The following is a 55,318-nucleotide window of genomic DNA, read 5'->3' as shown; positions in this document are numbered from 1 at the left end:
GGTCGCCGCGCAGGGCCCGCTGGACATCCTGATCAACAACGCCGCGCAGACCGTACGCCGCACCCCCGGCGCGTACGCCCACCTGGTCGCCGCCGAGTCGGCGGCGCTGCCCGACGGGCCGCTGCCGGAACTGCTCACCTTCACCGGCGGCCGGGGCGTCACCCTGGCGCTGCCCGAGGGCACGCTACCGACAACGTCCACCATCGCCCCGCACGCCCTCACCGCGCTGGCGTTGACCGGCCGGTCCGCGACGCCGGAGCGGATCGCCGCCGCCACCGCCGTCGACGCCGGCGGGCTCGCCCCCGACCTCGGGGACACCAACAGTTGGGTGCAGCGGGTGCACGAGGTCGACCCGGTCGAGCTGCTTGAGGTGCAGCTGTGCAACGTGACGGCCCCCTTCGTGCTGGTCAGCCGGCTCCGGCCGGCGTTGGCCGCCGCACCGACCGGGCGGGCGTACGTGGTGAACGTGTCGGCGATGGAGGGGCAGTTCGCCCGGGGCTACAAGGGGGCGGGGCACCCGCACACCAACATGGCGAAGGCGGCGCTGAACATGCTCACCCGCACCAGCGCCGAGGACATGCGTGCCGACGGCATCCTGATGACCAGCGTCGACACCGGGTGGATCACCGACGAGCGCCCGCACCCGACGAAGATGCGCCTCGCCGACGAGGGGTTCCACGCCCCGCTGGACCTGGTCGACGGCGCCGCCCGGGTGTACGACCCGATCGTCCGTGGCGAGCGGGGCGAGGAACTGTACGGCTGCTTCCTGAAGGACTACACCCCCTGCGCCTGGTGAACGGCGTGGGTGGCCTGCGCGGTCAGGCCACCCGGGGGACCGGCAGCATGCCCCGGTGGGCGGTGCCCGAGATGTCGCCGGTCTGCTCGACGGCAGGTGCCCGGGGCGCGACCCGGGCGGCGGCCCCGGTGGGGGTGGGTGGCCCGCCGGCGGCCGGGACGGCCGGCAGCACCGTGGTCGGGGTGAGCGACGCCTCCACCTCGGCCAGCACGGTGCGCAGCCGGGACACGTCCTCGACGGTCATCCGGAACGACCCCCGGCAGGTCGTGCCGCTCCACAGGGACAGCACCACCGCACCCCGCTCCGGGTGGTAGCTGACCCGCATCGTCCGTTCGTCGCCCCGAGTGTCGGTGAACAGGTCACCGAAGCTGGGCATCGGCAGTACCTCTCCCATCGACCCAGCATGCCCCGGCCGATGATGCCGTGGAAGCCCCGACGGATCAGTCCGGCAATCGGGGCATCTCCAGACCGGGGCGACGGCCGAGCAGGGCGGCCCGGGTCAGCGCCGCCGCGCCGAACCGGTCCCGGACGGCATCGACGGCGGTGTCCAGCTCGACGTCCCGGTCGGGGGTGAACGGCAGTTCGGGCTGGACCGGTGCGTCGTCGAGGTTGCCCACCGCCACCCCGACCAGGGTGATCCCCCGCCGGGCCAGCTCGGGCTGGGCGGCCCGCAGCAGCGACCGGGCGGCGGCCAGCAGCGACGCCGTACGGTCGGTGGCCCGGCGCAGCGTCCGCGACCGGGTGGCCGCGGTGTAGTCGGCGAACCGCAGCCGCAGGGTCACCGTCCGGCCGGCCCGGCCGGCGGCCCGCATCCGGCGGGCCACCCGGTCGACCAGCCCGGCCAGCGTAGCGTCGACGTCGGCGGGGGAGTGCGGCCCGGCCCCCAGGGCGTGCTGCGCGCCCATCGAGGACCGGCGCCGGCCCACCTGCACCGGCCGGGGGTCGCGGTTGTGGGCCAGCGCGTGCAGGTGCCGGCCCGCGCCCGCGCCGAGCAGCGACTCCAGGGCCGGGACGTCGAGGCGGGCCACCTGGCCGACGGTGTGCACGCCCCGGGCGCGCAGCTTCGCCGCGGTGACCGGGCCGACGCCCCAGAGCCGTTCCACCGGCAGCGGGTGCAGGAACGCCAGTTCGCCGTCGGGCGGCACCTCCAGCAGCCCGTCCGGCTTGGCCACGCCGCTGGCGACCTTGGCGAGGAACTTGGTCCGGGCCACCCCGACGGTGATCGGCAGCCCAACCTGGTCGCGGACCGTGTGGCGCAGCCGGGTGGCGATCTGCACGGGCGGCCCGCACAGCCGGCGCAGCCCACCCACGTCGAGGAACGCCTCGTCGATGGAGAGCCCCTCCACCCAGGGGGTGGTGTCCCGGAAGATGGCGAAAACGGCCCGGCTCGCCGCCGTGTACGCGGCCATCCTCGGCGGCACCACTACCGCTCCGGGGCAGAGCCGTCGGGCCTGCCGGCCACCCATCGCGCTCTGCACCCCGTACGCCTTCGCCTCGTAGCTGGCGGCCAGCACCACCCCGCCGCCGACGATCACCGGCCGGCCGCGCAGGCGGGGGTCGTCCCGCTGCTCGACCGAGGCGTAGAAGGCGTCCAGGATGCTGGCTCCGGTCGACACCGACCCATGCTCGCACACATGTTCTAAAAGGTGTGCTGAGCTGCCGGAATCATGGTCAGCCCTGGGCGGTGGCCGACGGGAGGGCGCTGCCGCCCCGGGGGGCCTCGCCGGCCATCAGCCGGGCGATCGCGGCCCGGTCGGCGGCCGACGGCAGCCCCCACCGCGGCTGGTAGCCGTACACCTCCCGCAGTGGCCGGGCCGAGGTCCGCCCGTCGAGGATCTCGACGGCGTCGGTGTCGATCAGCCCCGGGTGCTCGACGCCGCACGCCTCGGCGACCTTGACCAGGTCACGGCGCAGGGTACCGATGTAGTTCGCCGCCCGCACCGACTTGCGGGCCGGGTCCAGGCCCCGGGCCAGCCAGGCGTTCTGGGTGGCCACGCCGGTGGGGCAGGTGTCGGTGTGGCACTTCTGCGCCTGGATGCAGCCGATCGCCAGCATCGCCTCCCGGCCCACGTTCACCAGGTCGCAGCCGAGCGCGAAGGCCACCACGGCGTTGTCCGGCAGGCCCAGTTTGCCCGCGCCGACGAAGACGGTCTGCTCGTGCAGTCCCCGCTCGGCGAAGGTGCGGTAGACCCGGGCGAAGCCCTGCTGGAACGGCAGCGACACCGAGTCGGTGAAGATCAACGGCGCGGCGCCGGTGCCGCCCTCGCCGCCGTCGACGGTGACGAAGTCGACGCCCCGGCCGGTGTCACGCATCAGTGTGGTCAGCTCCTCCCAGAACCCCAGGTCGCCGACGGCGGACTTGATGCCGACGGGCAGTCCGGTCTCGGCGGCCAGCAGCTCCACCCAGTCCAGCAGGCTGTCGCAGTCGGAGAACTCGGCGTGCCGCGACGGGCTCACGCAGTCCTGCCCGGGGGTGATGCCCCGGGTGGCGGCGATCTCGGCGGACACCTTCGCTCCGGGCAGCAGCCCGCCCAGGCTGGGCTTCGCGCCCTGGCTGAGCTTGATCTCCAGGGCCCGGACCGGTGCGCCGGCGACCAGGTCGCGCAGCCGGGCGAGGTCGAACCGGCCCTGGGCGTCCCGGCAGCCGAAGTACGCCGTGCCGAGCTGGAAGACCAGTTCCCCGCCGTGCCTGTGGTACGGCGACAGCCCGCCCTCGCCGGTGTTCTGCAGGCAGCCGGCCAGCGCCGCCCCCTGGTTGAGGGCGGACACCGCGTTGCCGGACAGCGAGCCGAAGCTCATCCCGGAGATGTTGACCACCGACCCGGGGCGGAACGCCTTCGCCCGTCCGCGTGGCCCACCGAGCACCTTGGCCGCCGGCAGCCGTACGTCGTGCCCGGCCCTCGGGTGTGACGGCGGGACGGTCGGGGCGAAGGTGCGGTGCTTGATGATCGGGTAGCCGGGGCTGCGTTCGACGTCGTTGTCGGTGCCGAACCCGAAGTAGTTGTTCTCCTGCTTGGCCGAGGCGTAAATCCACCGTCGCTGGTCCCGGGTGAACGGTCGTTCCTCGTCGTTGCCGGCGACGATGTACTGCCGCAGCTCCGGGCCGATCGCCTCCAGCAGGTACCGGGCCCGTCCGACGAGCGGGAAGTTGCGCAGCAGCGCATGGTCTCGTTGGAGGACGTCCCGGGCGGCGAGGCCGGCGACGGCGGCGGCGATCACGGGTACGGTGCGGCGGGCCCACGTCATGCCGGCCACACTCCCCGCTGCCGCCGGCGCCCAAACAGGGTGCCCGTGTGGCGTGTGGTCAGTGCCGCAGCGACTGCCGCACGATGCCGCCGACCAGGGCGCACCAGGTGCTGGTGGAGACCCTGCCCGTGCGGGGCAGCCCGTGCAGTGCCTGGAGGTCCTGCACGGCGCGGCGGGTGGCCGGGTCGTAGCTGCCGGTGACGGTGACCTCGGCGTAGCCCTTCCAGTTCAGGATGAACTGCACCGCCTGCACCGGCAGGCCGGTGGCGTCGCGGTCCAGTTCGGGCGCGAGGGTCTCCCAGGTGGGGGCGGTCAGGGTGGCGTCGACGTCGACCGGGATGCCGTTGCGGGCCTGCCAGTCGCCGACCGCGGCGACGGTGGCGGCGTCGAACGTGCCGGTCGGGGTGACCGGGTAGCCCCGGTGGGCCAGCAGGTACTGGGCGACCTGGACGCCTGGGGCGTTGACGAAGCGCCACAGGTCGGGCCAGCGGCGCTCCGGCACGTCGACCGGGCGGGTGCCGAGCCGGCGGAACACCTCCCGGCGCAGGCCGGGGAAGAGGCGGTAGAACTGCGCGCCGGGGCAGAGCGTGGCGCGGAAGTCCCAGTGGCCGAAGATGTCGTGGGCGTGCAGGCCGTACTGCCGGCAGATGGTGGTGCAGAGCCGGACCAGGGAGTCGAGCAGTGCCCGGGGCGGGGTGTCGGTGACGTAGGTGCCCTCGTTCTCGATGCCGATGGCCCGGCCGTTCTCGCCGGGGCAGTGCGCCGAGATCATCTGCCGGTCGCCGGCCCGCAGCCGCTCCAGGCTGCCGTGTCGTCCCTCCAGGACGTACCCGCCCCGGCTGACGGTGAAGTGCTGGCCGGTGTCGGACCAGCCGTTGCCGTCCATGTGCAGGTCCTGGCAGTCGTGGGCCAGGGTGACCGCCTGCTCACGGGAGTAGTCGGTGACGTTCGGGAAGGCCATGTGGTGCACGATGATCTTGTTGGTGGGAATGGTGCTGACCGACAGCGGGTCGGCCGGCGGGCGGGCGTCCCACTCGTCGCAGCCGATGATCCAGTCCAGGTCCGCGCCGGGGGCGGCGGCCCGGGCGGCGTCCGGCAGGGCCAGTTCGGACCCGACGACCGCGACGGTGGCCGCGCCGAGGCCGGCCCGCAGCAGCGTACGACGGTCGAGTGCGGGGCGTGCGACGGGCATGGCATCTCCTCGGCGGCCGGCGACGGCACTGGCGACGAACGTGAAAACTAGCTCCAGCTATTCCGCGTGAGATGGAGGATATTGCCATCTCTGCGGTCGGCGCTAGAGGGCGTCATCGATCGATTCTGCCCATCGTCGCGGCGCGCCGGGCAGAACCGTCCGAATCTCCTGCCGTCGGGGGATGGTGCCGGGTCGGCCGCTCAGCCGGCGGCGGCGAAGCCGTCCAGGGCGGCCAGCACGTGCCGCCGGGTCTCCACCGTGCCGAAGTGCCCCGCCCCCTCGACCACGTGCAGGCGCGAATCCGGCCAGGCCCGGTGCAACTCCCAGGCGGTGGTGAGCGGGCTGCCCAGATCGACCCGGCCGTGGATCAGCACCCCCGGGATGCCGGCGAGCCGGTCGGCCCGCCGGATCAGCTCGCCCTCGGTCAGCCAGGCCCCCTGGGAGAAGTAGTGCGCGCAGATCCGCACCATCGCGGTCCGCTCGGCCGACGGGCGGTCACCGTACGGGTTGCCCACCCCCTCGGCGGAGACCACCGCGTCCTCCCAGGCGCACCAGTCGCGCACCGCCCGCTCGCGGACCTCCGGGTCGGGGTCCTCCACCAGCCGGGCGTACGCGCCGACCACGTCGTCGTCCGGGCCGACGCCGCCGCCGACGAGGAACCGTTCCCACTCGCGGGGGAAGTACCTGCCGACGCCCCGGTAGAGCCAGTCGATCTCCGACCGGCGACTGGTGGTGACCGCCCCGATCACGATCGCCGACACCCGCTGCGGGTGCCGCTGCGCGTACGCCAGCAGCAGCGTCGAGCCCCACGAGCCGCCGTAGAGCAGCCACCGCTCGACGCCCAGGTGCTCGCGCAGCCGTTCCATGTCGGCGACCAGGTGCGCGGTGGTGTTGTGCCGCAGGTCGGTGGCCGGGTCGGCGGCGTGCGGGGTGCTGCGTCCACAGTTGCGCTGGTCGAACAGGACCACCCGGTAGCGGCCGGGGTCGAAGTACCGCCGGGCCCACGGGCCGCAGCCCGAGCCGGGTCCACCGTGCACCACCAGCGCCGGCCGGCCCGCCGGGTTGCCGCAGACCTCCCAGTAGACCTCGTTGCCGTCGCCGACGTCGAGCATGCCCTGGTCGTACGGTTCGATCGGCGGGTACCGCTCGTCCATCGGTGGACCTCCCCGGGGGTCGCAAAATACAACAGCGCTGTTACATTACGGCATGCCCGACGAAGCGTCCGACCCCGCACTGCTCGGCACCCGGCTGCGGCACCTGCTGGAACTGCTCGACGGCGACGTCGCCGCCGGCTACACCGACCTCGGGCTGCCCGGCTTCCGCCCCCGCTACACCCCGGTGCTGATCGCCCTGGACCGGCTCGGCCCGGTGCCGATCCGTACCCTGGCCGGGGCGACCGGGGTGACCCACTCCGCCGCCAGCCAGACGATCGCCCGGATGGCGGCCGACGGGCTGGTCACCCTCGCCCCCGGCGTCGACGCCCGGCACCGCGTCGTCACCCCCACCGACCGGGCCCGCGACCTGCTGCCCGTCCTGCACGCCGAGTACGCCGCCACCGCAACCGCCGCCCGCCGGTTCGAGGCGGAACTGGCCTACCCGCTGAGCCGCCTCGTCGACGAGGCCCTGGTCGCGCTGCGGCGGCGGTCGATGCGGCAACGCGTCGCCGACGTCGCCCCGCCGCCCGCCCGCCCGACCGGCCGCGACCCGGGCGGGCGGAACTGATCTCCGCGGACGGACGTCCGGAGGCGAGGAAACAACCGTTGCGCCGATGGACCGCAGCTCGCCCCGGGTAAGAATGATCAGTGTGGCCCTGACCTGTGACCAGTCCCGGCGGACCGGAAAGGCCGGCGGGTGACCGGCGACTGGCGGTTGTCCGGCTACACCCCGGTACGGCAGCTCGGCACGGGCGCGTCCGGCCGGGTGCTGCTCGCCATCCACGACGCCACCGGCACCCCGGTCGCCATCCGCTACCTCACCCCGTCCCTCGGCGACGACCCCGCCTTCCGGATGGCCTTCCGGGAGCAGGCACGACTGCTGGTCGACGTGGACGATCCGCACGTCTGCCGGCTCTTCGAGTACGCCGAGTCGCACTCCGCCGCCGCGATCGTCGCCGAGTTGGTCAACGGGGTGGCGCTGCGCCACCTGCTGCGCGCGCACGGCCCGGTCCCGCCGGAGGCCGCGCTCTGCGTCCTCAAGGGTTCGCTCGCCGGGCTCGCCGCCGCGCACGAGCGGGGTGTGGTGCACGGCGACCACCGGCCGGAGAACGTCCTGGTCACCCCGGACGGGCGGTGCAAGCTCACCGACCTCGCCATCGTCCTGCCCACCGGCACCGGCCGCCGGCTGGCCCCCGAACAGTGGACCGGCGCCCCCGCCGAGCCGGCCGGCGACATCTACGCCGCCACCGCCACGTTCGTCGAGTGCCTCACCGGGCGACCCCCCTACGACGGGCGGGACCCGGCGACCCTGCGTGCCCAGCACAGCGCCGCGCCGGTCCCGGAGGCTTCGACCCCGGCACCCGTGCACGACCTGCTCCGGCACGGGCTGGCCTGGTGCCCCGCCGACCGTACCCAGCCCGCCGAGATCTTCCTCACCGAGCTGGAGCACACCGCCGCCCGCTCGTACGGCGGGGACTGGGAGGCCCGCGGCCGGCGTCAGCTCGCCCAGCGGGTCGCGCTGCTCGCCGCGTCCCTCCCACTGCCCGACGGGGCACCCGGAGCCGGCGAGACGACGGACGCCCCCGACGCCGGGCCCCACCCGGCCCACCGGCGCGGCGGCCTGCGCAGCGTCCTGGTCGGGGTGGGCCTGACCGCCACCCTGCTGGTCGGCGTCGTCGCGCTGGGCGTCGCCGCCCGCCGCTCCGGTCCGCTCACCCTCGCCGACGGTGCCGCCGGGCCGGGAGCGACCGCCGCCACCACCCGCAGCCCCGCGCCGCTGGCCGCCGCGCCGGCCATCACCGTCGTGCCGGCGGAGCCGAGCCGCAGCCCCACCCCGGCGGCGAGCACCACCGGTGCGCCCCCCGCCACCGCCCCGGCCCGGTCCGCCGCCGCGACCACCACCCGGGTACGCACCCCGAGCCCCGCGCCGCCGACGACACCGAACACCCCGCTCCTGCCGCCGGACGTGTCGCCGCCGACCGTGTCCACCCCCGACGTCACCCCGACCACCGTGGAGCCGCAGGGCTGCCCCGACGCGGTCACCGCGACCACCGTCACCGCGACGGTCGTCGACGACCGGGCCGCCGGTGACCTGCTCCGGGTGGTGTTCCGGTACACCCTCGACGGTGCCACCCGGACCGTCGGCATGGACCAGACCGCGCCCGACGTCTTCCAGGGCACCCTCGGTGACCTGCCGGTACCCTCGGCGACGACCCGGATCCCGATCCAGGTCGTCGCCGTCGACGACGCCGGCAACGCCTCGACGCCCACCGGCCCGATCGTGGTGTCCCTGCTGCCCGCCTGCACGTCGGGCTGACCGGCCGGCCCCGCCGGGTTTCCGGCGACCGGGTCGGGGGTAGCTTCGGGGGCCGACCGAGCTGACGGTGGAGGACCACGGATGACAGACAAAATCAGCGACGCGGTGGGCGACGCCCTGCGGGCGGTGATGCTCTTCCTGCCCAAGGCGGTCGCCTTCGTGGCGATCCTGATGGCCGGCTGGCTGGTCGCCAAGGCCGTCCGCAGGATCGTCGACAAGGTGCTGGAACGGGTGCACTTCGACCGGGCCGTCGAACGCGGCGGCATCAAGACGGCGCTGGCCCGTTCCCGCTACGACGCCAGTGACATCGTCGCCAAGCTCGCCTACTACGGGGTGCTGCTGGTGACCCTCCAGCTCGCCTTCGGCATCTGGGGCCCCAGCCCGATCTCCGACCTCATCGCCGGCGTGATCGCCTGGCTGCCCCGGGCGTTCGTCGCGATCGTCATCGTGGTCGTCGCCGCCGCGATAGCCAACGCGGTCAAGGACATCATCAGCAGCGCGCTCGGCGGCCTCTCCTACGGCCGGGTGCTGGCCAACATCGCCTCGGTGTTCATCCTCGGCTTGGGCGTGATCGCCGCGCTCAACCAGATCGGCGTCGCCACCGCGGTCACCACGCCGGTGCTGGTCGCCGTGCTCGCCACCGTCGGCGGCATCCTCGTCGTCGGGGTCGGCGGCGGGCTGGTCCGCCCGATGCAGGCCCGCTGGGAGTCCTGGCTGACCCGCGCCGAGCAGGAGTCACGCACCATCGCCACCCACGCCCGCGCCTACCAGGCCGGCCGGCGCGACGTCGAGGCCCGGCTGGACCCGTACGCGGAGGCCGAACGCACCCAGCCGGTGCCCGCCACCACCGTCACGCCCGCGCCGGTCCCCACCACGGCCGCCCCGGCGGCGACGGTGGACGACGACGCCGAACGTACCCAGGTGGTGACCCGCCCCGACGACGTCGAGGCGACCCAGATCGTGCCGCGCCAGGCCGGACCGGCCGACGGGGCCGCCACCGACAGCGAGGCCACCATGGTCATCCCTCCGCTGGACCCGGACACCTCCCGCCGGTGACCGCACCGCGCGACGGGGCGGACGCCTCACCAGGCGCCGCCCCGCCGCCTGGTGACACCGCGCCGGGGCGGCGCCGCCGTCCGCCGCCGGCTAGCATCGGGCATATGACCTGGCGATGGTGATCCGGCACTGAAGGCCGAAACCGTGGACCGCCACGGACGCCGTACCTTCCGCGTCCGTTCCGTCCCCGGGAAAGGCCCTGATGAACCCCCTCTCCGCGCGGGTGCCCGACACCCGTCTCCGCCGGCTGTCCGCCACGCTCTACGGCTACCTGTTCCTCAGCGATCTCGTCCTGCTCTACCCGGTGTACGTCCTGCTGTTCAGCGACACCGGGCTCACCGTCGGGCAGATCTCCGCGCTCTTCGTGATCTGGTCGGTGACCGCGATCGTGCTGGAGGTCCCCTCCGGGGCCTGGGCCGACACCGTCTCCCGACGCCTGCTGCTCTGCCTCGCGCCGCTGCTCACCGGGGTCTGCTTCGCCCTGTGGGTGCTGGCCGGCTCGTGGTGGGCGTTCGCGCTCGGCTTCGTCCTCTGGGGAGCCGGCGGCGCGCTCGGCTCCGGCGCCCTGGAGGCGTTGGTCTACACCGAACTCGACCGGCTCGGCGCGGCCGGCCGCTACGCCCGCACGATGGGTCGGGGCCGCACCGCCGGGGTGCTCGGGGTGCTCGCCTCGCTGGGCCTGGCCGGACCGGTCCTCGCCGCCGGCGGATACCTGGCGGTCGGTGCGGCGAGCGTGCTGTCCGCCGTCCTCGCTGCCGCCGTCGCCACCCGCTTCCCGGAACACCGGCCCGCCGTGCCGGCCCCGCCGCCACCCCCCGCGTCTCCCGACGCGCCGGCCGGGCCGGGCTGGTGGGCGAGTCTGCGTGCCGGCCTCGCCGAGGCCCGCGCCGACCGACGGGTACGGGCGGCAGTGCTGCTCGTCCCGGCGGTGACGGCGGTCTGGGGCACCCTCGACGAGTACGCCCCGCTGCTGGCCCGCGACACCGGCGTCGCGGCGTCCACCGTGCCGCTGCTGCTCCTGCCGGTCTGGCTCGGGATGACCGTCGGCGGCCTGCTCGCCCCGACGGCGGAACGCCTGACCACCCGCGGGTACGCGGCACTGCTCGCCCTCGCCGCCGTCGCCCTGGCCGCCGGGGCCGCCGTCCGTCAGCCGGGGGGCTTCCTGCTGCTCGGGGTGGCGTTCTGCGCCCTGCAACTCGCCACCGTGCTCGCCGACGCCCGCCTCCAGGACCGGATCACCGGCCCGGGACGGGCCACCGTCACCTCAGTCGCGGGCATGGGCACCGACCTGGCCGCGATCGTGGTCTACGCCGGGTACGCGCTGGTCGCCGCGCCCGGCGGGCACCCGGTGGCGTTCGTGGCGGCGGCGGTGCCGTACCTGCTGGTGGCCGGGGCGCTGGCGGTGCCGGGGAGCGGGCGGCGGCACCGCATCGCCCGACGACACCGGCGGCGCGGTGAACCGGCCCCGTGCGGGCGGTGCCCGGATCAGTCCGGCAGCGCGTCGAGGTAGACCCAGGTGCCGTCCTCGCGGACGAACCGGCTGTGCTCCGCCATCGTGCCGGGCTGTCCGGCATCGCGGTAGTGGGCGCGGAACGTCACCGTGCCGGTGGTGTCCAGCAGGCCGCCGCGCGTGCTGTCGACGATCTCCAACCGGGTCCACCGGGTGGCGGGGTCGAGGTGCAGCCGGCGTGGCCGGGTCGTGGAGTGCCAGCTGCGCAGCAGGTAGTCGCTGTCGCCGACGGCGAAGGCGCTGAACCGGGAGCGCATCAACGCCTGCGCCGTCGGGGCCGTGCCGTCGCCGGCGTGCAGCGGCCCGCAGCAGTCGGCGTACGGCAGGCCGGTGCCGCAGGGGCAGGGCCGGCGGGATGCGTGTTTCGCCACCCGTCCATCCTGCCGCAACCGCCGGACGGGCCGACCCAGGGTCGGCCCGTCCGGGTGCGGCGGTCAGGAGGCGTAGCCGCGGGTGGCGATCCAGTCGCCGAGGTCGTCGACGGTGATGCGGTAGGAGGCGGTGTCCGGGTTGGCGGAGTCGGCGATGGTGACGGTCCTGCCGGCGTCGTGGTAGCCGGTGACGCTGATGTAGTGGCCACCCTCGAAGGAGTGGGTGTTGCCGTCGGTGTCGGTGGCGGTGCCGGCGATGTTGGCGACCACGGCGCGGCCGTCGTCGATGGCGCGGACGATGTCGGCGCGCAACGTGTCGGTCTGCTTGTCGTCGGCCTTGCTGCTGCGGATCTCGGTGCTGCGGTAGGCGTCGCGGCCGGTCTCCCGGTTGAGCACCGGGGTGATGTCGTTGATGCTGTCGGTGCCGTCCTCGGTGGTGCGCATGTGCTTGGCCATGGTGTCCACGTCGATGTTCTTGCCCTGGACGCTGAGCGCGTTACGGGCGGCGGCCGGGCCGCAGTAGTAGAAGTTGGGCTGCGCCTCGTAGTCGACCTTCAGCTCGCGCTCGCCGGTCGGCCGACGGTCGGCCTGGAGGGCGGCGGGGCGGTCGGTCCCGGCGGCGTGGGCGGCGATCGCGGGGCCGGCGACGCCACCGGCGGTGGCGGCCAGGCCGGCGACGGTCAGGGCGGTCTTGCGCAGGATGTCGGTACGCACGGGGATGCTCCTCTGCGTCGGGGGTGCGGTGGACGCCCCGGAAGGGGGAGGGGCGTCGCGGAAGTCGCAAGGGAAGCGCCCGGCGGTCCGGGGGACCTGCTCGGGCGTCCGGGGGAGGTGTAACCAACCCGGTGGCGACCGCATTCCGGGGTCGGTGTTCCGGGGCCGGCTCCCCGTGGGGAGCGGCGGTGGTATGCCAGGTACAACGCCCCGGCCCCGGCGACGATTCCGCCGTGGGGGTGGCCCCGGCCACGCCGAGACCGGCCGCGGAGGCGACATGTCGGCGGTGACCGCGCGCGGGGGCGGGCCGCCCATCGGACACCGATGGCGACGTCGCCCCGGACCAGCCAGCGGTCCGGCGGGGGCCGTGCGCCGGGTAGGCCGGCGGTCGCCGGGTAAACCCGACATTCCGTGCGGACGGCGATGCGCGGGACGAACGTCCGTCCCCGCCGCACCCGTAGGCGGCGGCCCACCGCTAGTCTGGGCGGTCATGAACGTCGCACAGCGGGACGGCCGCCGGTGAGCCCCACCCAACGCCTCCTCGACACCGACCAGATCCGCCGGTACGTCGCAGCCTCCCTCGGGACCGCCGTGCAGGTCACCGACTGCGGGCCCCTGAGCGGGGGCGGATTCGCCGCCGTCTGGTGGGTGAAGCTCGACGACGGGCGTGCCGTGGTGCTCAAGGTGGGGCCACCGCCGTCGGTGCCGCTGCTGCGCTACGAACGGGACCTCATCGCCGCCGAGGCACGCTACCTGCGGCTGGTGGCGGCGCACGCGCCGGCCGTACCCGTACCACCGCTGCTGCACCACGGCAGTGACCCGACCCTCGGGGACTGGCTGCTCACCGGCCACCTCCCCGGACGGATGCTGTACACGCTCGTCGCCGACGGCGTACCTGTCGACGAGGTCTGGACCGAGCTGGGCACGGCGTTCGCCGCCCTGCACCTGGTGACCGGCGACCGGTACGGCTACGACGGCGGTCGGGCCGCCGGCCCGACCTGGCGGTCGGCGTACACCGCGATGGTGGACGACCTGCTCGCCGACGCGGCGGACTGGGCGGTGCCGCTGCCGCTGCCGGCCGACCGGCTGCGGGCCCTGGTCGCCCGGCACGCCGGGGTGCTGGACGTGGTGCGCCGTCCGGCGCTGCTGCACTTCGACGGCTGGGCGGGCAACGTCCTCGCCGTGCCGGGTCCGGACGGTGGGCACCGGCTTGGCGGGCTGGTCGACGGTGAGCGTTTCCTGTACGGCGATCCGCTGCTGGACCTGGTGTCGCCGCTGCTGTTCCGCCGCGCCGAGGACACCCCGGACGACCCGTTCCTGTGCGGCTACCGTGCGGCCGGGGCGCGGGTGGCGCTCGACGAGCCGGGGGTGCGCCGCCGGCTCGGCCTCTACCGGCTCTACCTCTACCTGCTGATGACGGTCGAGGCGCCCAGCCGGGGGATCACCGTGGACACCGAACCCGACCGGTTCCGGATACTGGCGCGGCTGCTCGACGAGGAACTGTCCGACCTGGACGGGCCCTGAGCGGGGCGGTGGGGTCAGAGCCAGCCGGAGCGGCGGAACAGTCGGTGCAGGGTGAACGCCGCGGTCGCCATCAGCGCCAGCGCGGCCGGATAGCCGTACCGCCAGGACAGCTCGGGCATCCGGGCGAAGTTCATCCCGTAGACCCCGGCCACCGCGGTCTGGGTGGCGGCGATCGCCGCCCACGCCGCGATCTTGCGCATGTCGTTGTTTTGGTCGACGGTGAGCTGGGCCAGCCGGGACTGCAGGAGCGAGTTGAGCAGCTCGTCGTAGGCGGTGATCCGGTCGACCGCCCGGGTGAGCCGGCCCTCCACGTCGACGTACCAGCGGCGCAGGCCCACCGGCAGGCCGCCGTCGGGCGCGGCGACCAGGGCACGCAGCGGCTCCTGGAGCGGCAGGACCGCCCGCTTGAACTCGACCAGTTCCCGTTTGAGCTGGTAGATCTGCTGGATGTCGGCGGCGTGGTCGGGGGCGAAGACGGTCTCCTCGACGCGTTCCAGGTCCCGTTCGAGGTGGGCGGCGACCTCCAGGTAGAGGTCGACCATCCGGGCCGTCACCGCGTACGCCACCGCCCACGGGCCCTCGGCGAGCAGTGACGGGCGGCCCTCGATCTCCCGGCGGACGGGCGCGAGGGCACCTGACGCGCCGTGCCGGACGGTGACCACGAACCGGTCGCCCAGCAGCACCATCACGTCGCCGGTGTCCACCACGTCGGAGGTCGCGGTCAGCTCCCCCTGGGCGACGTAGGCGGCGGTGCGCAGCACCAGCAGGGTGACCGGGCCGTGCCGCTGCACGGTGGGGCGGTGCCCGTCGGCGAGCGCCTGCGCCACGGTCAGCTCGTCGAGGCCGAAGACCTGGCCGACGGCGGCGAGCACCGCCGCGCCCGGGTCGTGCAGGCCCAACCAGACGAAGGCGTTGCGGCTGCGCCGGGAACGGGCGTACGCGTCGGCGTAGTGCGGCCGGCCGGTCTCCCGGCGACCGTTGACGTAGACGGCGCAGTCGACCACGGCGTCCGGGTTGGCCCGTCGGGCGGGGCGGTCGGGCGTCGCGCCGGAGGGTCGGCGCAGCCGGCCGACCAGGGTGCCGAGCCGGGGCCCGAGCAGGGTCGTCAGCGCTCGCCGCTCCACCGGGTACCTCCGCCTCGCCGCCCGTCCGCCGGCCCACCGTAGTGGGTCGGCACGACACCGGGCGGGGGCGGGTCAGCCGACGGCGGTGGCCCGTACGACGACGTTGTCGGAGTAGTCGCGGGACCGTTCGTCGAACCGTCCTCCACAGGTGACCAGACGCAGCGTCGGTCCCGGTCCGCCCGGCCCGTAGACCAGCGTGGTGGGGAAGTTCCGCTTCGGGTACGCCCCGACCCCGTCGACCGCGAACCGCACCACCCGCCCGTCGGCGCGGGTGATCCGGACGGTGTCGCCGGGGCGCAGCCGCCCCAGGTCGAAGAAGACCGCCGGCCCGTCGCGGGTGTCGACGTGCCCGACGACGACGGCGTTGCCCGCCTCGCCGGGGCTGGCCCCGGGCCGGTACCAGCCGGCGACGGTGGGCCGGTCCAGCGGCGGCACCTCGAGGGTGCCGTTCGGGTCGCCGGCCACCGGCACCAGGTCGGCGTGCACGCCGATGGCCGGGATGTCGATGCGGACCGGGGTGGAGCGGGGCAGCGCCGGGACCGGGGAGCGGCTGGTGCCGCCGCCGCTGACGTCGATGCTCGGCTGGGGTGGTCCGACCGGTCCGAGGGTCAGCCCGGCGGCGATCAGCGCGATCCCGGCGGTGCCGCTGACCGTGACCGCGGTGACGGCGGCGCGGGTCCGGCCCGCCCACTCGCGTACGCCCATCGCCCGTCCTCCCCGACGTCCGATGTGGTCGGGGTGCCCGTACCGGTTCGGTGCGGGCACCCGTCCCCAGGGATGGTGTGGCGCGTCGTCGACCGACGCCTGCCGTTGGTCAGGCGATGGCGTCCGCCGCCGCCCGGCGTCGGCGGCGCAGCAGCACGGTGGCGCCGAGCGCGGCGGCCCCGGCGAGGGCGCCTCCGGCCGCCAGCAGGCCGGTGTCGCCGGCGTCGCCGCCGGCCCCGGCGGGTGCCGCGCCGATCGGTGTGACGGTGAAGGTGGCGCTGCCGGCGGAGCTGCCGTCGCCGCAGGTGGCGGCCACGGTGTAGGTGCCCAGGGTGAATCCGGCGGTGAAGAGTTCGGCGCTCAGCCCGCCGCCGGCCGCGGCGGTGGTGGAGCGGACGTTCTGGTCCCGGTCCGGGCCGGTCACGTGGAAGATCACGTCACCCGCCTTCGGGTTGCAGGTCGTCGCGGTGAGCACGACCGTCCCGCCGACCGGCGTGGTGGCCGGCGACACCGTGGTGTCCGCGAGTGCGGCGGCCGGGAGCAGGAGCGTGCCGAGGCCCACGCCGAGCGCCGCCGATACGAGGATCTTCTGTGCCTTCATACGCGTCTTCCCTCACTTTTCGTCCGCTGTCTGCGTGGGACGTCGTTCGGGTGGCCAACTCCGTAACTAGCACCGGTGTGCCCAACCCTAGGAGGGATGGCCCCTCCTACCGGGGTAAATGAGAAATCTTCGTTGCCGTCACGTGTTCTCCCCTCCGCCGGAGAGCGGCGGAATTGCCGGGACGCCGGGGACAGCCGCGCCACCCGACACCCCAGCCTCCTAGGATGCCTTAGGGGGTGTGACCCACCCCGCTGACGATTTCCCACAACCGCCCGTGGACGCGCCGTCGCCGGCCGGCCCGGGGTCAGGCCGGCGTCGGGTCGGTCACCCAGCCGGCGACCAGCACCAGGCCGGTGGGGCGGTGCACGGCGAGGAAGCCGAACGGCCTGTCGACGTCGAGGCGTACCCGTCGTCGCCGGACGGTGGCGCGCGGTGCCGCGCCGCCGGCCCGCATGGCCAGGGCGGTGACGGCGGCGGCCCGCAGGCCGGTGGCGCTGAACTCGGCCCGGGCGCTCTGCCGGGCGTCGGAGACCGACAGCCGGGGGCTGATGTCGGGGAAGTGGTCGCCGTCGCGGGCGGCGGTGGCGAGGCCGAACAGGTCGGCGTGGTCGAGCAGGTCGTGCTCGCCGGTCACCGTGAACCCGACGGTACGCACGAGCAGCTCCGGCCGGTCGTCGTGCCCGTCGACGGTGTCCTCGGTGACGCCGGGTCCGGCCGGTGCGGGCAGGATCGCGGGGTGGTCGAGCGCCCCGATCGCGGCCGGGAGCACCCGGGCGGCGGGTTGCCCGTCCGGGCCGAGGGCGAGCAGCACGTCGACGTCGGCGTTCCCGGCGACGGTGAGCAGGCTGACCGGGCCGGCGGCGGTGTCGGCGACCCGCAGCGCCGCCGGGTCGCCGCCGCCCCGGTGCAGCCCGGCGAGGGTGCGGCCCTGCCACGGCCCGGTGACCGGCCGGTAGGGGGCCGGGCGGAACGGGGTGGCCCAGTCGACCAGCACGCTCAGCGCGGTGGCCAGCACCAGCGCGGTGCCCGGCCCGACCGGGACGGGCATCCGGGGGATCAGGCCGTCGGTGTGGTCGTGCGCCCACCGGTCGAGGCGCGGCTGGTCGACGGCCGGGTCGCCGGTCAGCTCGCCCCGGGTCGAGGCGTCCACCTCGGTCAGCCAGCGGCGGCCCAGGGGCAGCCCGGCGCGGGACCAGAAGCCCGCCGCGAGACGGGTGGTGGGGGAGTCGACAGGGGTGGCCGGGGTGGGGGCGACGGCGTGCAGTTCGGCGCGGGCCGGGCCGGTGGCGTACCGGGCGAGCAGCGCGAGCAGCGGGTACGCCCCGACGCCGGACAGGACGGTCTGCCGGTCGTCCAGGCGGGCCGCCCAGCGGGCGGTGAGGGCGTTGGCGGGCGGGCTCATGGGGCGGCAGGCTACCCGACCCCACCCCGCCTGCTGTCCGCCCCGGCAGGCCGGTGGTGGGGTCGGTGCGGCCGGCAGGCGGTGGTGTGACAGCGTGGCCGGGTGGGTGTGCGCGAGGTCGACCTGGCCGTCGTCGGTGGTGGTGGGGCCGGTTCGCTGGTGCTCGCCGCGCTGGCCCGGCACGAACTGCCGGGGTTGCGGGTCGCCGTGGTGGACCCGGTGCGCAAGCGCGGCCAGGACCGCACCTGGGCGTTCTGGGGCGCCCCGGGGGGTGATCTGGAGCCGATGCTCAGCGCCAGCTGGCCGCGGGTGGAGGTGACCACCCCGGCGGCCACCCGGATGCTGGAGCTGACCCCGCTGCGGTACGCGATGCTGCGTTCCGCCCCGGTCTACGCGCGGGCCGCCGAGGCGGAACGGCGGCTCGGCGCGGCCCGCTACGACGTGGCGGTGGGCGCGCTCGACGACGACGGCACGGCGGTGACGGTACGCGACACCGAGGGCCGGGCGGTGCTGCGCGCCGGTTGGGTGCTCGACTCGCGCCCCCGCCCACCCCGCCGGCCCGGCCGCACGGCCTGGTTGCAGCACTTCCGGGGCTGGTGGTTGGAGTCGTCGACGCCGGTGTTCGACCCGGGGCGGGCGGTGCTGATGGACTTCCGCACCCCGCAGCCGGCCCGGGGGGTGTCGTTCGGCTACGTGTTGCCGGTCAGCGACCGGTACGCGCTTGTCGAGTACACCGAGTTCTCCCCGGCGGTGCTCACCGACGCGGGCTACGACGCGGGCCTGCGCGGCTACGCGGGGCTGCTCGGGCTGGACCTGGCCGCGTTGACCGTGCGGGAGGTGGAGGACGGGGTGATCCCGATGACCGACGCGCCGTTCGACGGCCGCCCGTCGCCCCGGGTGGTGCGCCTGGGCACCGCCGGTGGGGCGACCCGCCCGTCGACCGGGTTCACCTTCTCGGCGATGCACCGGCAGGCCGGTCAGGTCGCCACCGCGCTCGCCGCCGGCCGTCCGCCGGTGCCCCGGCCGGCGTACCCGAGGCGGCACCGGTGGATGGACGCGGTGGCGCTGCGGGCGTGGGATTCCGGGGTGGTGGGTGGGCCGGAGTTCTTCGACCGGCTGTTCGACCGGAACCCGGCGTCGCGGGTGCTGCGGTTCCTCGACGGCGCGACCGGACCGGCGGAGGACGTGGCCCTGATGCGGTCGAGTCCGCTGCTGCCGATGACCTCGGCGGTGGTCGGTGACGCGGTGGGCCGGCTGCGCGCCCGGCTGATCCGACGCTGAGCGGCGTCGGTCAGCGGGCGGCCCGGACCCTGTCGCGGATCAGCGTCCGCAGGCCCTCCATCGGGTCGCCGTCGTTCGCGCCGAGCCGGTTGCGGGTCGCCGCCACCGACAGGCCCAGCTCCGGGTACGCGTAGGCGAGGCTGCCGCCGCTGCCGGAGGTGCCGAACGAGCCGTCGTCACCGATGGTGTAGCCGAGGCCGAACGCCGTCTCCTGCCCGAACACCCATTCGACGCCCCGGACGGCGACGGTGCCGACTTGGCGCAGCCGGTCGGCGGAGATCAGGCGTACCCCGTCGACGTCGCCGATGAGCGCGGCGTAGAGCCGGGCGGCGGCGCGGGCGGTGAGGGTGCCCACGGCAGGCACGTCGGCGCATAGCACGTCGGGTCGGCTGCCGATGGTGGCGTCGGGGCGGACGGCCGGTGGGGCGACGGCGTCGAAGTGCGGCAGGTGGGTGGAGGCGAACGTCATCAGGTCGGCCAGGCCGTTGTCCTCCAGGACGGCCAGCCGGGGCACGTCGGCATCGGGCACCCCGAGGAGCAGTTCCCCGGTGACGCCCAGCGGGGCGGCGATGTCCTCGGCGAGCACGGTGGAGACCGTCCGGCCGGTGACCCGGCGGACGACCTCGCCGACCAGCCAGCCGTACGTCCACGCGTGGTAGGCGATCCGTTCACCGGGTGCCCAGCGGGGCACCGCGTCGGCGACCAGCGCGCACATCCGGTCCCAGTCGGTGAAGTCGGCCGGGGTGACGTCGGCGGGCAGGTCCGGCACCCCGGCGGTGTGGGTGAGCACGTGCCGCAGGGTGACGGTGTGCTTGCCGTGCCGGGCGAACTCCGGCCAGACGTCGGCGACGCGCAGGTCGTAGTCGAGCCGGCCCGCTTCGGCGAGGACGTGCACGACGCTGCTGGTCAGGCCCTTGCCGGTGGAGACGCTGAAGATCGGGGTGTCGGCGGTGAGCGGCCGGCCGGTGGCGGTGTCGGCGGTCCCGGCGGTCTCGTCGACGATCAGCCGGCCGTGCCGGTAGGCCGCCACCTGCACGCCCGCCTCCCGGCCGGAGTCGACGAGCGTGTGCACGGTCTGGCGTACCTCGGCCCGTAGGGCGTCCCCGTCGTCGGTCACGGTCGCCGACTCTGCCAGAGCCGGTCCGGGGCCGCCGCTGGGTTCCCGGCCGGTGCCGTCGGGGCCCGTCCGTGTCCCTGCGGCGGGGCTCTGGTGGGGTGCCGGTAGGTTCGGCGGCATGGTGGACGGGGTCGTGGAGATCTGGACCGACGGGGCGTGCAGTGGCAACCCGGGGCCGGGGGGTTGGGGTGTGCTGCTGCGCTACGGCGGGCACGAGCGGGAGCTGTGCGGTGGCGAGGCCACCCCGACCACCAACAACCGGATGGAGCTGACCGCGGCGATCGAGGCGTTGGAGGCACTGACCCGGCCGGCCACGGTGCGGCTGCACACCGACAGCACGTACGTGCGCAACGGCATCACCAGCTGGCTGGCGTCGTGGAAGCGTAACGGGTGGCGTACCGCGGCCAAGCAGCCGGTGAAGAACGCCGACCTGTGGCAGCGGCTGGAGGTGGCCTGTGCCCGGCACGAGGTGAGCTGGCGCTGGGTGAAGGGGCACAACGGCCACCCGGAGAACGAGCGCGCCGACGCGCTGGCCAACCGGGGGATGACGCAGGCGCGGGCGGCGGTGGGCGTCTCTCGCTGACCGTGGTCCCCGCGCGCCGACGCCCACCACGTCGCCGCGACCGCGCCGGTGGCGGCGCGCTACTCGGTGGGCGGGTGGGCGGCCTCCTCCTCGGCGGGGTCACCCGCACCGGTGACCGCGGCCACGTCGTAGCCGGCGCGGCTGGTCTCCCGGGCCGACCGGTGTTCCTCGGCGGGCAGGTAGGCGAAGTCGTCGCCGGTGTCCCCGCCGTCGCCCAGCGACTCGCCCGGCGGGCGCAGCGACGCCTCGTACGCCGGCACGCCGTTCGGCTCGTCGGTGTCGGCCCGGTCGGTGCGTGGTTGTTCCGTCATGCCGACCTACCTGCCCGCCCTGCCGCCCGGCAAACCCACCCGCGTGGGGCCGTCAGCGGCGGGGCCGGCGGGCCGGGGCGGGCGACACCACCGTGGTCCAGTGCACGGGGCGGCGCAGCCGTGCGGGCAGGGTGGTGTGCCGGTCACCCCGGGCCGCCTCGAGCTGGGACTGGTGCAGGAACAGGGTGTCGGACAGGTCGGCCCCGCGCAGGTCCGCGCCGCGCAGGTCGGCACCGGTGACGTCGGCCCGGCGCAGGTCCGCCCCACGCAGGTCCGCGCCGAGCAGCCGGGCGCCGCGCAGGTTCGCACCGACCAGGTCCGCGCTCCGCAGGTCCGCGCCGAGCAGCAGCGCGCCCCGCCGGTCGGCCCCGCCGGTGCCGGCACGGGCGGCTTCGCTGGCCGCCGCGAGCAGCGGGTTCACCCGGTCGCGGTGGGCGTCCACGTCGACCGTGGCCAGCTCCTGCCCGGTGCCGCCGGCCAGCGCGTCGGTGGCGTCGCGGGCGGCGCGCAGCTCGTCGTGCAGCGGGCCGGCGGGGGTGAGGGTGAGCGCCTCGGTGAGATACCAGAGCAGTTCGTGCAGGGGTCGGGTGACGGTGAACGCGGCGAACATGCCGGCGGCGGTGGCCGGGTCGGTCCGCCAGTCCCGGCCACCGAAGGTGACCTGGCTGACCCGCTGGCCGGCGCCGAAGCAGTCGAACACGACGCAGCCGGGGTAGCCACGGTCGCGCAGCTCGTCGTGGATGCCGCAGCGGGAGTCGGCGCGCAGGTGGTGGCAGGCGCGGCCGGCGGGCTTGTCCCGGGCGAAGTCGGCGGAGGCGGCGAACGCCGGAGCGACGCAGCACAACCCGACGCAACGGGCGCAGTCGGCCCGCAGCCCGCTGGTTTCCGCCATGCTGTCCGTCGTCTCCCTCGTCCGGGTGGTCGTCGCCGGCCCCGCGTCCGGGCCGGGCCGCCCCGGGCATTGTCCGCCGGGTCGCGGTCCGCCGATCGGGGAGGGTCCCGCCCGCCGATCGGGGGCGGTGGTAGCGCCGGGCAGCCCGGCCGGACGGGAGTCAGCGGCACCCGTCGCCCCGGGAGGGTGGGATAGGGTCCGGTCACCGCCTCGGACCCGGGAGATGCGATGGCCACCGACCACGTCGACGTGCTCATCGTCGGCGCGGGGCTGTCCGGTGTCGGTGCGGCCTGCCACCTGCGGCGCAGCTGCCCCGACAAGACGTACGCGGTGGTCGAGGCGCGGGACGCGGTCGGCGGCACCTGGGACCTGTTCCGCTACCCCGGCATCCGCTCCGACTCGGACATGTTCACCCTCGGCTACGCGTTCCGGCCGTGGACCGCGCCGCAGGCCATCGCCGACGGCGACACCATCCTGCGCTACGTCCGCCAGACCGCCCGGGAGTACGGCGTCGAGGAGCACATCCGGTTCCGCCACCGGGTACGCCGTGCCGAGTGGGACAGCACCACCGCCCGTTGGACGGTCCACGTGCACCGCGACGACACCGCCGAGGACATCGTCCTGACCTGTGATTTCCTCTTCTCCTGCACCGGGTACTACCGGTACGACGCCGGCTACACCCCCGACTTCCCCGACGTCGGGCGGTACACCGGGCGGCTGGTGCACCCGCAGCACTGGCCCGACGACCTCGACCACACCGGCCGGCGGGTGGTGGTGATCGGCAGCGGGGCCACTGCGGTGACCCTGGTGCCGGCGCTGGCGCGGCGGGCCGGGCACGTCACCATGCTCCAGCGTTCCCCCACGTACGTGATCGCGTTGCCGGCCCGGGACCGGCTGGCCGACGTGCTGCGCCGCCGGCTGCCCGCCCGCGCCGCCCACCGGCTGGTACGCGCCAAGAACGTGCTGTCCGGCACCGTCACCTACCAGCTCAGCCGACGTGCGCCCCGGATGGTGCGGGCGTTCCTGCGGCGCGCGGCGAAGGGCCGGCTGCCCGCCGGGTACGACGTGGACAGGCACTTCTCGCCCCGGTACGACCCGTGGGACCAGCGGCTGTGCGTGGCACCCGACGGTGACCTGTTCGAGGCTCTGTCCGCCGGTCGGGCCTCGGTGGTCACCGACACCGTCGAGGCGTTCACCCCGGGCGGTGTCCGGCTCGGCTCAGGGGTGGAACTACCCGCCGACATCGTGGTCACCGCCACCGGGCTGCGGCTGCTCGCCCTCGGTGGGATGACCCTCACCGTCGACGGCGTCGACGTCGACCTCGGCGCGACGGTGGCGTACAAGGGGATGATGCTCTCCGGGGTGCCGAACTTCGCGTTGACCATCGGCTACACCAACGCCTCGTGGACGTTGAAGGCCGATCTGGTCGCCACCTACGTGTGTCGGCTGCTGCGCCACCTGGACGCCACCGGCCAGCAGGTCGTCACCCCGGTCCCACCTGCCGACGGTGACCTGTCGCCGCTGATCGACCTGCGGTCCGGGTACGTGCTGCGCAGTGTGGACACGCTGCCCAGGCAGGGTGCCCGCGCACCGTGGCGGCTGCACCAGAACTATCCCCGCGACGTCGTGCTGATGAAACACGGCCGGCTCGTCGACGAGGGGGTCCGTTTCTCCCGGGCGACCGCCGACACCCCGGTCGGCTGAAGCCCGCCCCATCGTTGGATCGTCCCTTTCCCGCAGCAAGGAGGCCGCGTGCGCAACTTCGACTTCACGGCCGGGACCGCCGTGGTCACCGGTGCCGCCAGCGGAATCGGCGAGGCCCTCGCCCACGGGCTGGCCCGACGCGGCAGCGACCTGGTCCTGCTCGACCGCGACGGCGACCGGCTCGACGCGGTGGCCGCCGCGGTCCGGGCCGCGCATCCCGGGCGTCGGGTCGACACCCACCTGGTCGACCTGGCCGACCTGTGCACCACCGCCCGGGTGGCCGAGGAGATCAGGGCCCGGCATCCTCGGCTCCGGTTGCTGGTCAACAACGCCGGGGTGGCCCTCGGCGGCCGGTTCGACCAGGTCACCATGGACGAGTTCCACTGGGTCGTCGACATCAACTTCCGGGCCCCGGTGCAGCTCACCCACGCCCTGCTGCCGGCGTTGCGGGCCGAACCCGGCGCGCACCTGGTCAACGTGTCCAGCCTGTTCGGGCTGATCGCCCCGGCGGGGCAGGCCGCCTACGCGGCCAGCAAGTTCGCCATCCGGGGCTTCACCGAGGCGCTGCGGCACGAGTTGGCCGTCGACGGCATCGGGGTGACGTCGGTGCACCCCGGCGGCATCGCAACCAGCATCGCCCGCAACGCCCGGGTCGGCAGCGGCGTGCCCCGCGAGGAGTTCGACGCGGCACGGCGGCAGTTCGAGAAGCTGCTGTCCATCCCGCCCGGGCGGGCCGCCGAGGTGATCCTGCGCGGGGTCGAACGTCGGCGCGGCCGGGTGCTGATCGGCTGGTCGGCGAAGCTGCCCGACCTGCTGGCCCGGGTCGCGCCCGGTTCGTACGTCCGGCTGGTCGCCGCCGGGGTCCGGATCGCCGGTGGTCCGGGTGCACGGTCCGGGTCGACCGCCCGGGTGACGGCCCCGGTGCCGGCGGAACTACCCGCCGGTGAGGTCGCCTGACCACGGCCGAGGCGCGACGCCCCCCGAAGCGACGACCGCCGCCCCCGACGGTGGCGGCGGGGGAGGAGCACAGGTCAGGGCGGGTTGCTGCCCCGCTTCTCCTCCTGCGCCAGCACCGCCTCCCGGCGCTCCGGGTCGTCACGGGCGGCCAGTTCCGCCGCGAGCCGTGGGTCACCGACCAGCCGTTCCCGGTTGCGGTGCAGGAACGCCGCGAATCCCCCGGTGTACGGGCAGGCGAGGTCGCCGAGTTCCCGGTCCGGCTGGTAGCGGCAGCCGGTGCAGTAGTCGCTGATCTCGTCGATGTAGCGGCCGTCCACGGCGTACGGTCGGGTGTCCACCCGGGCCAGGTCGGCGTACTGGCTCATGCCGAGCACCGTCGTGTTCATCACCCATTCGGCGCCGTCGACGAAGCTGCGCTGGAACCAGTCGGCCAGTTCGGTCGGCCGCCAGCCGCGCTGCAACGCGTGGTTGCCGAGCACCAGCAGTCGCTGGGCGTGGTGCGCCCAGGCCCGGTCCCGCACCCCGGCGAGCACGTCGGCCAGGCAACGGGCCTCCACCGCGTCGGCGTCGAGGTCCTCGAACCACTGCGGCAGCGGTTCGGTCGCGGCCAGCCAACCGGTGCCCCGGTAGGGCGGGTCGACGTACCAGTAGAGCTGCCAGAGGAACTCCCGCCACCCGAGCACCCCCCGCACGAACGCCTCCACCGAGGCCAGCGGGGCGTCGCCCGACCGCCACACCGCCTCCGCCCGGGACACGGCCGTCGCCGGGTCGAGCAGCCCGAGGTTGAACGCGGCGGAGAGCATGCCGTGCGCCAGCACCGGGTCCTCGGCGCTCATCACGTCGCCGTAGCGGCCGAACGCGGGCAGCCGGTACCGCAGGAAGTGCGTCAGCCGGTCCTCGGCCTCGGCGGCGGTGGCCGGGTGCGAGCGGGGGGCGTCCCGGCCGACGAACCGCACCCCGTCGCGTTCCCACCGGTCCAGGTCGGCCCGCACCTCGGCGTCGATGTCGTCCTCGACGATCGGCGGTGGGGGCGGCACGTCCAGGGTGCGTCCGCCCGGGACGCCGCGGCCACGGTCGGCCGGACCGGGGCCGGTGAGCACGCCGTGGCGGCGCTTGGCGTAGCGGTAGAAGTCGACCATCCGCAGGGGCCCCCGGCGGGGCCGGTCCGCCCAGTCGGCGAAGTCGGCCCGGTCGGTGACGAATCCCCGGGGCGGCAGCACCGTCAGCCCCGGCACGGACCGGACGAAGTCCCGGGTCGCCCGGGTGCTCGGGTGGCAGACCTCGACCGGGCCGTCGACGGCCGCCAGGGCCTCCCGGAACGTCGCGGTGCGCAGCAGCACCGCCCGGTCGCCGAGTTCGGCGGCGCGGTGGCGCAACGCGCTGAGGATCAGGTGTGCCTTCTGCCGGTGCAGCCGCCGACGCCGGAACAGGTCGGTGACCTCGACCAGCAGCACCGGTTGCCGGTCGTCGTCCAGGAAGTGCGGCCCGAGTTGATCGGCGAGCAGCCACCGGCGGGGAGACATGCGTCGATTGTGCCCAGCCGTCCGGTCACCCCACGTGCCGGGGTCGATCGGTCGCGGTGATCGCCCCTGCCAGCCCGCCCGGCGTCGCGCCGTCGCGCCGGGTCCGTCCGGACAGTGGCGCGGGCCACCGGCGTCGCACCCGTCATCGCCGGCCGTCCCGGCATCGACGCACCATGGTGGTATGACGGATAGCCGTACGCTGATGTCCCGGTGCCGGAGCACGTCGCCGACCAGCCGCTTCCCGGCCCGGTACGGCGGGCGCGTCGACCGCGCCGGCGTGGCGGACACCGGCCCGGCGCACCGGTGAGCGTCGTTACCGCGCCCACCGTCCGGCGGGCCACCGTGGTCTGGGCGGTGGCCGTCACCGCCTACCTGGCGGCGGTGTTCCACCGCAGCTCCCTCGGGGTGACCGGGGTGGAGGCCACCCACCGGTTCGCCATCAACGCCTCCGCGCTGGCCGTCTTCTCGGTCGCCCAGCTCGCCGTGTACGCGGCCATGCAGATCCCGGTCGGCGTGCTGCTGGACCGGTACGGCTCACGCCGGCTGCTGCTGGCCGGCGGGACGCTGATGGTCACCGGGCAGCTCTGCTTCGCCGTCGCCACCGACGTCCGGCTCGCCGTCGCCGCCCGGGTGCTGGTGGGTCTCGGCGACGCGATGACCTTCATCAGTGTGCTGCGGATCGTCGCGTTCTGGTTCCCGGGCCGCCGCAACCCGCTGCTGGTGCAGCTCACCGGCACCGTCGGTCAGCTCGGTGCGATCCTCGCCGCGGTGCCGCTGGTGGCGCTGCTGCACCGGGCCGGCTGGACTCCGGCGTTCCTGGTCGCCGCCGGGCTGGGGGCGACGACGATGCTGCTGGTGCTCGTCGCCGTCCGGGACGCCCCGCACGTCGGCCCGGACGTCGCCGTCACCCCCGCCCTGTCCACCGTGCGGCGGGAACTCGCCGCCGCCTGGGCCCAGCCGGGCACCCGGCTGGGCCTGTGGACGCACTTCGTCGCCCAGTTCTCGGGGGCCGTCTTCGCGCTGCTGTGGGGTTACCCGTTCCTGGTGCAGGGGCAGGGGCTGCCGCCGACGGTCGCCGCGTCCCTGCTCAGCCTGATGACGATCGGGACGTTACTGGCCGGGCCGGTGGTCGCCCACCTGTGCGCCCGGCACCCGTTCCACAGGTCGGCGCTGGTCCTCGTGGTCACCGGGGCCAGCGCCGTGGTCTGGGCGGTGGTGCTGGCCTGGCCGGGCCGGTCGCCGCACTGGCTGCTGGTGGTGCTGGTGCTGGTGCTGGCCCTGGGCGGCCCCGGCGCGGTGATCGGGTTCGACTACGCCCGCACCTTCAACCCGGTGCACCGCATCGGCAGCGCCACCGGCATCGTCAACGTCGGTGGGTTCGTCGCCTCGATCGTGCTGGTGCTGGCGATCGGGGTGGTGCTGGACCTGACCACCCCGGCCGGCGCGTCGGCCCCGCCGCTGTCGGCGTTCCGCTGGGCGTTCGCCGTGCAGTACCTGCTCTGGGCGGTGGGGGCGGTGCAGGTGCTGCGGTACCGCAACGCCGCCCGGCGGCGACACGCGCGGGCCACCGACGCCGGGCCGGTGGCGACGCCGGAGGTGACGGTGTGCGTACCGCCGGGGGAGCCGGCCGACGGTGCGGGTGAGCGACCGGCGGGCGGCGGGTCCGGCGGACCGATGGGTCGGGCGGCATGATCGCGGTAGGTTCGGCGGTGAGCGGGACCCATCCGGCGGTGCTGCCGGCAGGCAGGGAGGACACAGCGTGAGCCAGGAAGTCCGGGGCGTCATTTCACGGAGCAAGGGCGCTCCGGTCGAGGTCACCACCATCGTGGTGCCCGACCCGGGGCCCGGCGAGGCGGTGGTGCGGGTGCAGTCCTGCGGGGTCTGCCACACCGACCTGCACTACCGCGAGGGCGGCATCAACGACGACTACCCGTTCCTGCTCGGCCACGAGGCGGCCGGGGTGGTGGAACAGGTGGGCGAGGGCGTCACCGACGTCGCCCCCGGCGACTTCGTGGTGCTCAACTGGCGTGCCGTCTGCGGCGAGTGTCGGGCCTGCCGCCGGGGCCGGCCGTGGTACTGCTTCAACACCCACAACGCCGCCCGGAAGATGACCCTCACCGACGGCACCGAGCTGACCCCCGCCCTGGGCATCGGCGCGTTCGCCGAGAAGACCCTGGTCCACGCCGGCCAGTGCACCAGGGTCGACCCGGCGGCCCGGCCCGCCGCCGTCGGGCTGCTCGGCTGCGGGGTGATGGCCGGCCTCGGCGCGGCGATGAACACCGGCCAGGTCACCCGGGGGGACTCGGTGGCCGTCATCGGCTGCGGCGGGGTCGGCGACGCGGCGGTCGCCGGGGCCGTCCTGGCCGGCGCGACCACGATCGTCGCGGTGGACACCGACGGTCGTAAGCTCGACTGGGCGCGCAGGTTCGGCGCCACCCACACCGTCGACGCCTCCGCCGAGGACGCCGTCGCGGCGATCCGGGCCGCCACCGGCGGGTTCGGCGCGGACGTGGTGATCGACGCGGTGGGCCGGCCGGAGACCTGGAAGCAGGCGTTCTACGCCCGGGACCTCGCCGGCACCGTCGTGCTGGTCGGGGTGCCCACCCCGGAGATGACAGTCGACCTGCCGCTGCTGGACGTCTTCGGCCGGGGCGGCGCGCTGAAGTCGAGCTGGTACGGCGACTGCCTGCCCAGCCGGGACTTCCCGCTGCTCACCCAGCTCTACCTGCAGGGCCGCCTCGACCTGGACGCCTTCGTCACCGAGGAGGTCGCCCTGGACCAGGTGGAGGAGGCGTTCCGCCGGATGCACCACGGCGACGTGCTGCGGTCGGTGGTGGTGTTCCCGTGACCACCCGGGTCGACCACACCGTCACCTCCGGCACGTTCTCCCTCGACGGGCAGACCTTCGACGTCGACAACAACGTCTGGGTCGTCGGCGACGACACCGAGTGCGTGGTGCTCGACGCCCCGCACGACGTGGCCGCGATCCGCCGGGTCGTCGGTGACCGCCGGGTGGTGGCGATCCTCGCCACCCACGCCCACGACGACCATGTCCGGGTCGCCCCGGAACTGGCGAAGGCCACCGGCGCGCCGATCCTGCTGCACCCCGCCGACCGGGTGCTGTGGGACCTGGTGCACCCCGGGCTGGCCCCCGACGGGGAGCTGACCGACGGGCAGGAGATCACCGTCGGGGACACCGTCCTGCGGGTGCTGCACACCCCCGGGCACAGCCCCGGCGCGTGCAGCTTCCACGCCCCGGCGCTGGGGGCGGTGTTCACCGGGGACACCCTGTTCGCCGGCGGGCCGGGGGCGACCGGCCGGTCGTACAGCGACTTCGCCACGATCGTCGAGTCGATCCGGACCCGGCTGCTCACCCTGCCGGCGGACACGGTGGTGCACACCGGGCACGGCGACGACACCACAGTCGGCGCGGAGGCCCCGTACCTGCAGGAGTGGCTGGCGCGCGGGCAGTGAACCGCAGCCGGCCGGGCGGCGGGTGCCGCCCGGCCGGCTGCGGCCTAGGATCGGCCGGGTGACCGACGACGAGCGCCCCCCGGGCGTACGACAGCTGCGCCTGGTGGTGGAGGCCGAGGACTACGACGCGGCGGTGGCCTTCTTCCGGGACGCCCTGGGCCTGCCCGAGCAGGCCGCGTACTCCGGTGCCGGGGAGGCCCGGGTGGTGATCCTGGAGGCGGGCCGGGCGACCCTGGAGATCGCCAATCCGGCGCAGAAGCGGATGATCGACGACGTCGAGGTGGGCCGTCAGGTGGCCCCGAGGCTACGGCTGGCGTTCGAGGTGGACGACGCCGCCGCCGTGATGGGCCGGCTCGTCGCCGCCGGGGCCACCGAGATCGCCCCGCCCACCGTCACCCCCTGGCACTCGCTGAACTCCCGCCTCGACGCGCCCGCGGGCCTTCACCTCACCGTGTTCCAGGAGTTGCGGGACCTCGACGAGCGGTCCACCACCGACGGCTTCGGCACCGACGCCTGACGCCGGCGCGAGCCGTCCGCCCGGGGACCTGCCGTCGCCCGGCTGCGCCCTCCTGACCGGGGGCACGCCCGCCGGACGCTGCCGCGTCGTTTGAGCGATTCATCCGTTATGAAACCCCGAGGTGTGGCCTGCCGGTGACCCGGGTCACAGCCCGACGTGGCGTGCGCATTTCCGGAATGACCGACAGGGGCGGTGGGTTGTGTACCCCGTACCGCCGGTCACACACCCGGCCGGCGTGGCAGTTCCCCCGAGGCCCGCTCACCCCGGAGCGCGTCGCCACGATCGAAAGGGCAACCATCGTGAAGCTGGACTTCACTCGATGGCTCCCGGCCATCGCGAAGGACCGCAGGACCGCACTGAGCATCGCCGGCGTCGCCGCCCTCGGCGGCCTGGCGTTCGGGCCGGCCGCCGTGGCCGCTCCCGTCACCAGCGGGCCCCACGAGGGTGCCCGCGCCGCGATCGACCTGGCCACCGGCAAGGGCCGGCAGGGTGTCACCGTCGAGTCCGGTCTGACCACCGGCAGCCCCACCACCGAGGTGCCGGCCGGCAAGCCGAGCACCGACGATCTCGTGCCGCGCGGCGTCGAGGGTGCCCAGTCCCGCGTCCCGCTCGACGACGCGCAGCTCGCCAACGCCAAGGAGATCATCGCCGAGGCCAAGCGCAGCGGCGTGGGCGAGCGTGGCGCGGTGATCGGCGTGGCCACCTCGTTGCAGGAGTCGAAGCTGTACAACCTGGGGCACCTCGGCGCGTACAACGACCACGACTCGCAGGGCCTGTTCCAGCAGCGTCCCTCGTCGGGTTGGGGCACGCCCGAGCAGGTCACCGACCCGCGGTACGCCTCCCGGGCGTTCTTCGACGCGTTGAAGAACGTGCACGGCTGGCGGGACCTGCCGCTGACCACCGCCGCGCAGACCGTCCAGGTCTCGGCCTACCCGTACGCGTACGCCCAGTGGGAGCAGCAGGCGGCGGACATCGTCCAGCAGCTCTGGTGACCCGAATCCCGACCGGCCGGTCCCGTGACGGGGCCGGCCGGTCGGCGACGGTTCCCCCGGGGTCGGTGTCGCCGGTGGACGGCAGGCTCAGCGGCGGTGCGCGGCGCGGTGGTTCAGCACGATGTCGGTGGCCGCGGCGGCCAGGGCCAACACGACGATGCCCATGGCCAGCAGCAGGGAGTGCCGGAACGCGGCGGCCCACTGGCCGTCGGTGCTGGCCAGCGACGAGAAGAACAGCGCGCCGACGGCGGCGATGCCGGCGGCCGACCCGATCCGCTGGCCGGTCTGCAACATGCCGGCCGCGCTGCCCGCTAGCGGCACCGGCACCTCGGACAGGGTCAACGTCTGGTTCGGGGTGATCACCAGGCCGCTGCCCAACCCGGCGAGCAGCAGCGGCAGCGCGGTGAGCAGCGGAACCGAGCCGTGCGGGTCGCCGCGCAGCACGAACACCACCCCACCGAGCCCGATCAGCACCATGACCAGCCCGATCCCGACCAACGGCCGGCCGAACCGGGTGACCAGGCGGCCACCCAGGGCGGCGGCCAGCGCCGACCCGAGGGCGAACGGGGTGATCGCCAGGCCGGCGGTCAGCGCCCGGTAGCCGAGGCCGTTCTGCAGGTAGAGGGTGAAGATGAAGAAGATCGCGGTGAAGCCGCCGAAGTAGATCAGCGCGATCACCGCGCCGATCGTGTACGACCGCAGCCGGAACAACCCCAGGTCGAACAGGGGGGTGCGGGTGCGCCCGTACCGGTGCTCCCAGAACCCGAAGCCGGCCAGGACCACCAGCCCGGCCGGGATCAGCGCCCACTTCCACGGGCTGGGCCACTGTTCCCGCTGCACCAGGGGCAGCAGCAGGAGCGTCACGCCGACGCCGAGCAGCAGCACCCCGACCGGGTCGAGCCGGTGCCGGTCGAGCCGGCCGGCGGCCCGGGTGGGCAGCAGCCGCCAGCCGAGCAGCACCGCGACCACCCCGACGGGGACGTTGACGAAGAACACCCACCGCCAGCCGTGGTCCTCCCCGCCGAGCTGGATGAGCAGGCCGCCCAGCAGGGGGCCGACGGCGGTGGAGATACCGATGGTCGCGCCGAGCAGGCCGAACGCCCGGCCCCGCTCCGCGCCCCGGAACAGCTGCTGGATCAGGCCGGTCACCTGCGGGTTGACCACCCCGGCGGCAACGCCCTGCAGGAGCCGGGCGGCGACCAGCCAGGTCGGGGACTGGGCCAGTCCGGCCAGCGCGCTGGTGAGGGTGAACAGGGCGACCCCGACCACGAAGGCGTTGCGGCGGCCCCGGGCGTCGCCGAACCGGCCGGCCGGCACCAGGACCAGTCCGAAGGTCAGCGCGTAGCCGGACAGCACCCACTGCAGGTCGCTCGGGCTGGCCTGCAACGCCCGTTCCATCGACGGGACGGCGACGTTGACGATGCTGACGTCCAGCAGCGTCATGAACGCCGCGACGAGGCCGACGCCGAGGGCCTGCCAGCGGCGGCGGTCGTCGGTGGGGCCGGTCATGGAACCGTCGGTGGCGCGGCGGTCCCGCGCGGACCGGTGATCGGGCATGTCGGAGCGCTACCCGGGGACCGGTGCGGCAAACCGGGGTCGGGTCCGGCCGCCCGGCGGGGCGCGGTGGCGCTCACGTCGGCTGGCGGGCGCACCAGCGGGGGCCGAAGTCCAGTCCGGCCAGCGGCGAGTCCTCCCGGTGCAGCAGGCCCTTCTCGGTGAGCTGGCGCAGGGGGGCGTGGACGTCCTGCTCGGTCAGCCCCGCCTCCTCGGCGATCAGGTCGGGGTAGGGCACCTGGCCGCGCGTCTCCAGCACGCTGACCGCCTCGTAGACACGTACCTCGGCCTCCGACAGACGTACCTGCTGCATGGTGCCCTCCTTGCCGTGACCCGGCCGGCCGGTCGGGCGGTCCGGGTGGCGCGGCTTACCCGCTGGCCGCTCGACAATGCCTGCCCGACGGCCGGTCGTGTGCGCCCCCGGACGGGCCGGTGCCCTACCCTGGACGGCATGATCATCTGGGATCTCGTCGTGGTCGGCGCCGGGCCGGCCGGGCTCAGCGCCGCCCGGGAGGCCGCCGCGGCCGGCGTGCGGACGCTGGTGCTGGACCGCGCCGTGCACCCCCGCTACAAGACCTGCGGGGGTGGCCTGATCGGCACCTCGCTGTCGATGGTGGCCGGCCGGATCGAGGTGCCGGCGCACGACCGGGTCGACCGGGTCACCTTCACCCGCGACGGCCGCTGGGGCTTCACCCGCCGGCACGGCACCCCGCTGGTGACCATGGTGCGCCGCGACGAGTTCGACGACAGGTTGCGCGCGGCGGCGGTGTCCGCCGGGGCCGAGGTCCGCGAGGGTGTCGCGGTACGCGCCCTCGACCAGGACCCCGACACGGTACGCGTCCGACTGGCCGACGGTTCCACGGTGACCGCCCGGACGGTGATCGGGGCCGACGGTTCCGCCGGGGTGACCGCCCGCCACGTGGGTGTCCGGTACGGCCAGGTGGATCTGGGTCTGGAACGGGAGCTGCCGGTGTCACCCGCGCAGGCGGCCCGCTGGCGGGGGCGGCTGCTGCTGGACTGGGGCCCGTTCCCCGGCGCGTACGGCTGGGTGTTCCCCAAGGGGGACGTGTTGACCGTCGGCGTGATCGGGGCCCGGGGCGAGGGCGAACGCACCCGCGCCTACCTGCACGGCTTCCTCGACCGGTTGGGCCTGGCGCAGGTGCCCGCCGCGCACGACTCCGGGCACCTGACCCGGTGCCGGGTCGACGACTCGCCGCTGCGCCACGGCCGGGTGCTGGTGGCCGGCGACGCGGCCGGTCTGCTGGAGCCGTGGACCCGGGAGGGGATCAGCTACGCTCTGCGCTCCGGAACGCTGGCCGGCGCGGCGGTCGCCGCCGGTGAGCTGGACCGCTACCCCCGCGACGTGCACGAACGCCTGGTGCCGTCGATGCGCGCCGGGCGGCGGATGCTGACGTTGTTCGCCCGCCGCCCGGAGCTGTGCCACGCGTTCGTGGCGACCCCGGCCGGCTGGTCGATGTTCGTCCGGTTCTGCCAGGGCCGGCTGAGCTTCGACCGGACCATGGACCGGATGCCGGTGCGGGCCGTGGCGGCCCTGCTGCAACGGCTGCCCGCCCGGGGCCCGCAGCCGGCCGTGCCACCCGGCCGGTGACCCGCCGGTCCGCAGCGGGGCCGACGGAGCCGGTCAGGGCACGATCACCGCGCGGCCGTGGATCTCGCCGGCCCGCAGCAGGTCGTACGCCTCGGGGGCGCGGTCCAGCGGGAAGGTCTGCACGTCGGCGGTGAGCAGCCCGGCGCGGCCCAGGGCGATCACCTCCTGGAGTTCGGCCCGGGTGCCCCAGAACGGGACCTCGACGCTGGTCTCCAGCGGCACGGTGGGCGGCTCGTCGGCGACCGGCCGCACCGGCAGGGTGCCGCCGCCCAGCCCGACCAGCAGCAGCCGGCCGCCGGTGGCGACGACGCTGCGGGCGGTGGTGAGGGTGGCGTCCACCCCGACGCAGTCGATGACCACGTCCGCGCCGTCGGGTGCCGGGCCGACCAGTTCCCGGATCCGGTCGACGGTGTCCGGGCCGGCCGGCACCACGTGGTGCGCGCCGACCCGGGTGGCCAGGTCGAGGGCGGCGACGTTGCGGTCCACCGCGATGATCCGCACGGCGGTGGTGGCGGCGAGGATCTGCACCGCCATGTGCCCCAGCCCGCCGATGCCGATCACCACGACCGACGTCCCGGGCCGCAGCGCCGGCCGGGCCAGCTCGATCGCGTGGTACGGGGTCAGCCCGGCGTCGGTCAGCGGTGCCGCCTGGGTCACCGCCAGGTCGCCGACGGGCAGCAGCCGGGAGGCGGGCACCAGCACGTGCTCGGCGAGTCCGCCGTCGCGGCTGAGTCCGATCCCGCCGACCGGCACGGTGCGGCACTGGTTCTCCCGGCCCCGCAGGCAGCCCCGGCAGGTGCCGCAGCCGATGATCCCGTAGACGGCGACCCGGTCCCCGGCGGACCAGCCGGTGACGCCGTCGCCGAGGGTGTCCACGGTGCCGGCGATCTCGTGTCCGAGGGTGATCGGGGTGGGGAAGACACCCGGCGGGGCGTCGAGGATGTGCAGGTCGGAGTGGCAGGCCCCGACCGCGCCGACGCGTACCAGCACGTCACCGGGGCCGGGCGTCGGGGTGGGCACCTCCACCTGTTCGAGCACCCCGGGGGCGGTCATCCGTACCGCGCGCATGGTCTCGTCCTCTCGTCGCCGACGGTCCCGCGCGCTTACCCCTCCCGCCGGCCTTGATGCCGGGCGCACACTACGGGTCACGGGCGAATCCGGGGCCCGCCGGACGGCGTCGGGACCGACGGCCGGGCGGCTCAGAAGACCGGCACGCCGGCGCGGACCAGCCGCCAGTTCGGCACGAAGAAGTCGGCCGGGTCGATGGTGCCCCGGGCCTGCGCCCAGTCGATGAGCAGCTGGCGGATCTCCTGCTGCGCGTTGTAGACCTGGGTGGTCACGATGCCGGGGAAGTTCCCGCCGCCGCTGCGCCGGTAGTTGTTCACCGCGACCACGAACTGCGCGTCGGCGGCGGCCGGGGTGTCGGTGCCGGGCAGCACCAGCCGGGTGATCCGCTGTCCGACCGGCCGGGAGACGTCGACGTCGTAGTCCAGCCCGGAGATCACGTCGTAGTTGTAGTCGGGGACGGCCGGGTCGCTGATCGTCGCCGGGTCGACAGGTGCGCCGACCGGCAGCGTGGTGAAGTACTTCGCCGAGTACTCCAGGTACGCCTTCACCTCGGCGCCGGTGAGCACCACCGCCTCCAGGGTGTTGTCGTAGACGTACAGCCCGGCGACGTCGCGGATGCGCACGTCACCCTGCGGGACGACGGCGGTCCGGCTGAACGGCGCGGCGATCGACAGCACCGGCAGCGCCGCGTACGGGCCGCCGGTGAGCGCGGCGGTGACCACCTCGGTCTGCACGTGGTTGATGAAGTCCAGGATCGGGGTGTCCCGGTAGCGCGACTCGGCCGCCGACAGCTCCTGCGCGGACCGGGCGACCACCGTGTTGACGTACCCGACGGTCGTGGCGTGCTGGCCCCGCACGGCGGCGAGCACCGTCGGGTCCTCGACCACGGTGTTGGTGTTGAGCATGGTGGCGCCCTTGGCGACGACCTTCCAGCGGCCCCGCTCCCGGGTCAGGGTGAAGTCCATCCGGGTCAGCCGCTGGCCCCACTTGGACGGTTCGGCGGTGAGCACCTGCGCGCCGGTGGCGGTGTTGGTGACGAACTTCTCCACCACCTCGTTGTGGGCGTGGCCGAACAGGATCGCGTCGATGCCGGGGACCTGCTGGGCGATCAGCGCCACCGGGTTCTCGTTGGGCAGCTCCGGGCCGTAGCTGGAGGTGCCGCTGTCGCCGCCGTGGGCGGAGACGACGACCAGGTCCGCGCCGCGTTGCCGCATGACCGGCACCCACTTCGCGGCGGTCTCCACCATGCCCGGGAAGACCAGCTTGCCCTCGACGTTGCCCCTGTCCCAGATGGCCACGCCGGGGTTGGTCAGGCCGAGGATGCCCACCGTCAGGGTCGGCGAGCCGGGCCCGCCGGGACGCACCCGCTTGAGCACGTACGGCTGGAACGCCGGCCTGCCGGTCCTCGCGTTCACCGCGTTCGCGGCCAGCGCCGGGAAGCCCAGCTGGCCGATCCAGGTGGCCAACAGCGGCAGCCCGTAGTTGAACTCGTGGTTGCCCAGCGTCACCGCGTCGTACCGCAGGATGTTCATCGCGCGGGCCATCGGGTGCGTCGCGCCGGTGACGGTGATCGGCTCCTGCTTGGCGTAGTACGTGGCCAGCGGGGTGCCCTGGATGGTGTCGCCGGCGTCGAGGACCAGGGTCGCCCGGCCCCGGCGCTCGGCGCGGATCTGGTTGACCAGGGTGGCGAGCTTGGCGACGCCGACGTCGTTGTGCTTGCCGTCGTCGAACTCGGCGTCGCGGTAGTAGTCCCAGTTGTAGACGTTGCCGTGGGTGTCCGAGGTGCCCAGGACGGTCAGGTCCCAGGTCTTCGGACCCTTCGGACCCTGCCGCTCGGCCGCCCGGGCGGGCGCGCCGGCGATCAGCGGGGCGGTCGCCGCGGCGGCGGCGACGGCCAGCACCTGGCGGCGCGAGGTGCCGGAGGAGGAGGTCATGGGGTGCCCTTCGACGGGGATGGACGCGCCTCGTGGGCGCCGTTGCGCACCATAACGAGCAGCGTTCACTCCTGCCACAGTGGCCCGCGGTGTTCCGCCATCCCGCCGTCACCGGTCACCTGCCTGACACACCGGCGTCGTCGGGTGTCCGGCGCGGGTTGTTTCCGACCGAACCGCCGGGGTAGGTGAGCAGTGACCCAGAAGGGACCGAACCAGGCAGGGAGCCGCACGGTGAGCCAGGACCAGTACACCCCGCAGGACCCGAACGACCAGTACGGCCACCAGGAGGGTCAGCCGGCCCAGCAGCAGTCGACGCCCGGCCGGACCGACCGGATGGGGCCGGAACCCGACCACGGCGAGACGTCGTACCGGGGCAGTGACCGGCTGGCGGGCAAGCGGGCCCTGATCACGGGCGGTGACTCGGGCATCGGCCGGGCGGTGGCGATCGCGTTCGCCCGGGAGGGCGCCGACGTGGTCGTGTCCTACCTCGACGAGGACGAGGACGCCGACGCCCGGGAGACCGTGCGGCTGGTCGAGGAGGCCGGCCGCCGGGGCGTCGCGGTGCGGACCGACCTGACCGACGAGCAGCACTGCCGTGACCTGGTCGACCGGACGGTGACCGACCTCGGCGGGCTGGACATCCTGGTCAACAACGCGGCCTACCAGATGGCCCAGGACGACGGCATCGAGGCGATCAGCACCGACCAGTTCGACCGGGTGATGAAGACCAACCTGTATGCGATGTTCTGGCTCTGCCGCAGCGCCCTGCCGCACCTGAAGGAGGGCGCGACGATCATCAACACCACCTCGATCCAGGCGTTCGACCCGTCGCCGCCGCTGCTGGACTACGCCACCACCAAGGCGGGCATCGCCAACTTCACCAAGGGGCTCGCCGCGCAGCTCGCCGACCGGGGCATCCGGGTCAACGCGGTCGCGCCCGGCCCGATCTGGACGCCGCTGATCCCGGCGACCATGCCGCCGGCGAAGGTGGAGAAGTTCGGCACCGACACCCCGCTGGGCCGGGCCGGGCAGCCCGCCGAACTGGCCCCCGCGTACGTCTTCTTCGCCTCGCAGGAGTCCAGCTACGTCACCGGGGAGATCCTGGGCGTGACCGGCGGCCGGTTCACCAAGTGACCGCCGCGTCCGCCGGGCCGGGGCCCCCGCTCCGGTCCGGCGGTCAGCGGGGCCAGTCGGCCAGCCGGCGGCGGACCTGCGCGATCTGCGCCGGGTCCAGGCCGTAGCGGGCGAGCCGCCGGTCCGGCAGCCGGTCCAGGTAGCGGCCGGCGGCCCGGACGTCGTCGTCGGCCAGGGCCGGGTCCACCTGCCGGGCCAGCGTCAGCAGCTCGTCGACCGGGTACTGCGCCAGCGCGGCGGCGACGTCGATGTAGTCGCGGGCCTCCCGACGGTTGACCAGGGCGGCGGTCTTGTTGGCGACCAGGTCGCGGACGTCCATCACCGGGCCGAGGTCCATCACCACCGGTGAGCGGTACCGGTCGAGGCGGGCCAGGCTGAGCCGGATCTGCCTGTCGTCCCGGCCGACCACGAAGTCCCGGATGTCCCTGTCGAAACCCTCGAACAGGTCACCGAGGTCGCTGTCCGGGTCGGCCGCCGCGACGGTGTACCCGGCGCGTTCCAGCGCGGCGCACACCTCCGCCGCCGCCGCCTCGGCCGCCCCCTCCACGTCGGCGAACAGGTCGACGTCCTCGGTGGGGCGGGTGACCAGACCGTGGGCCGCCCACGCCACCCCGCCGCCGAGGACGAACCGGTGCGGCCCGGCCGCGGTGAGGGCGACCCGGGCGACCTCCCGGTAGAAGTCGTGCAGGTGGGTCACGCGGTCCGCAGACCCCGGTGCCGGCTCTCCCAGGCCGCCCGGACCCCCCGGGGCAGGTTGAGCCGCCGCCACACCCGGCGCAGGGTGCGTCCGTCGATCAGCGCCCGCAGGTCGTCGGCGCGGGTGGTCTCCCGCAGCACGTTCTCGTACAGCCAGAGCAGGTCGTCCGGTTCGGCCAGGTCGAACGTGCGTTCGCTGCTCCACATCAACCGGACCGGCAGTTCCACCACGCCGCCGGTGGGGCCGGTCAGCTCCGCCAGGGTGCGCGCCACCACCACCGGCCGGCCCGGCCGGGCCAGGTGGGTGGCGGTCGCCAGGGTGGCCTGCATGCTGTCAGGGTAACGCCGCCGCGACCTGCTCCGGCACGCGACTTTCCCCGAACCGTCGCCGCCCGTGCCCGCGCCGCCCGGCACCGGCCCTGCGCGACCGGGGCGGGGACGGCCGGGCCCGGGGTATCCTGGTGGGCAGGAGCGTCGGTGTGTCCAGTGTCCCCGGGCCTCACCTGAATCGCCGTCGCGGAGTTCCGTCCGGCTGGAGCCGCGTCGCGCCACGCGCCGAGAGGCGACATGCACGCCGGCGCTCCGCCACCACGATCGCTTCCCCCGACCGGTCCGGTCGGGGGAAGCGCCGTATCGGTGCGAAGGATCCTCGCACCCGGGTCGCATCCTCCGCCGCGCTGGCCTATGTTCAGGGGGTCGGTCCATGCCGGGAGGGAGGTGCGCGGTGGGTCTGCGTACCTTCATCGCGGGCTGGCCGGTCTACCGGCAGCTCACCGGCACCGACCCGCTGGGCCGGGGCGCGGCGGCGCAGTCGGGCCGTTCCGCCGGGCTGACCGCCCGCACCGAGACCGCCGACCGGGTGGCCCGTTCGGTCTGCCCGTACTGCGCGGTCGGCTGCGGGCAGCGGGTGTACGTCTGCGACGGGCACGTCACCCAGATCGAGGGCGACCCGGACAGCCCGATCTCCCGGGGCCGGCTCTGCCCGAAGGGCTCGGCCAGCAGGAGCCTGGTCACCAGCCCGCTGCGGCAGACCACCGTCCGCTACCGGCGGCCGTATGCCACCGAGTGGGAGGATCTCGACCTCGACACCGCGCTGGACATGATCGCCGACCGGGTCCTCGCCGCCCGCGAGCAGACCTGGGAGGACGTCGACGGCGACGGCCGGCCGCTGCACCGCACGCTGGGCATCTCCAGCCTGGGCGGGGCGACGCTGGACAACGAGGAGAACTACCTCATCAAGAAGCTGTTCACGGCGATGGGGGCGCTCCAGATCGAGAACCAGGCCCGCATTTGACACTCCGCCACCGTCCCCGGTCTGGGGGCCAGCTTCGGTCGCGGTGGCGCGACGGACTTCCAACAGGATCTCGCCAACGCTGACGTCATCGTCATCCAGGGGTCGAACATGGCCGAGGCCCACCCGGTGGGCTTCCAGTGGGTCATGGAGGCCAAGCGGCGCGGCGCGAAGGTCTTCCACGTTGATCCCCGGTTCACCCGTACCAGCGCGGTGGCCGACACGTACCTGCCGATCCGGGCGGGCACCGACATCGCCCTGCTCGGTGGCGTGGTGCGCTACATCCTGGACAACGAGCTGGACTTCCGGGAGTACGTGCTGGCGTACACGAACGCGGCGACGATCGTCAGCGACCAGTTCGCCGACACCGAGGACGGCGACGGCCTGTTCTCCGGCTACGACCCGAACACCGACAGCTACGTGCAGACCAGCTGGCAGTACGCCGGGCACGAGGGGGACTCCGGCAGCGGCCACACCGCCAAGGAACGCGACAGCGCGGCCGGGCTGCGGCACGAGTCGCACGGCGCGCAGGTGCACGGGCAGGCCCAGCGGGACGAGACGCTCCAGCATCCGCGCTGCGTCTACCAGATCCTGCGCCGGCACTTCGCCCGCTACACCCCGGAGCTGGTGGAGCGGGTCTGCGGCATCCCCCGGGAGAAGTTCCTGGAGCTGGCGCGGGCCTGGACGGAGAACTCGGGCCGGGACCGCACCGGCGCGCTGGTCTACTCGGTGGGCTGGACCCAGCACAGCGTCGGCGTGCAGTACATCCGCACCGGGGCGATCATCCAGTTGCTGCTGGGCAACATGGGCCGGCCGGGCGGCGGCATCCTGGCGTTGCGCGGGCACGCCAGCATCCAGGGTTCGACGGACATCCCGACGCTGTTCAACCTGCTGCCCGGCTACCTGCCGATGCCGCACCACGCCGACCACCCGACGTTCGACGAGTGGGTGGACAGCATCCGCCACCCCGGGCAGAAGGGCTTCTGGGGCAACGCGCGCGCGTACGCGGCGAGCCTGCTCAAGGCGTACTGGGGGGACGCGGCGACCCCGGACAACGACTTCTGCTACGACCACCTGCCCCGGATGACCGGCGACCACGGCACCTACCAGCAGGTGCTCGACATGATCGACGGCAAGATCAGGGGGTACTTCCTGCTCGGCCAGAACCCGGCGGTCGGCTCCGCGCACGGGCGGGCGCAGCGGCTCGGCATGGCCAATCTGGACTGGCTGGTGGTCCGCGACCTGTTCATGATCGAGAGCGCCACGTTCTGGAAGAACGGCCCCGAGGTGGCCACCGGCGAGATCGTCCCGACCGAGTGCCGCACCGAGGTGTTCTTCCTGCCGGCGGCCTCACACGTGGAGAAGGAGGGCACCTTCACCCAGACCCAGCGGCTGTTGCAGTGGCGGGAGAAGGCCGTCGAGCCGCCGGGCGACGCCCGCTCCGAGCTGTGGTTCTTCTACCACCTGGGGCGGCGGCTGCGGGAGAAACTGGCCGGCTCCCCCCACCGCCGCGACCGCGCCCTGCTCGACCTGGCCTGGGACTACCCCACGCACGGCGAGCACGACGAGCCGAGCGCCGAGGCGGTGCTGCGTGAGATCAACGGCTACGACGTGTCCACCGGCCGTCCGCTCGCCTCGTTCGCCGAGGCGAAGGACGACGGCAGTACCGCCGTCGGCTGCTGGATCTACTCCGGCGTCTACGCCGACGGCGTCAACCAGGCCGCCCGCCGCCGGTCCCGGCACGAGCAGGACTGGGTGGCCGCCGAGTGGGGCTGGGCGTGGCCGGCGAACCGGCGCATCCTCTACAACCGGGCGTCGGCCGACCCGCAGGGCCGACCGTGGAGCGACCGCAAGAAGTACGTCTGGTGGGACCCGCAGGCCGGCGAGTGGACCGGCTACGACGTGCCGGACTTCGAGAAGACGAAACCGCCGACGTACCGGCCGCCGCCGGGGGCGTCCGGCCCGGCGGCGCTGGCCGGCGACGACCCGTTCGTCATGCAGGCCGACGGCAAGGGCTGGCTGTACGCGCCGAGCGGGGTGCTCGACGGCCCGCTGCCGACGCACTACGAGCCGGCGGAGTCGCCGCTGCGCAACCCGCTCTACGGCCAGCAGGCCAACCCCACCCGCAAGGTCTACGCCCACCCGGTGAACTCGGTGAACCCGAGCCCGCCGCAGGAGCACAGCCAGGTCTTCCCGTACGTGTTCACGGTCAGCCGGCTCACCGAGCACCACACCGCCGGGGCGATGAGCCGGACGGTGCGCCCGCTGGCCGAGCTGCAACCGGAGATGTTCGTGGAGGTGTCCCCGGAGTTGGCCGCCGAGGCGGGGCTGACCCACCTGGGCTGGGCGCACCTGATCAGCGGGCGCGCGGTGATCGAGGCGAAGGTGCTGGTCACCGACCGGCTCACCCCGTTGCGGGTGGACGGTCGGATCATCCACCAGCTCTGGCTGCCGTACCACTTCGGGTACGAGGGTCTGGTCACCGGCGACTCGGCCAACGACCTGTTCGGCATCACCCTGGACCCGAACGTGCTCATCCAGGAGAGCAAGGTCGGCACCTGCGACGTCCGGCCGGGCCGGCGACCGACCGGCCCGCCGTTGCGGGACCTGGTCGAGGCCTACCGTCGACGGGCCGGGATCGTGCCCGGTGAGCGTCCGCCGACGGTGACGACGCCGGTGCTGCGGTCGGCCGGTCGAAGCGACGACGGGCCCCGGGAGAAGGGCGGCGACCATGCCTGACGCCAACAGCCTCTACGGCCCCCTCGATCCGGCCCCGGACGCGGGCTGGACGGCTGCCGGCCCCCGGATGGGGTTCTTCACCGACACCAGCGTCTGCATCGGCTGCAAGGCGTGCGAGGTGGCCTGCAAGGAGTGGAACGCCGTCCCCGAGTCCGGCTTCGACCTGCTCGGCATGTCGTACGACAACACCGGCGCGTTGACCGCGAACTCCTGGCGGCACGTGGCCTTCGTCGAGCAGCCGGTGCCGGCCGGGCACCGTAGCGCGACCTTCGCCGGCAATCCGACCGGAGGGTCGGCCAGCGCCACGTCGGCGGCGGTCGCCGCCGGCACCGGCGGCGTCAGCGGCACCACCCCGGGTGTCCCCACGGGCAGCCCCGACGCCGCCGCCCGGATGGCCGGCACCGGGTCGTCCGCCGCCCCGCACGACGCGGGCCCCCGCTTCCTCGGGATGCCGGGGACCGCACCGCCCGGTCGGGGCACCGGTGCCGAGACCCGCACCGACTTCCGCTGGCTGATGATGTCGGACGTCTGCAAGCACTGCACCCACGCCGCCTGCCTGGACGTCTGTCCCACCGGGTCGCTGTTCCGCACCGAGTTCGGCACCGTCGTAGTGCAGGAGGACATCTGCAACGGCTGCGGCTACTGCATCTCCGCCTGCCCGTACGGGGTGATCGACCAGCGTAGGGGTGACGGTCGGGCGTGGAAGTGCACGCTGTGCTACGATCGGCTCGGCGCGGGCATGACCCCGGCCTGCGCCCAGGCCTGCCCGACCGAGTCCATCCAGTACGGTCCCCTCGACGAGCTGCGCGACCGGGCCGCGCAGCGGGTCGCCACGCTGCACGGGCGGGGCGTGCCGGAGGCCCGGCTCTACGGTCACGACCCGACCGACGGCGTCGGCGGCGACGGCGCGTTCTTCCTCCTCCTCGACGAGCCCGAGGTGTACGGGCTGCCACCGGACCCGGTGGTCACCACCCGGGACCTGCCCCGGATGTGGCGGCGGGCCGGGCTGGCGGCGCTGGCGATGACGGCGGCGGCCGTCGCCGCGTTCGTCGGGGGGTCGTCGTGACGACCGCCGGCCGGCTCCCGGTGGGGGAGCGGTTCCGGGGTTTCCGTGCCCGGCTCGCCGCCGACGGTCTCTTGCGGCCGCAGCGTTCCTCGGCGCGGCTCGGCCACGGCCCGAAGGTCGGCGTCGGCCCGGCCGCCGCCGCGCCCCCGGCCGACACTGCGGGACCGGCCGGTGCCGTGGGCGCTGCCGACGCGCCGGTCGTCGTACCGCCCCGGGACGTGCCGCCGGTGCGGCGGCAGCGCCGTGGCCGGGGTGGGCGCGGCGGTGGTGAGGAGGTGCGCGTCCCGGAGGCGGAGTTCACGTCCTACTACGGCCGGCCGATCCTCAAGGCCCCGGTGTGGCGGTGGGACATCGCCGCCTACCTGTTCACCGGTGGGTTGGCCGCCGGGTCGTCGCTGCTTGCCGCCGGGGGGCAGCTCACCGGCCGGCCGGCGCTACGGCGGGCCGGCCGGGTCACCGCGTTGGGCGCGGTCACCGCCAGCGCCTACTTCCTGATCAACGACCTCGGCCGGCCGGCCCGGTTCCATCACATGCTGCGGGTGGCGAAACCGACCTCCCCGATGTCGGTGGGCACCTGGATCCTCACCGCGTACGGCCCGGCCGCCGGGTTGGCCGCCGTCGCCGAGGGCGCACCGCTGCTACCGGCACGTGGCGTGTTCTCCCCGGTCCGTCGGCTGCTGCCACCGACCGGGCAGGTCGCCGGGTTGGCCGCCGCCGCCGTCGCGCCGGCGCTGGCCACGTACACCGGGGTGCTGCTGGCCGGCACGGCGGTGCCGTCCTGGCACGAGGCGTACCCGGAGCTGCCGACCATCTTCGCGGGCAGCGCCCTGGCCAGCGGCGCCGGTGTGGGGCTGCTGGCCGCGCCCTGCGCCCAGGCCGGGCCGGCACGCCGGATGGCGGTGGCCGGGGCGGCCCTGGAACTGTGGGGCGCGCAGTCGGTGGAGACCCGGCTGGGCCTGCTCAGCGAGCCCTACCGGCTCGGTACGGCGGGCCGGCTGCTGCGCGCCGGTCGTCTGCTCACCGCCGCCGGGGTGGTCGGGGCGCTGGCCGGGCGGCGCAGCCGGGTGCTGTCCGCGCTGTCCGGCACGGCGCTGCTGGCCGCGTCGGTGGCCACCCGGTTCGGCATCTTCCACGGCGGGGTGGCCTCGGCGCGGGACCCGAAATACACGGTGCTGCCGCAGCGGGAACGGATCCGTCGCCGCGAGGCCGGGCAGGTCTGAGACCTCGCCGCGCCACCGGCACGGCCCTGTGGTTGACTCGGGGGCGGAGGCGTTCAGGCGGCTGGTGCCCCTCCCAGCCTTCAAAGCTGGTGTGGTCCGGGACCCGGGCCAGGCGGGTTCGATTCCCGTCCGTCTCCGCCAACCGTCTGCGGGGGAGATGACAACGCATGGGTGAGGCGGCGGCCGATCCGCGTCGGCGGGTGCCCCGCACCGACACGGTGCTGGCCGATCCGGCGCTGGCCGCGGCGGTGGCGACCCTCGGCCGGGCCCGGGTCAAGGCGGCCGTCGGCCACGCCCAGCAGCGGGCCCGGCACGGTGAGATCACCCCCGACGAGGTCCGCGACGCCGCCCTCGCCGCACTGCCCGCCCCCACCCCCCGGGCGGTGCTCAACGCCACCGGGGTGGTGCTGCACACCAACCTCGGTCGGGCCGTGCTGTCCCGGTCCGCCGTCGACGCGCTGGTCGCCGCCGCGGGCAGCACCGACGTGGAGTTGGACCTGGGCACCGGTCGCCGGGCCCGTCGCGGCCGGGAGGCGCTGGCCGCGCTGGCCGCCGCGGTGCCCGACGCCGCCGCCGTGCACGTGGTCAACAACGGGGCGGCGGCCCTGGTGCTCGCCGCGACCGCGCTGGCCGCCGGCCGGGAGATCGTGGTCAGCCGGGGTGAGCTGGTGGAGATCGGTGACGGTTTCCGCCTGCCCGACCTGCTGGCCAGCACCGGCGCCCGGTTGCGCGAGGTCGGCACCACCAACCGCACCACCCGCGACGACTACGCCCGGGCGGTCGGCCCGGACACCGGTTTCGTGCTGAAGGTGCACCCGTCCAACTTCGTCGTCACCGGCTTCACCTCGGCCGTCGGCGTCGACGAGCTGGCCACCCTCGGTGTGCCGGTGGTCGCCGACATCGGCTCCGGCCTGCTCACCGCCGACCCGCTGCTGCCCGCCGAGCCGGACGCGGCGGGCACCCTGCGGGCCGGGGCGCACCTGGTCACCGCCAGCGGCGACAAGCTCCTCGGCGGCCCGCAGGCAGGGCTGCTGCTCGGCGACGCCGACCTGGTCGACCGGTTGCGCCGGCACCCGCTGGCGCGGGCGCTGCGGGTCGACAAGCTGACCCTCGCCGCGCTCGCGGCCACCCTGCACGGGCCGACCACCCCGACCCGCGACGCCCTGCACGCCGACCCGGCCGTGTTGCGGGACCGCTGCGAACGGCTACGCGACGCCCTCGGCGCGGCGGGCCGCAAGGCCGAGGTGGTGCCCAGCGTCGCCGTGGTCGGCGGGGGCGGCGCACCCGGCGTCACGCTGGACTCGTGGGCGCTGAGCCTGCCCGAGCGGTACGCCGCACCGCTGCGGGTGGGTGACCCGCCGCTGCTCGGCCGGGTGGTCCGGGGACGGCTGCTGCTGGACCTGCGCTGCGTCCCCGCCGACGCCGACGACACGCTGCGCGACGCGGTGCTGCGGACGGCCGACTGAGATGCACGTCGTCGCCACCGCCGGGCACGTCGACCACGGCAAGTCCACCCTGGTCCGGGCGTTGACCGGGATGGAACCGGACCGGTGGGCGGAGGAACGCCGCCGGGGGATGACCATCGACCTCGGCTTCGCCTGGACCACCCTGCCCGGCGGTGACCCGGTCGCCTTCGTCGACGTGCCGGGGCACGAGCGGTTCGTGCCGAACATGCTCGCCGGGGTGGGGCCGGTGCCGGCCGCGCTGGTGGTGGTCGCCGCCGACGAGGGGTGGATGCCGCAGTCGGCCGAACACCTGGCCGCCCTGCACGCCCTCGGGGTGTCCCACGGGCTGCTGGTGGTGACCCGGGCGGACCTGGCCGATCCGGGACCGGCGACGGCGCAGGCCCGCGTGCAGCTCGCGGCGACCTCGCTCGGCGCGGTGGAGTCGGTGGCGGTCAGCGCGGTCACCGGCGGCGGCCTGCCGGAGCTGCGCGCCGCCCTGGCCCGGCTGGTCGCCCGGCTGCCCGCGCCGGACCCGGACCGGCCGGTGCGGCTGTGGATCGACCGGGCGTTCACCATCCGGGGCAGCGGCACCGTGGTCACCGGCACCCTCGGCGGCGGTGAACTGCGTGTCGGTGACCGGTTGACGCTCGCCGGCACCGGCGAGCCGGTCCGGGTGCGGGGCCTGCACCGGCTCGGGACGCCCGCGCAGCGGGTCGCCGCGGTGGCCCGGGTGGCGGTCAACCTGCGCGGGGTGCCCCGGGAGCGCCTCGGGCGGGGCGACGCGCTGCTCACCCCCGACCGGTTCCACCGCACCGACCTGGTCGACGTGCGGCTGGCCGGTGATCCGGCCGGTGACCTGCCGGCGACGCTGACCCTGCACGTCGGGTCGGCGGCCGTTCCCGTCCGGATCCGACCGTTGGGCGGCGACACCGTACGGCTGCGGCTGGCCCACCCGCTGCCGCTGCTGACCGGGGACCGGGCGTTGCTGCGTGACCCGGGTCGGCACCACGTCTGCGGTGGGGTGACGGTGCTGGACGTGGCCCCGCCGCCGCTGTCCCGTCGGGGTGCCGCAGCCGCCCGCGCCGCCGTCCTGGCCGACCTGGACGGGCGTCCCGACCTGGCCGGTGAGCTGCGTCGCCGTCGGCTCGTGCGGGCCGGCGAGCTGACCCGGATGGGTGTCACCGGCGACGCCACCCCGGTCGTCGGGGACTGGCTGGCCGACCCGGCGCACTGGCGGTGGCTGGGGGCGCGGCTGGTCGAGGAGGTGACCGCCTGGGCGACCGCGCACCCGCTGGAGCCGGACGCCCCGACCGAGGCGTTACGGCAGCGCCTCGGCCTGCCCGACCGGGCCCTGGTGGAGGCGCTGGTCAGGCCACCGTTGACGGTGCGGGCCGGCCGGATCGGCACCGGCGTCCCCGGGCTGCCCGAGCCGGTGGCGCGGGCGATCGACCGGGTCCGGGGCGAGTACGCCGCCCACCCGTTCCGCGCGCCGGAGGCCGACCGCCTCGCCGCGCTGGGCCTGGGCCCCCGGGAGGTGGGTGCCGCCGTGCGGGCCGGTGCGCTGCTGCGGCTGGCGGAGAACGTGGTGCTGCTGCCCGACGCCGCCGACGACGCGGTACGGGTGCTCGCCCGGCTGCCGCAGCCGTTCACGCTCAGCGCCGCCCGGCAGGCCCTGGACACCACCCGCCGGGTGGCGGTGCCGCTGCTGGAGCTGCTGGACCGGCGCGGAATGACCCGTCGGCTGCCCGACGACGCCCGGATGGTGGTCGGCTCCGGTTGACCGGGCCGCCGGCAGGTGTTTCCGTGGCACGGTGCTGGCGAACGGCCCTCCGCCCGGCCCGGGGTCGCCTACCGTGACGCCATGGGCCCTTCGGCGGTCTGGCGGGACCGGAACCATCGCTGGCGGATCGAGGCGTACCGGGCGCCGGACCTGCGGTTCGCCATCTTCGCCACCAACGGCACCACCGAGTCGGCCCCGCTGTGGTTGTTCGGCATGGCGGCGCTGGCCCGCTGGTTGATGACCCACGCCATCTCCCTGGACGACCTGGAGACCGACTGACCCGTCGGGGGTGTCGCCCGGACGGGGGAATCTGTCGGCGAAGGTCGGCTTCTGCGCCGGGACCACCCGTACGGTGCGGGGCGTGAAGGACCGAGGAATACGGACGTTTCTGGCGGTGCTCGCCGGACTCGCGGTGATCTACTTCGGGGTGACCGGGCACCGCTCCACCGAGGACGGCGGCGGGGTCTCCGGCGGTGTGGTGCTGTTGGCCCTGCTGGCCGCCCTGCTGGTGTGGTACCTGACCAAGCCGGCGGGTAACAAGCCGGTCGACTGACCGGTCGCACCTCAGCGGGCCGTGGCCGCGGTACGGGTCACCTCGCCCGCCGACTCCTCGCCGAGGGCCACCCGCACCAGCGCCGACGCGAGCCGGCCGAAGTCCGGCTCGGCGACCAGCCCGGCCAGCCCGTGCGGATCGGCCGGCAGGCCGAGGCGTTTCGCCCCGGCCAGGGTGCGCCGGTCGGCGTACGGGCGGACGTCCGGCCAGACCGTCTGCGCCTCCCGCAGGAAGATGTCCGCCCCGGTCGGGCCGATCCCCGGGAACTCGGTCAGCCGTCGTCGCAGCGCCGCCGGTTCGCCCCCGGTGTCCCGGTGCATCCGCCGCAGGTCACCGTGCCAGCGGTCCAGGCACAGCCGGGCACCGGTGCCCAGCATGGTGGCGGTCCGCTCGTCGTAGCGGCGGTAGTGGCCGCGTCCCAGGGCGTCGACCCGGTCCTGCCAGCCCGACGCCTCCATCGCCTGCGGGGTACGCCAACCGGCGGCGAACAGTTCGCGGGCGGCGGCCACCGCCACCCGGGCCCGGATCCGGGTGCTCAGCAACGTGGTGAGCACCAGCAGTTGGTAGAGCGGGCCGGGCCGGTCGGCCAGCGCGATGCCGGCGTCCTCGGCGTAGGTGCTGCCCTGCCGGGCCAGCAGCGTCCGGGCCACCCGTCGGTCGTCTCCCATCACCCGGTACTACCCGTCCTGCCGCCGCTCAGCCCTGCTGCGGGTGGCCGACGTGCGACCGGCCCGCATGCGGCCCCCGGTGACGGGTAACCCGGCGACGGGCGCGGAGCACCCGTGCCCGTCCACCCGGAAGGAGACACCCGTGACGAACGTGCAGCAGCCCGAGATGCGCCGCAACGGGAAGAACCCGACCGTGCAGGACAGCAAGGGGCCGGGCGCGACCGGTCACCCGGCCAACCGGGGCACCTCGGCGGGGGACCGGGGCCGTCCGACGCCCCGTGGGCAGGCGTCTCCGTACGGTCCGGGCGCGTCGACCGCCGCCGACGACAGCGACCGCGGCTGACCCGCGCCGCCGCCCGACCGGTGATCCCCGTCCGGTCCGGGCGGCGCGCACAGACGGCCGGGCCGACGTCCCCGCCCGGGGAACGCCGGCCCGGCCGTGCCGCTCACTTCGGGTCGCCGGGTCCGCGTTCCCCCTTCGGCCCGTAGGCCCGGTCACCCCGGACCATGCCGCGCTGGCCCCGGTCCTCCTGGAGGATCCGGTTGGCGACCTGGTTGGCCTCCTGGTCGGACGCGCGCCCCGACTGTTCGATCAGGTCACGCAGCCGCGCCCGTTCCTTGTCGTACGCGTTGCTTCCCGGCCGTGGTCCTGGCATGTCGCCTCCTCGGTGGTCCGCCTGCGGTACCCGCGCCGACTACCCGTCCCCGGCCGGGCCAACCGCCCCCAGCGCTCACCGGCCTCCCGACGGCTCCCGTACCACCGCCACCGGGCAGGCGCTGCGGTGCAGCACCCCGTGGCCGACCGAGCCGAGCAGCAGCCCGGCCAGTTCGCCGTGGCCCCGACCGCCGACCACCACCAGTTGGGCCCGGTGGGACGCCTCGGTGAGGGCGGCGACCGGGCGGGCGTGCACGGGCTCCCGGTCGATCGGCAGTCCGGGGTGTCGTGCGGTGAGCCCGGCGAGGCTCCCGGCGAGCACGTCGTCCTCCTCGTCGCGTAGCCGGGCCTCGTCGTACACCAGGGGTTGGAGGTCCCCGGGGCCGGCGGAGGCCGGGTGGGTGTACGCGTGCACGGCCCGCAGCCGGACTCCACGCGCGGCGGCCTGCGCGGCGGCGAAGTCCACCGCGGCGCGGGAGGCCGCCGACCCGTCGACCCCGACCACCACCGGGCCGTCGTCGGCCGGGGTGCCCCGGGCGACCAGCACCGGGCAGTCGGCGTGGGTGCTGACCTGGATCGCCACCGAGCCGACCACCAGGGCGCCGAACCCACCGAGGCCCCGGTCGCCGAGCACGATCATCGCCGCGGCGGGTGAGGCGCCCAGCAGCACCGCCGACGCCTCGCCGTCGATGATCTCCCCGGTCACCCGGACGTCGGGGCTGACCGTGCGGGCCTGTGCCACCGCCGCCTCGACCAGGTTCTGGGCGGTGCGGCGCAGCCCGCCGCCGGGCGGGTCACCGGCGACCGGGTCGATCGGCGTGTGCAGCAGCGGCCAGATGAAGCCGTGCACCACCCGCAGCGGCCGGTGCAGGCGGGCCGCCTCCGTGGCGGCCAGCCGGACGGCGCGCAGCGCCGGCTCGGAGCCGTCCACGCCCACCACGATCGCCGCGTCGTCCGCCGAGTCCACCGTGCGCACCTCCTGCCCGGGTCAGTATCGCGGCTGGCCGGGGGTCGGCGGGGCGATACCGGCACCGGTCCTTCCCGTACCGCCCGGTGCCCCGGGCGGGGTCCGGCGGGCCGCTTCGTATGATGCTTGCCCTGTAGCAAGAATCTCGGAGGACAACCATGCCGGACGCGCTCGCAGCGATGTCGCGTGCGCTACGTGAGGCCCCACCCGACCAGGTGGTGGAGGCCGTCGATCGGGCCCTCCGGTCCGAGTTGGCCGCGGTGCGGGTCGACGCGTTCCTGGCCGACTACCGGATCAGCGGGCTGTGGTCGGTGCTCGACCCGGAGGTGTCCGCCGGGTCGCTCACCGGTCAGAGCGCCGCGCAGCGCTGTTTCAGCAGCCAGCAACCGGTGCGCGACCCGTCAGAGGGCGGGCGCTGCCGGGTCTGGGTGCCGCTGACCACCCGGGGGGAACGGCTGGGGGTGTTCCTGGTCGAGCTGGTCGGCAGCCCGGACCACCCGACGGTGGAGCTGATCGCCGACCTGGGCGTCGACCTGGCCACCACGTTGCGGGCGGCGGACCGGGAGACCGACAGGTACCGGCGGACGCGACGTCGGGAGCGGCTGAGCATGGCCGCGGAGATGCAGTGGGACCTGTTGCCGGGGCGCAGCGTCACGCACGAGGCGTTCCTGTTGGCCGGGCAGCTCGAACCGGCGTACTCGGTGGGCGGTGACCACTTCGACTGGTCGGTCGACCCGGGGCGGCTCACCCTCACCGTCCTCAACGGCGCCGGCACCGGCCTGGCCGCGGCGATGCTCACCGCGCTCACCGTCAACGCCATCCGCAACGCGCGACGCTCGGGCGGCGGGCTGGTGGAGCAGGCCGAGCTGGCCTCGGACACGCTGTTCTACCAGCACCGGGGGCAGCGGCACGTGGCGACGCTGCTGTTGTCGGTGGACACCGGCACCGGCCGGGCGCGGGCGGTGGACGCCGGTTCGCCGAGGGTGCTGCGGCTGCGGGGGACCACTGTCGAGCGGATCGCCCTGGAGCAGCAACTGCCGTTGGGCATGTTCGCCGAGACCCGGTACACGGTGCAGGAGTTCGACGTGCGGCCCGGTGACCGGCTCTTCGTGGTCAGCGACGGCGTGTACGACGCGCAGCCGGGGGGTCAGGAGGCCTACGGTGAGCGGGCCATGGCCCGGTCGATGCGGTCGACTCGGCTGCAACCGGCGACGGAGGCGGTTGGTACGGTGATGCGCGAGCTGTTCGCATATCATGCCGACACTGATCTACGTGACGACGCCGTCGTCGTGTGCCTGGACTGGTGCGGGCCGGGCGGGCGGCGCGAACGGTGATCGGCCGTCAGCGACTTACGACAGCGGACAATCGCAGGGGACAGCGGGTGGATCGACCTCCGGATCTTGCTGCGGCGATCGATGCCGCGGCCGAGGCGTTCGTCGGCGTGCTCGATTCGGCCACCTCCCGCCACCAGGTGGCGGTCCCGCCGACCCAGCTGCGGGTGCTGGCGCTGATCCGGGACCGGCCGGAGACGAACGTCAACGGGCTGGCCGAGCTGCTCGACGTGGTGCCCTCGTCGGCCAGCCGGCTCTGTGACCGGCTGGAGGCGACCGGGTTGCTGCGCCGGACCCCGGACCCCAGGGACCGGCGGGAGGTGCGGCTGGTGCTCACCGCCGCGGCGGTGACCCTGCTGACCGAGCTGCGGGAGCGCCGGCACCGGGCGGTGCAGGCGGTGCTGGACCGGATGCCGCCCCGGGCCCAGCACGAGCTGCTGCTGGCGCTGCTGGCGTTCGGCCAGGCGGCGGCCTCGGGCACGTCCACCGCGCAGCCCGACACCACCGCCCGTACCGCGTGACCCGCCGCGCCCCCTTTCACCATTATCCTAGGATGCCTTAGCGGTGGTGACGCACCACACACAACGTCAGACCACCCCAGCGAACGCGCGCCCCGCCGGGACAGCCGTACGCGCCCGATATAGTGGCTGCCGGCCCGGGGTGTCGAGCGTCCCGGACCACACCAGGGGGAGGTCCCGGCCCGGGATCACCGAGACACCGGTGAGCGCCGGTCCGGTAAGCGCACGGCTGACCGTGGTGCCCATGCGGGCACCCGGATCGTGCTGCGGGGGGAGGTTCGGTGTCACGTCGGCCGGCTCGGGCAGAGCATCCGCGCGGACCGGGCGGTGACGCCAGCGCCGACCGGGTGCTGACGCTGCCGAACCTGATCAGCCTCGTCCGGCTGCTCGGCGTACCCCTGTTCCTCTGGCTGTTCCTGGTCGTGGAGGCGGACGTGGCGGCGATCGTGGTGCTCGCCGTCGGCGGCACCTCCGACTGGGTGGACGGCTGGATCGCCCGCCGGCTGGGGCAGGTCAGCCGCCTGGGCGAGCTGCTCGACCCGCTGGCCGACCGGCTCTACATCCTCGCCACGCTGCTCGCCTTCACCGCCCGCGAGGTGGTGCCGTGGCAGTTCACGGCGGCGCTGCTGGCCCGGGAGCTGCTCCTGCTCGGTTCGTTGGCGGTGCTGCGCCGGCACGCTTACGGGCCGCCCCCGGTGCACTACGTCGGCAAGACCGCTACGTTCCTGCTGCTGGCCGCGTTCCCGGTCCTGCTGCTGGCGGCGGCGACCACGTCGGTGACGGCGACGACCGCCGCGGCCGTCGGCTGGGGGCTGGCCTGGTGGGGCCTGGTGCTGTACTGGGTGGCCGGCGCGATGTACGTGGTGCAGGCGGCCCGGCTGGTCCGCGCGGCCCGGCGGGGGGCCGCCACGTGAGCGCGTCGGGGGACGGGTCGAAGCGGCCGGTGCGGTTGTTCGCCCCGGACTTCCTCACCGAGCTGTTCCAGAACCCGCTGGACCCGGGTTACGCCGACGCGGCGGCCCGGCGGCGGCAGGCCCCGGCGTCGGACGCCGGGTGGCGGGGCGCGTCCGCGCGGGCGGTGGCGGTCGTGGTGGTCGCCGCGGTGGGGTTCCTGTTCGCGGTGGCGTACCGGGAGACGATGGCCGACGAGCCGAGCCGCAGTCAGGCGCGGGCCGCGTTGATCACGCAGATCAAGCAGCGGGAGGCGGAGACCGACGCGATGACGGCGCGGGCGGCGCGGCTGCGCGAGGAGGTCGGTCGGCAGCGGGACGCGGCGTTGAGTGGTTCGCAGGCGGCCCGGTTGCGCAACCTGGAGGCGGGCACCGGGCTCGGCCGGGTGCGTGGTGACGGGGTGGTGGTGAAGTTGGCCGATGCCGCGGTGCAGGACGACGGCGCGGTCAACGGTGACTCGGCGGCGGGTCCGCCGCGGGTGATCTACTCGGATCTGCAGAAGGTCGCCAACGACTTGTGGGCCTCGGGCGCGGAGGCGATCGCGATCAACGGGCAGCGGTTGACGGCGACGTCGACGATCCGTTCGGCGGGGGCGGCGATCCTGGTGGACTTCCGGCCGGTGACCAGCCCGTACGAGGTGTCGGCGATCGGGCCGCGGTCGTTGCGGGACCGGTTCGACGACAGCCGGTCGGCGTATCTGATGCGTCGGGTGGCCCGGGACACCGGGTTGTCGTTCGAGGTGCGCCGGGCCGGGGGCCTCACGTTGCCGGCTGCGCCGGAGCCACGGCTACGCTACGCGCAGCCGTCGGTCAGTCCGAGTCCGTCGCCTGCGGGTTCGGGTGCTGTTCGTTCGTCCGGTGCCGGGTCGTCCGGTCCTGGTTCGTCTTCCCGCCCCTCCGGAGGTGTCCGATGATCGCGGTGCTGGCGTTGCTCGCCGGTGTGGTGCTGGGGATCTATCTCGATCCGACGGTGCCGGCGGCGTTGCAGCCGTACCTGCCGATCGCTGTGGTGGCCGCGCTGGACGCCGTCTTCGGTGGGGTGCGGGCGAAGCTGGATCGGATCTTCGACGACAAGCA

At 74.8% G+C, this 55,318-nt stretch carries 55 protein-coding genes and 1 tRNA gene (2 of these 56 cut by a window edge); 32 read left to right on the top strand and 24 right to left on the bottom strand.

The features are described 5' to 3' along the window. Nucleotides 1-796 carry the 3' portion of an SDR family oxidoreductase gene (locus Q2K16_RS04935; protein ID WP_302743814.1) on the top strand. 674 nt of this gene lie to the left of the window's left edge, so 796 of the gene's 1,470 nt are visible here — the last part of the coding sequence; the start codon falls outside the window, past its left edge; the stop codon is at nucleotides 794-796. A gap of 22 nt (nucleotides 797-818) precedes the next feature. On the opposite strand, the gene Q2K16_RS04930 is transcribed toward Q2K16_RS04935, so the two are convergent. From Q2K16_RS04930 to pip, 5 genes are all read right to left on the bottom strand, one after another. Next, entirely contained in the window at nucleotides 819-1,190 is a 372-nt protein-coding gene (locus Q2K16_RS04930; protein WP_302743813.1) for a hypothetical protein, read from the bottom strand. 46 nt (nucleotides 1,191-1,236) lie between these two features. Beyond that, on the bottom strand, nucleotides 1,237-2,412 hold the full coding sequence (gene dinB / locus Q2K16_RS04925) for a DNA polymerase IV (protein ID WP_302743812.1): 1,176 nt from the start codon (nucleotides 2,410-2,412) through the stop codon (nucleotides 1,237-1,239). Nucleotides 2,413-2,467: 55 nt separating this feature from the next. After that, nucleotides 2,468-4,042, bottom strand: coding sequence for an FMN-binding glutamate synthase family protein (locus Q2K16_RS04920; protein WP_302743811.1), 1,575 nt, complete (start codon nucleotides 4,040-4,042; stop codon nucleotides 2,468-2,470). Between the two features lie 58 nt (nucleotides 4,043-4,100). Beyond that, nucleotides 4,101-5,234: a peptidoglycan recognition protein family protein gene (locus tag Q2K16_RS04915; RefSeq protein ID WP_302743809.1), complete on the bottom strand. Its 1,134-nt coding sequence runs from the start codon at nucleotides 5,232-5,234 to the stop codon at nucleotides 4,101-4,103. 200 nt (nucleotides 5,235-5,434) lie between these two features. Further along, nucleotides 5,435-6,388 carry a prolyl aminopeptidase gene (gene pip / locus Q2K16_RS04910; protein WP_302743808.1) on the bottom strand — a complete coding sequence of 318 codons (954 nt, stop codon included), beginning with the start codon at nucleotides 6,386-6,388 and terminating at the stop codon, nucleotides 5,435-5,437. A gap of 52 nt (nucleotides 6,389-6,440) precedes the next feature. Here pip and Q2K16_RS04905 point away from each other — a divergent pair, with 52 nt between their 5' ends. The 4 genes from Q2K16_RS04905 to Q2K16_RS04890 all read left to right on the top strand — a co-directional run bounded on the left by Q2K16_RS04905 (nucleotide 6,441) and on the right by Q2K16_RS04890 (nucleotide 11,271). Continuing rightward, entirely contained in the window at nucleotides 6,441-6,956 is a 516-nt protein-coding gene (locus tag Q2K16_RS04905) for a MarR family winged helix-turn-helix transcriptional regulator (RefSeq protein ID WP_302743806.1), read from the top strand. Between the two features lie 129 nt (nucleotides 6,957-7,085). Further along, entirely contained in the window at nucleotides 7,086-8,705 is a 1,620-nt protein-coding gene (locus Q2K16_RS04900) for a serine/threonine-protein kinase (protein ID WP_302743804.1), read from the top strand. A gap of 81 nt (nucleotides 8,706-8,786) precedes the next feature. After that, on the top strand, nucleotides 8,787-9,761 hold the full coding sequence (locus tag Q2K16_RS04895) for a mechanosensitive ion channel family protein (protein ID WP_302743802.1): 975 nt from the start codon (nucleotides 8,787-8,789) through the stop codon (nucleotides 9,759-9,761). Between the two features lie 202 nt (nucleotides 9,762-9,963). Beyond that, on the top strand, nucleotides 9,964-11,271 hold the full coding sequence (locus Q2K16_RS04890) for an MFS transporter (RefSeq protein ID WP_302743801.1): 1,308 nt from the start codon (nucleotides 9,964-9,966) through the stop codon (nucleotides 11,269-11,271). On the opposite strand, the gene Q2K16_RS04885 is transcribed toward Q2K16_RS04890, so the two are convergent. Together Q2K16_RS04885 and Q2K16_RS04880 are read right to left on the bottom strand one after the other, a co-directional pair. Next, nucleotides 11,247-11,642: a YchJ family protein gene (locus Q2K16_RS04885; protein ID WP_302743800.1), complete on the bottom strand. Its 396-nt coding sequence runs from the start codon at nucleotides 11,640-11,642 to the stop codon at nucleotides 11,247-11,249. The two genes, Q2K16_RS04890 and Q2K16_RS04885, sit on opposite strands and share 25 nt — an antisense overlap. Nucleotides 11,643-11,705: 63 nt before the next feature. Continuing rightward, on the bottom strand, nucleotides 11,706-12,356 hold the full coding sequence (locus Q2K16_RS04880; protein WP_302743799.1) for a C39 family peptidase: 651 nt from the start codon (nucleotides 12,354-12,356) through the stop codon (nucleotides 11,706-11,708). Nucleotides 12,357-12,875: 519 nt separating this feature from the next. Here Q2K16_RS04880 and Q2K16_RS04875 point away from each other — a divergent pair. Then, a complete protein-coding gene (locus Q2K16_RS04875) occupies nucleotides 12,876-13,880 on the top strand; it encodes a phosphotransferase family protein (RefSeq protein WP_302743797.1) in 1,005 nt (334 codons plus the stop codon). A gap of 14 nt (nucleotides 13,881-13,894) precedes the next feature. On the opposite strand, the gene Q2K16_RS04870 is transcribed toward Q2K16_RS04875, so the two are convergent. The 4 genes from Q2K16_RS04870 to Q2K16_RS04855 form a co-directional block, all read right to left on the bottom strand. Beyond that, nucleotides 13,895-15,004 (bottom strand): magnesium and cobalt transport protein CorA, encoded by a 1,110-nt coding sequence (locus Q2K16_RS04870; RefSeq protein WP_302743796.1) that lies wholly within the window; start codon nucleotides 15,002-15,004, stop codon nucleotides 13,895-13,897. A 72-nt stretch (nucleotides 15,005-15,076) separates the two neighbouring features. Continuing rightward, nucleotides 15,077-15,709, bottom strand: coding sequence for a class F sortase (locus Q2K16_RS04865; RefSeq protein WP_302743795.1), 633 nt, complete (start codon nucleotides 15,707-15,709; stop codon nucleotides 15,077-15,079). 109 nt (nucleotides 15,710-15,818) lie between these two features. After that, nucleotides 15,819-16,310 (bottom strand): hypothetical protein, encoded by a 492-nt coding sequence (locus Q2K16_RS04860; RefSeq protein WP_302743793.1) that lies wholly within the window; start codon nucleotides 16,308-16,310, stop codon nucleotides 15,819-15,821. Nucleotides 16,311-16,614: 304 nt separating this feature from the next. Next, nucleotides 16,615-17,712: a serpin family protein gene (locus Q2K16_RS04855; RefSeq protein WP_302743791.1), complete on the bottom strand. Its 1,098-nt coding sequence runs from the start codon at nucleotides 17,710-17,712 to the stop codon at nucleotides 16,615-16,617. Between the two features lie 102 nt (nucleotides 17,713-17,814). On the opposite strand from Q2K16_RS04855, the gene Q2K16_RS04850 reads away from it, so the two are divergent. Beyond that, nucleotides 17,815-18,993 (top strand): lycopene cyclase family protein, encoded by a 1,179-nt coding sequence (locus Q2K16_RS04850; RefSeq protein WP_302743790.1) that lies wholly within the window; start codon nucleotides 17,815-17,817, stop codon nucleotides 18,991-18,993. A gap of 10 nt (nucleotides 18,994-19,003) precedes the next feature. On the opposite strand, the gene Q2K16_RS04845 is transcribed toward Q2K16_RS04850, so the two are convergent. Then, nucleotides 19,004-20,110 (bottom strand): serine hydrolase domain-containing protein, encoded by a 1,107-nt coding sequence (locus Q2K16_RS04845; RefSeq protein ID WP_302743789.1) that lies wholly within the window; start codon nucleotides 20,108-20,110, stop codon nucleotides 19,004-19,006. Nucleotides 20,111-20,228: 118 nt separating this feature from the next. Here Q2K16_RS04845 and rnhA point away from each other — a divergent pair, with 118 nt between their 5' ends. Continuing rightward, the gene (gene rnhA, locus Q2K16_RS04840; RefSeq protein WP_302743788.1) at nucleotides 20,229-20,693 is read left to right on the top strand and encodes a ribonuclease HI; all 465 of its coding nucleotides are present in this window, start codon (nucleotides 20,229-20,231) and stop codon (nucleotides 20,691-20,693) included. A 59-nt stretch (nucleotides 20,694-20,752) separates the two neighbouring features. Here rnhA and Q2K16_RS04835 read toward each other — a convergent pair whose 3' ends face one another. Together Q2K16_RS04835 and Q2K16_RS04830 are read right to left on the bottom strand one after the other, a co-directional pair. Then, nucleotides 20,753-21,004, bottom strand: coding sequence for a hypothetical protein (locus Q2K16_RS04835; protein ID WP_302743787.1), 252 nt, complete (start codon nucleotides 21,002-21,004; stop codon nucleotides 20,753-20,755). Between the two features lie 52 nt (nucleotides 21,005-21,056). Beyond that, a complete protein-coding gene (locus Q2K16_RS04830; RefSeq protein ID WP_302743785.1) occupies nucleotides 21,057-21,896 on the bottom strand; it encodes a pentapeptide repeat-containing protein in 840 nt (279 codons plus the stop codon). A 228-nt stretch (nucleotides 21,897-22,124) separates the two neighbouring features. Between Q2K16_RS04830 and Q2K16_RS04825 the strand changes: the two genes are divergently transcribed. Both Q2K16_RS04825 and Q2K16_RS04820 read left to right on the top strand, forming a co-directional pair. After that, nucleotides 22,125-23,600: a flavin-containing monooxygenase gene (locus tag Q2K16_RS04825; protein ID WP_302743784.1), complete on the top strand. Its 1,476-nt coding sequence runs from the start codon at nucleotides 22,125-22,127 to the stop codon at nucleotides 23,598-23,600. Nucleotides 23,601-23,648: 48 nt separating this feature from the next. Beyond that, complete coding sequence (locus Q2K16_RS04820; RefSeq protein WP_368052540.1) at nucleotides 23,649-24,557, top strand: SDR family NAD(P)-dependent oxidoreductase; 909 nt, start codon at nucleotides 23,649-23,651, stop codon at nucleotides 24,555-24,557. A gap of 74 nt (nucleotides 24,558-24,631) precedes the next feature. On the opposite strand, the gene Q2K16_RS04815 is transcribed toward Q2K16_RS04820, so the two are convergent. Beyond that, on the bottom strand, nucleotides 24,632-26,080 hold the full coding sequence (locus tag Q2K16_RS04815; protein WP_302743783.1) for a cryptochrome/photolyase family protein: 1,449 nt from the start codon (nucleotides 26,078-26,080) through the stop codon (nucleotides 24,632-24,634). A 181-nt stretch (nucleotides 26,081-26,261) separates the two neighbouring features. Between Q2K16_RS04815 and Q2K16_RS04810 the strand changes: the two genes are divergently transcribed. The 6 genes from Q2K16_RS04810 to Q2K16_RS04785 all read left to right on the top strand — a co-directional run bounded on the left by Q2K16_RS04810 (nucleotide 26,262) and on the right by Q2K16_RS04785 (nucleotide 31,063). Then, nucleotides 26,262-26,387 carry a hypothetical protein gene (locus tag Q2K16_RS04810; RefSeq protein WP_302743782.1) on the top strand — a complete coding sequence of 42 codons (126 nt, stop codon included), beginning with the start codon at nucleotides 26,262-26,264 and terminating at the stop codon, nucleotides 26,385-26,387. Continuing rightward, the gene (locus Q2K16_RS04805) at nucleotides 26,384-27,772 is read left to right on the top strand and encodes an MFS transporter (RefSeq protein WP_302743781.1); all 1,389 of its coding nucleotides are present in this window, start codon (nucleotides 26,384-26,386) and stop codon (nucleotides 27,770-27,772) included. Before Q2K16_RS04810 ends, Q2K16_RS04805 begins: the two co-directional genes overlap by 4 nt. Nucleotides 27,773-27,839: 67 nt before the next feature. Beyond that, nucleotides 27,840-28,928 carry an S-(hydroxymethyl)mycothiol dehydrogenase gene (locus Q2K16_RS04800; protein ID WP_302743780.1) on the top strand — a complete coding sequence of 363 codons (1,089 nt, stop codon included), beginning with the start codon at nucleotides 27,840-27,842 and terminating at the stop codon, nucleotides 28,926-28,928. Further along, complete coding sequence (locus Q2K16_RS04795; RefSeq protein ID WP_302743779.1) at nucleotides 28,925-29,554, top strand: MBL fold metallo-hydrolase; 630 nt, start codon at nucleotides 28,925-28,927, stop codon at nucleotides 29,552-29,554. Before Q2K16_RS04800 ends, Q2K16_RS04795 begins: the two co-directional genes overlap by 4 nt. Nucleotides 29,555-29,612: 58 nt before the next feature. Next, entirely contained in the window at nucleotides 29,613-30,071 is a 459-nt protein-coding gene (locus Q2K16_RS04790) for a VOC family protein (RefSeq protein ID WP_302743777.1), read from the top strand. A 299-nt stretch (nucleotides 30,072-30,370) separates the two neighbouring features. Then, nucleotides 30,371-31,063, top strand: coding sequence for a hypothetical protein (locus tag Q2K16_RS04785; RefSeq protein ID WP_302743776.1), 693 nt, complete (start codon nucleotides 30,371-30,373; stop codon nucleotides 31,061-31,063). Nucleotides 31,064-31,150: 87 nt separating this feature from the next. Here Q2K16_RS04785 and Q2K16_RS04780 read toward each other — a convergent pair whose 3' ends face one another. Further along, nucleotides 31,151-32,572 (bottom strand): MFS transporter, encoded by a 1,422-nt coding sequence (locus Q2K16_RS04780; RefSeq protein WP_302746369.1) that lies wholly within the window; start codon nucleotides 32,570-32,572, stop codon nucleotides 31,151-31,153. Between the two features lie 121 nt (nucleotides 32,573-32,693). Next, nucleotides 32,694-32,930 carry a hypothetical protein gene (locus Q2K16_RS04775; protein ID WP_302743775.1) on the bottom strand — a complete coding sequence of 79 codons (237 nt, stop codon included), beginning with the start codon at nucleotides 32,928-32,930 and terminating at the stop codon, nucleotides 32,694-32,696. 138 nt (nucleotides 32,931-33,068) lie between these two features. Here Q2K16_RS04775 and Q2K16_RS04770 point away from each other — a divergent pair, with 138 nt between their 5' ends. Then, nucleotides 33,069-34,226 carry a geranylgeranyl reductase family protein gene (locus Q2K16_RS04770; RefSeq protein WP_302743774.1) on the top strand — a complete coding sequence of 386 codons (1,158 nt, stop codon included), beginning with the start codon at nucleotides 33,069-33,071 and terminating at the stop codon, nucleotides 34,224-34,226. A gap of 33 nt (nucleotides 34,227-34,259) precedes the next feature. Here Q2K16_RS04770 and Q2K16_RS04765 read toward each other — a convergent pair whose 3' ends face one another. Both Q2K16_RS04765 and Q2K16_RS04760 read right to left on the bottom strand, forming a co-directional pair. Further along, nucleotides 34,260-35,294: an NAD(P)-dependent alcohol dehydrogenase gene (locus tag Q2K16_RS04765; RefSeq protein ID WP_302743772.1), complete on the bottom strand. Its 1,035-nt coding sequence runs from the start codon at nucleotides 35,292-35,294 to the stop codon at nucleotides 34,260-34,262. A gap of 131 nt (nucleotides 35,295-35,425) precedes the next feature. Continuing rightward, complete coding sequence (locus Q2K16_RS04760) at nucleotides 35,426-37,228, bottom strand: bifunctional metallophosphatase/5'-nucleotidase (protein ID WP_302743771.1); 1,803 nt, start codon at nucleotides 37,226-37,228, stop codon at nucleotides 35,426-35,428. Nucleotides 37,229-37,459: 231 nt separating this feature from the next. On the opposite strand from Q2K16_RS04760, the gene Q2K16_RS04755 reads away from it, so the two are divergent. Further along, on the top strand, nucleotides 37,460-38,362 hold the full coding sequence (locus tag Q2K16_RS04755; RefSeq protein ID WP_302743770.1) for an SDR family oxidoreductase: 903 nt from the start codon (nucleotides 37,460-37,462) through the stop codon (nucleotides 38,360-38,362). 43 nt (nucleotides 38,363-38,405) lie between these two features. On the opposite strand, the gene Q2K16_RS04750 is transcribed toward Q2K16_RS04755, so the two are convergent. Both Q2K16_RS04750 and Q2K16_RS04745 read right to left on the bottom strand, forming a co-directional pair. After that, the gene (locus Q2K16_RS04750) at nucleotides 38,406-39,059 is read right to left on the bottom strand and encodes a nucleotidyl transferase AbiEii/AbiGii toxin family protein (RefSeq protein WP_302743769.1); all 654 of its coding nucleotides are present in this window, start codon (nucleotides 39,057-39,059) and stop codon (nucleotides 38,406-38,408) included. Further along, on the bottom strand, nucleotides 39,056-39,388 hold the full coding sequence (locus Q2K16_RS04745) for a hypothetical protein (protein WP_088645866.1): 333 nt from the start codon (nucleotides 39,386-39,388) through the stop codon (nucleotides 39,056-39,058). Before Q2K16_RS04745 ends, Q2K16_RS04750 begins: the two co-directional genes overlap by 4 nt. 394 nt (nucleotides 39,389-39,782) lie before the next feature. Between Q2K16_RS04745 and fdh the strand changes: the two genes are divergently transcribed. The 8 genes from fdh (at nucleotide 39,783) to Q2K16_RS04705 (ending at nucleotide 49,152) form a co-directional block, all read left to right on the top strand. Beyond that, nucleotides 39,783-43,088, top strand: coding sequence for a formate dehydrogenase (gene fdh / locus Q2K16_RS04740; protein WP_302743767.1), 3,306 nt, complete (start codon nucleotides 39,783-39,785; stop codon nucleotides 43,086-43,088). Continuing rightward, the gene (locus Q2K16_RS04735) at nucleotides 43,081-44,154 is read left to right on the top strand and encodes a 4Fe-4S dicluster domain-containing protein (RefSeq protein ID WP_302743766.1); all 1,074 of its coding nucleotides are present in this window, start codon (nucleotides 43,081-43,083) and stop codon (nucleotides 44,152-44,154) included. Before fdh ends, Q2K16_RS04735 begins: the two co-directional genes overlap by 8 nt. Nucleotides 44,155-44,381: 227 nt before the next feature. Beyond that, nucleotides 44,382-45,374, top strand: coding sequence for an NrfD/PsrC family molybdoenzyme membrane anchor subunit (gene nrfD / locus Q2K16_RS04730; protein ID WP_489671900.1), 993 nt, complete (start codon nucleotides 44,382-44,384; stop codon nucleotides 45,372-45,374). 45 nt (nucleotides 45,375-45,419) lie between these two features. Then, nucleotides 45,420-45,515 (top strand) — tRNA-Sec (locus tag Q2K16_RS04725). A gap of 26 nt (nucleotides 45,516-45,541) precedes the next feature. Then, nucleotides 45,542-46,840, top strand: a complete 1,299-nt coding sequence (gene selA / locus Q2K16_RS04720; protein WP_302743764.1) for an L-seryl-tRNA(Sec) selenium transferase — start codon at nucleotides 45,542-45,544, stop codon at nucleotides 46,838-46,840. Nucleotide 46,841: 1 nt separating this feature from the next. Further along, complete coding sequence (gene selB / locus Q2K16_RS04715; RefSeq protein ID WP_302743763.1) at nucleotides 46,842-48,599, top strand: selenocysteine-specific translation elongation factor; 1,758 nt, start codon at nucleotides 46,842-46,844, stop codon at nucleotides 48,597-48,599. An 81-nt stretch (nucleotides 48,600-48,680) separates the two neighbouring features. Next, the gene (locus Q2K16_RS04710) at nucleotides 48,681-48,878 is read left to right on the top strand and encodes a hypothetical protein (protein WP_302743762.1); all 198 of its coding nucleotides are present in this window, start codon (nucleotides 48,681-48,683) and stop codon (nucleotides 48,876-48,878) included. An 82-nt stretch (nucleotides 48,879-48,960) separates the two neighbouring features. Further along, on the top strand, nucleotides 48,961-49,152 hold the full coding sequence (locus Q2K16_RS04705; protein WP_088645872.1) for a hypothetical protein: 192 nt from the start codon (nucleotides 48,961-48,963) through the stop codon (nucleotides 49,150-49,152). Nucleotides 49,153-49,163: 11 nt separating this feature from the next. On the opposite strand, the gene Q2K16_RS04700 is transcribed toward Q2K16_RS04705, so the two are convergent. Continuing rightward, entirely contained in the window at nucleotides 49,164-49,820 is a 657-nt protein-coding gene (locus tag Q2K16_RS04700; RefSeq protein WP_302743761.1) for a hypothetical protein, read from the bottom strand. Nucleotides 49,821-49,962: 142 nt separating this feature from the next. On the opposite strand from Q2K16_RS04700, the gene Q2K16_RS04695 reads away from it, so the two are divergent. Then, nucleotides 49,963-50,163: a hypothetical protein gene (locus Q2K16_RS04695; RefSeq protein WP_302743760.1), complete on the top strand. Its 201-nt coding sequence runs from the start codon at nucleotides 49,963-49,965 to the stop codon at nucleotides 50,161-50,163. Between the two features lie 103 nt (nucleotides 50,164-50,266). Here the strand turns inward: Q2K16_RS04695 and Q2K16_RS04690 are convergent, their stop codons facing one another. Continuing rightward, nucleotides 50,267-50,476, bottom strand: a complete 210-nt coding sequence (locus Q2K16_RS04690) for a phosphatidylethanolamine-binding protein (protein WP_204959771.1) — start codon at nucleotides 50,474-50,476, stop codon at nucleotides 50,267-50,269. 75 nt (nucleotides 50,477-50,551) lie between these two features. After that, nucleotides 50,552-51,442 (bottom strand): universal stress protein, encoded by an 891-nt coding sequence (locus tag Q2K16_RS04685; RefSeq protein WP_302743758.1) that lies wholly within the window; start codon nucleotides 51,440-51,442, stop codon nucleotides 50,552-50,554. Between the two features lie 158 nt (nucleotides 51,443-51,600). Between Q2K16_RS04685 and Q2K16_RS04680 the strand changes: the two genes are divergently transcribed. The 5 genes from Q2K16_RS04680 to Q2K16_RS04660 all read left to right on the top strand — a co-directional run. Continuing rightward, the gene (locus Q2K16_RS04680; RefSeq protein ID WP_302743757.1) at nucleotides 51,601-52,776 is read left to right on the top strand and encodes a PP2C family protein-serine/threonine phosphatase; all 1,176 of its coding nucleotides are present in this window, start codon (nucleotides 51,601-51,603) and stop codon (nucleotides 52,774-52,776) included. Nucleotides 52,777-52,823: 47 nt separating this feature from the next. Continuing rightward, nucleotides 52,824-53,294 carry a MarR family winged helix-turn-helix transcriptional regulator gene (locus Q2K16_RS04675; protein ID WP_302743756.1) on the top strand — a complete coding sequence of 157 codons (471 nt, stop codon included), beginning with the start codon at nucleotides 52,824-52,826 and terminating at the stop codon, nucleotides 53,292-53,294. Nucleotides 53,295-53,572: 278 nt separating this feature from the next. Then, nucleotides 53,573-54,205 (top strand): cardiolipin synthase ClsA, encoded by a 633-nt coding sequence (clsA, locus tag Q2K16_RS04670; RefSeq protein WP_302743755.1) that lies wholly within the window; start codon nucleotides 53,573-53,575, stop codon nucleotides 54,203-54,205. Then, entirely contained in the window at nucleotides 54,202-55,155 is a 954-nt protein-coding gene (locus tag Q2K16_RS04665) for a DUF881 domain-containing protein (RefSeq protein WP_302743753.1), read from the top strand. The genes clsA and Q2K16_RS04665 overlap by 4 nt, the downstream gene beginning before the upstream one ends. Further along, nucleotides 55,152-55,318, top strand: partial view of a small basic family protein gene (locus Q2K16_RS04660; protein WP_067311500.1) — the 5' portion only. Its footprint extends 166 nt past the window's final position; only the first 167 of its 333 coding nucleotides appear in the window; its start codon is at nucleotides 55,152-55,154; its stop codon lies beyond the right edge, outside the window. Before Q2K16_RS04665 ends, Q2K16_RS04660 begins: the two co-directional genes overlap by 4 nt.

Origin of the sequence: Micromonospora cynarisoli (genome assembly GCF_030518815.1) — a bacterium.
Taxonomy (GTDB): Bacteria; Actinomycetota; Actinomycetes; order Mycobacteriales; family Micromonosporaceae; genus Micromonospora; species Micromonospora wenchangensis.
This window is presented reverse-complemented; position numbering and strand designations above follow the sequence as displayed.

Excerpts from the sequence above, each read along its gene's own strand:
- Q2K16_RS04700 (WP_302743761.1), bottom strand. The coding sequence starts at position 49,820 with ATGGGAGACGACCGACGGGTGGCCCGGACGCTGCTGGCCCGGCAGGGC.
- Q2K16_RS04915 (WP_302743809.1), bottom strand. The coding sequence starts at position 5,234 with ATGCCCGTCGCACGCCCCGCACTCGACCGTCGTACGCTGCTGCGGGCC.
- Q2K16_RS04760 (WP_302743771.1), bottom strand. The coding sequence starts at position 37,228 with ATGACCTCCTCCTCCGGCACCTCGCGCCGCCAGGTGCTGGCCGTCGCC.
- Q2K16_RS04920 (WP_302743811.1), bottom strand. The coding sequence starts at position 4,042 with ATGACGTGGGCCCGCCGCACCGTACCCGTGATCGCCGCCGCCGTCGCC.
- rnhA (WP_302743788.1), top strand. The coding sequence starts at position 20,229 with ATGGTGGACGGGGTCGTGGAGATCTGGACCGACGGGGCGTGCAGTGGC.
- Q2K16_RS04855 (WP_302743791.1), bottom strand. The coding sequence starts at position 17,712 with ATGAGCCCGCCCGCCAACGCCCTCACCGCCCGCTGGGCGGCCCGCCTG.
- Q2K16_RS04680 (WP_302743757.1), top strand. The coding sequence starts at position 51,601 with ATGCCGGACGCGCTCGCAGCGATGTCGCGTGCGCTACGTGAGGCCCCA.
- Q2K16_RS04745 (WP_088645866.1), bottom strand. The coding sequence starts at position 39,388 with ATGCAGGCCACCCTGGCGACCGCCACCCACCTGGCCCGGCCGGGCCGG.
- Q2K16_RS04895 (WP_302743802.1), top strand. The coding sequence starts at position 8,787 with ATGACAGACAAAATCAGCGACGCGGTGGGCGACGCCCTGCGGGCGGTG.
- selB (WP_302743763.1), top strand. The coding sequence starts at position 46,842 with ATGCACGTCGTCGCCACCGCCGGGCACGTCGACCACGGCAAGTCCACC.
- pip (WP_302743808.1), bottom strand. The coding sequence starts at position 6,388 with ATGGACGAGCGGTACCCGCCGATCGAACCGTACGACCAGGGCATGCTC.
- Q2K16_RS04775 (WP_302743775.1), bottom strand. The coding sequence starts at position 32,930 with ATGCAGCAGGTACGTCTGTCGGAGGCCGAGGTACGTGTCTACGAGGCG.
- Q2K16_RS04860 (WP_302743793.1), bottom strand. The coding sequence starts at position 16,310 with ATGAAGGCACAGAAGATCCTCGTATCGGCGGCGCTCGGCGTGGGCCTC.
- Q2K16_RS04765 (WP_302743772.1), bottom strand. The coding sequence starts at position 35,294 with ATGCGCGCGGTACGGATGACCGCCCCCGGGGTGCTCGAACAGGTGGAG.
- Q2K16_RS04710 (WP_302743762.1), top strand. The coding sequence starts at position 48,681 with ATGGGCCCTTCGGCGGTCTGGCGGGACCGGAACCATCGCTGGCGGATC.
- Q2K16_RS04835 (WP_302743787.1), bottom strand. The coding sequence starts at position 21,004 with ATGACGGAACAACCACGCACCGACCGGGCCGACACCGACGAGCCGAAC.
- Q2K16_RS04690 (WP_204959771.1), bottom strand. The coding sequence starts at position 50,476 with ATGCCAGGACCACGGCCGGGAAGCAACGCGTACGACAAGGAACGGGCG.
- Q2K16_RS04905 (WP_302743806.1), top strand. The coding sequence starts at position 6,441 with ATGCCCGACGAAGCGTCCGACCCCGCACTGCTCGGCACCCGGCTGCGG.
- Q2K16_RS04830 (WP_302743785.1), bottom strand. The coding sequence starts at position 21,896 with ATGGCGGAAACCAGCGGGCTGCGGGCCGACTGCGCCCGTTGCGTCGGG.
- selA (WP_302743764.1), top strand. The coding sequence starts at position 45,542 with ATGGGTGAGGCGGCGGCCGATCCGCGTCGGCGGGTGCCCCGCACCGAC.
- Q2K16_RS04780 (WP_302746369.1), bottom strand. The coding sequence starts at position 32,572 with ATGACCGGCCCCACCGACGACCGCCGCCGCTGGCAGGCCCTCGGCGTC.
- Q2K16_RS04810 (WP_302743782.1), top strand. The coding sequence starts at position 26,262 with ATGACGGATAGCCGTACGCTGATGTCCCGGTGCCGGAGCACGTCGCCG.
- Q2K16_RS04815 (WP_302743783.1), bottom strand. The coding sequence starts at position 26,080 with ATGTCTCCCCGCCGGTGGCTGCTCGCCGATCAACTCGGGCCGCACTTC.
- Q2K16_RS04770 (WP_302743774.1), top strand. The coding sequence starts at position 33,069 with ATGATCATCTGGGATCTCGTCGTGGTCGGCGCCGGGCCGGCCGGGCTC.
- Q2K16_RS04865 (WP_302743795.1), bottom strand. The coding sequence starts at position 15,709 with ATGGGCGTACGCGAGTGGGCGGGCCGGACCCGCGCCGCCGTCACCGCG.
- Q2K16_RS04930 (WP_302743813.1), bottom strand. The coding sequence starts at position 1,190 with ATGGGAGAGGTACTGCCGATGCCCAGCTTCGGTGACCTGTTCACCGAC.
- Q2K16_RS04825 (WP_302743784.1), top strand. The coding sequence starts at position 22,125 with ATGGCCACCGACCACGTCGACGTGCTCATCGTCGGCGCGGGGCTGTCC.
- Q2K16_RS04735 (WP_302743766.1), top strand. The coding sequence starts at position 43,081 with ATGCCTGACGCCAACAGCCTCTACGGCCCCCTCGATCCGGCCCCGGAC.
- Q2K16_RS04890 (WP_302743801.1), top strand. The coding sequence starts at position 9,964 with ATGAACCCCCTCTCCGCGCGGGTGCCCGACACCCGTCTCCGCCGGCTG.